49 protein-coding genes, 4 pseudogenes and 1 other annotated feature (1 of these 54 cut by a window edge) are annotated in these 56,884 nt (G+C 61.7%); of the genes and pseudogenes, 34 read left to right on the top strand and 19 right to left on the bottom strand.

Annotated elements, in window-relative coordinates; all coding sequences use genetic code 11:
- Positions 1–257, bottom strand: partial view of a lytic transglycosylase gene (locus tag K3725_RS17725; RefSeq protein WP_260016571.1) — the beginning only. Its footprint begins 331 nt before the window's first position; only the first 257 of its 588 coding nucleotides appear in the window; it begins with the start codon at positions 255–257; its stop codon lies beyond the left edge, outside the window.
- 334 nt (positions 258–591) lie between these two features.
- On the opposite strand from K3725_RS17725, the gene hspQ reads away from it, so the two are divergent.
- Complete coding sequence (gene hspQ / locus K3725_RS17720) at positions 592–918, top strand: heat shock protein HspQ (RefSeq protein WP_260016570.1); 327 nt, start codon at positions 592–594, stop codon at positions 916–918.
- 37 nt (positions 919–955) lie between these two features.
- Here the strand turns inward: hspQ and K3725_RS17715 are convergent, their stop codons facing one another.
- The 3 genes from K3725_RS17715 to K3725_RS17705 form a co-directional block, all read right to left on the bottom strand.
- Positions 956–2,530 (bottom strand): gamma-glutamyltransferase family protein, encoded by a 1,575-nt coding sequence (locus K3725_RS17715; protein WP_260016569.1) that lies wholly within the window; start codon positions 2,528–2,530, stop codon positions 956–958.
- A gap of 301 nt (positions 2,531–2,831) precedes the next feature.
- Positions 2,832–3,281, bottom strand: coding sequence for an ATP-binding protein (locus K3725_RS17710; protein WP_260018633.1), 450 nt, complete (start codon positions 3,279–3,281; stop codon positions 2,832–2,834).
- 35 nt (positions 3,282–3,316) lie between these two features.
- Complete coding sequence (locus K3725_RS17705; RefSeq protein ID WP_039184747.1) at positions 3,317–3,661, bottom strand: STAS domain-containing protein; 345 nt, start codon at positions 3,659–3,661, stop codon at positions 3,317–3,319.
- Positions 3,662–3,756: 95 nt separating this feature from the next.
- Between K3725_RS17705 and K3725_RS17700 the strand changes: the two genes are divergently transcribed.
- From K3725_RS17700 to K3725_RS17645, 12 genes are all read left to right on the top strand, one after another.
- The gene (locus tag K3725_RS17700) at positions 3,757–4,929 is read left to right on the top strand and encodes an acetyl-CoA C-acyltransferase (RefSeq protein WP_260016568.1); all 1,173 of its coding nucleotides are present in this window, start codon (positions 3,757–3,759) and stop codon (positions 4,927–4,929) included.
- Positions 4,930–5,022: 93 nt separating this feature from the next.
- Entirely contained in the window at positions 5,023–5,478 is a 456-nt protein-coding gene (locus tag K3725_RS17695) for a GAF domain-containing protein (RefSeq protein ID WP_260016567.1), read from the top strand.
- 199 nt (positions 5,479–5,677) lie between these two features.
- On the top strand, positions 5,678–6,247 hold the full coding sequence (locus K3725_RS17690; protein WP_260016566.1) for a helix-turn-helix domain-containing protein: 570 nt from the start codon (positions 5,678–5,680) through the stop codon (positions 6,245–6,247).
- Positions 6,248–6,256: 9 nt separating this feature from the next.
- Positions 6,257–6,628 carry a GFA family protein gene (locus K3725_RS17685; RefSeq protein WP_260016565.1) on the top strand — a complete coding sequence of 124 codons (372 nt, stop codon included), beginning with the start codon at positions 6,257–6,259 and terminating at the stop codon, positions 6,626–6,628.
- A gap of 15 nt (positions 6,629–6,643) precedes the next feature.
- The gene (locus tag K3725_RS17680; RefSeq protein ID WP_260016564.1) at positions 6,644–9,091 is read left to right on the top strand and encodes an FAD-dependent oxidoreductase; all 2,448 of its coding nucleotides are present in this window, start codon (positions 6,644–6,646) and stop codon (positions 9,089–9,091) included.
- A gap of 45 nt (positions 9,092–9,136) precedes the next feature.
- A complete protein-coding gene (locus tag K3725_RS17675) occupies positions 9,137–10,207 on the top strand; it encodes an alcohol dehydrogenase family protein (protein ID WP_260016563.1) in 1,071 nt (356 codons plus the stop codon).
- A complete protein-coding gene (locus K3725_RS17670) occupies positions 10,204–11,100 on the top strand; it encodes a homocysteine S-methyltransferase family protein (protein ID WP_260016562.1) in 897 nt (298 codons plus the stop codon). Before K3725_RS17675 ends, K3725_RS17670 begins: the two co-directional genes overlap by 4 nt.
- Positions 11,101–11,118: 18 nt before the next feature.
- Positions 11,119–12,132, top strand: a complete 1,014-nt coding sequence (locus K3725_RS17665) for a GlxA family transcriptional regulator (RefSeq protein WP_260016561.1) — start codon at positions 11,119–11,121, stop codon at positions 12,130–12,132.
- Positions 12,133–12,215: 83 nt separating this feature from the next.
- Positions 12,216–14,666 carry an FAD-dependent oxidoreductase gene (locus tag K3725_RS17660; RefSeq protein WP_260016560.1) on the top strand — a complete coding sequence of 817 codons (2,451 nt, stop codon included), beginning with the start codon at positions 12,216–12,218 and terminating at the stop codon, positions 14,664–14,666.
- Between the two features lie 257 nt (positions 14,667–14,923).
- Entirely contained in the window at positions 14,924–16,042 is a 1,119-nt protein-coding gene (gene dnaN, locus K3725_RS17655) for a DNA polymerase III subunit beta (RefSeq protein WP_260016559.1), read from the top strand.
- A 63-nt stretch (positions 16,043–16,105) separates the two neighbouring features.
- The gene (gene recF / locus K3725_RS17650) at positions 16,106–17,203 is read left to right on the top strand and encodes a DNA replication/repair protein RecF (protein ID WP_260016558.1); all 1,098 of its coding nucleotides are present in this window, start codon (positions 16,106–16,108) and stop codon (positions 17,201–17,203) included.
- A complete protein-coding gene (locus K3725_RS17645; RefSeq protein ID WP_260016557.1) occupies positions 17,200–17,820 on the top strand; it encodes a LysE family translocator in 621 nt (206 codons plus the stop codon). The genes recF and K3725_RS17645 overlap by 4 nt, the downstream gene beginning before the upstream one ends.
- On the opposite strand, the gene K3725_RS17640 is transcribed toward K3725_RS17645, so the two are convergent.
- Positions 17,817–18,410, bottom strand: coding sequence for a TetR/AcrR family transcriptional regulator (locus K3725_RS17640; RefSeq protein ID WP_260016556.1), 594 nt, complete (start codon positions 18,408–18,410; stop codon positions 17,817–17,819). The genes K3725_RS17645 and K3725_RS17640 overlap by 4 nt on opposite strands.
- Before the next feature lie 106 nt (positions 18,411–18,516).
- On the opposite strand from K3725_RS17640, the gene K3725_RS17635 reads away from it, so the two are divergent.
- The 11 genes and pseudogenes from K3725_RS17635 (at position 18,517) to K3725_RS17585 (ending at position 31,927) form a co-directional block, all read left to right on the top strand.
- Positions 18,517–19,110, top strand: coding sequence for an NAD(P)H-dependent oxidoreductase (locus K3725_RS17635; protein ID WP_260016555.1), 594 nt, complete (start codon positions 18,517–18,519; stop codon positions 19,108–19,110).
- Between the two features lie 85 nt (positions 19,111–19,195).
- Positions 19,196–21,613 carry a DNA topoisomerase (ATP-hydrolyzing) subunit B gene (gene gyrB, locus K3725_RS17630; RefSeq protein WP_260016554.1) on the top strand — a complete coding sequence of 806 codons (2,418 nt, stop codon included), beginning with the start codon at positions 19,196–19,198 and terminating at the stop codon, positions 21,611–21,613.
- Between the two features lie 379 nt (positions 21,614–21,992).
- Positions 21,993–22,501 (top strand): annotated as a pseudogene (locus K3725_RS17625) (IS5 family transposase); the annotation flags it as partial.
- A 54-nt stretch (positions 22,502–22,555) separates the two neighbouring features.
- Positions 22,556–23,563 (top strand): IS110 family transposase, encoded by a 1,008-nt coding sequence (locus K3725_RS17620; protein WP_260016553.1) that lies wholly within the window; start codon positions 22,556–22,558, stop codon positions 23,561–23,563.
- A 421-nt stretch (positions 23,564–23,984) separates the two neighbouring features.
- Complete coding sequence (locus tag K3725_RS17615; RefSeq protein WP_260016552.1) at positions 23,985–26,033, top strand: type VI secretion system Vgr family protein; 2,049 nt, start codon at positions 23,985–23,987, stop codon at positions 26,031–26,033.
- Between the two features lie 46 nt (positions 26,034–26,079).
- The gene (locus K3725_RS17610) at positions 26,080–26,337 is read left to right on the top strand and encodes a PAAR domain-containing protein (protein ID WP_260016551.1); all 258 of its coding nucleotides are present in this window, start codon (positions 26,080–26,082) and stop codon (positions 26,335–26,337) included.
- Positions 26,338–26,398: 61 nt separating this feature from the next.
- Positions 26,399–27,499 carry a DUF4123 domain-containing protein gene (locus K3725_RS17605; RefSeq protein ID WP_260016550.1) on the top strand — a complete coding sequence of 367 codons (1,101 nt, stop codon included), beginning with the start codon at positions 26,399–26,401 and terminating at the stop codon, positions 27,497–27,499.
- Complete coding sequence (locus tag K3725_RS17600; RefSeq protein WP_260016549.1) at positions 27,496–28,413, top strand: hypothetical protein; 918 nt, start codon at positions 27,496–27,498, stop codon at positions 28,411–28,413. Before K3725_RS17605 ends, K3725_RS17600 begins: the two co-directional genes overlap by 4 nt.
- Positions 28,414–28,603: 190 nt before the next feature.
- The gene (locus K3725_RS17595) at positions 28,604–29,455 is read left to right on the top strand and encodes a hypothetical protein (protein ID WP_260016548.1); all 852 of its coding nucleotides are present in this window, start codon (positions 28,604–28,606) and stop codon (positions 29,453–29,455) included.
- A 190-nt stretch (positions 29,456–29,645) separates the two neighbouring features.
- Positions 29,646–30,494, top strand: a complete 849-nt coding sequence (locus K3725_RS17590) for a hypothetical protein (RefSeq protein ID WP_260016547.1) — start codon at positions 29,646–29,648, stop codon at positions 30,492–30,494.
- Positions 30,495–30,679: 185 nt separating this feature from the next.
- Positions 30,680–31,927 carry a triacylglycerol lipase gene (locus K3725_RS17585; RefSeq protein ID WP_260016546.1) on the top strand — a complete coding sequence of 416 codons (1,248 nt, stop codon included), beginning with the start codon at positions 30,680–30,682 and terminating at the stop codon, positions 31,925–31,927.
- Between the two features lie 255 nt (positions 31,928–32,182).
- On the opposite strand, the gene K3725_RS17580 is transcribed toward K3725_RS17585, so the two are convergent.
- A complete protein-coding gene (locus K3725_RS17580; RefSeq protein ID WP_260016545.1) occupies positions 32,183–33,115 on the bottom strand; it encodes an IS5 family transposase in 933 nt (310 codons plus the stop codon).
- 295 nt (positions 33,116–33,410) lie between these two features.
- Here K3725_RS17580 and tnpC point away from each other — a divergent pair, with 295 nt between their 5' ends.
- Positions 33,411–35,075, top strand: a complete 1,665-nt coding sequence (gene tnpC / locus K3725_RS17575; RefSeq protein WP_260016544.1) for an IS66 family transposase — start codon at positions 33,411–33,413, stop codon at positions 35,073–35,075.
- A gap of 171 nt (positions 35,076–35,246) precedes the next feature.
- Here tnpC and K3725_RS17570 read toward each other — a convergent pair.
- The 7 genes and pseudogenes from K3725_RS17570 to K3725_RS17540 all read right to left on the bottom strand — a co-directional run.
- Positions 35,247–35,738: pseudogene (locus K3725_RS17570) on the bottom strand (transposase); the annotation flags it as partial.
- A gap of 270 nt (positions 35,739–36,008) precedes the next feature.
- A pseudogene (locus K3725_RS17565) lies at positions 36,009–36,248 on the bottom strand (transposase); the annotation flags it as partial.
- Between the two features lie 244 nt (positions 36,249–36,492).
- A complete protein-coding gene (gene speB / locus K3725_RS17560) occupies positions 36,493–37,464 on the bottom strand; it encodes an agmatinase (protein WP_260016543.1) in 972 nt (323 codons plus the stop codon).
- Between the two features lie 59 nt (positions 37,465–37,523).
- Positions 37,524–38,321 carry an amino acid ABC transporter ATP-binding protein gene (locus K3725_RS17555; RefSeq protein WP_260016542.1) on the bottom strand — a complete coding sequence of 266 codons (798 nt, stop codon included), beginning with the start codon at positions 38,319–38,321 and terminating at the stop codon, positions 37,524–37,526.
- A complete protein-coding gene (locus K3725_RS17550) occupies positions 38,321–38,971 on the bottom strand; it encodes an amino acid ABC transporter permease (protein WP_260016541.1) in 651 nt (216 codons plus the stop codon). Before K3725_RS17550 ends, K3725_RS17555 begins: the two co-directional genes overlap by 1 nt.
- A complete protein-coding gene (locus K3725_RS17545) occupies positions 38,961–39,638 on the bottom strand; it encodes an amino acid ABC transporter permease (protein ID WP_260016540.1) in 678 nt (225 codons plus the stop codon). The genes K3725_RS17550 and K3725_RS17545 overlap by 11 nt, the downstream gene beginning before the upstream one ends.
- A gap of 28 nt (positions 39,639–39,666) precedes the next feature.
- Positions 39,667–40,503, bottom strand: coding sequence for a transporter substrate-binding domain-containing protein (locus K3725_RS17540; RefSeq protein ID WP_260016539.1), 837 nt, complete (start codon positions 40,501–40,503; stop codon positions 39,667–39,669).
- Between the two features lie 147 nt (positions 40,504–40,650).
- Here K3725_RS17540 and K3725_RS17535 point away from each other — a divergent pair, with 147 nt between their 5' ends.
- A complete protein-coding gene (locus K3725_RS17535) occupies positions 40,651–41,550 on the top strand; it encodes a LysR family transcriptional regulator (RefSeq protein ID WP_260016538.1) in 900 nt (299 codons plus the stop codon).
- A 238-nt stretch (positions 41,551–41,788) separates the two neighbouring features.
- On the opposite strand, the pseudogene K3725_RS17530 reads toward K3725_RS17535, so the two are convergent.
- The 4 genes and pseudogenes from K3725_RS17530 to K3725_RS17515 all read right to left on the bottom strand — a co-directional run bounded on the left by K3725_RS17530 (position 41,789) and on the right by K3725_RS17515 (position 46,133).
- Positions 41,789–43,164, bottom strand: a pseudogene (locus K3725_RS17530) (IS3 family transposase).
- Positions 42,676–42,830, bottom strand: a sequence feature (AL1L pseudoknot). It overlaps the preceding pseudogene by 155 nt.
- 119 nt (positions 43,165–43,283) lie before the next feature.
- Positions 43,284–44,246, bottom strand: coding sequence for a methylenetetrahydrofolate reductase (locus K3725_RS17525; protein WP_260016537.1), 963 nt, complete (start codon positions 44,244–44,246; stop codon positions 43,284–43,286).
- Complete coding sequence (locus tag K3725_RS17520; RefSeq protein ID WP_260016536.1) at positions 44,246–44,818, bottom strand: methylenetetrahydrofolate reductase C-terminal domain-containing protein; 573 nt, start codon at positions 44,816–44,818, stop codon at positions 44,246–44,248. Before K3725_RS17520 ends, K3725_RS17525 begins: the two co-directional genes overlap by 1 nt.
- Positions 44,819–45,020: 202 nt before the next feature.
- Positions 45,021–46,133 (bottom strand): trypsin-like peptidase domain-containing protein, encoded by a 1,113-nt coding sequence (locus K3725_RS17515; protein WP_260016535.1) that lies wholly within the window; start codon positions 46,131–46,133, stop codon positions 45,021–45,023.
- A gap of 144 nt (positions 46,134–46,277) precedes the next feature.
- On the opposite strand from K3725_RS17515, the gene K3725_RS17510 reads away from it, so the two are divergent.
- The 4 genes from K3725_RS17510 (at position 46,278) to K3725_RS17495 (ending at position 50,178) form a co-directional block, all read left to right on the top strand.
- Positions 46,278–46,949 (top strand): response regulator transcription factor, encoded by a 672-nt coding sequence (locus K3725_RS17510; RefSeq protein WP_260016534.1) that lies wholly within the window; start codon positions 46,278–46,280, stop codon positions 46,947–46,949.
- A 4-nt stretch (positions 46,950–46,953) separates the two neighbouring features.
- On the top strand, positions 46,954–48,303 hold the full coding sequence (locus K3725_RS17505; RefSeq protein WP_260016533.1) for a HAMP domain-containing sensor histidine kinase: 1,350 nt from the start codon (positions 46,954–46,956) through the stop codon (positions 48,301–48,303).
- 137 nt (positions 48,304–48,440) lie between these two features.
- Positions 48,441–49,460, top strand: coding sequence for an Ldh family oxidoreductase (locus tag K3725_RS17500; protein WP_260016532.1), 1,020 nt, complete (start codon positions 48,441–48,443; stop codon positions 49,458–49,460).
- Between the two features lie 40 nt (positions 49,461–49,500).
- On the top strand, positions 49,501–50,178 hold the full coding sequence (locus tag K3725_RS17495; protein WP_260016531.1) for an alpha/beta family hydrolase: 678 nt from the start codon (positions 49,501–49,503) through the stop codon (positions 50,176–50,178).
- Here the strand turns inward: K3725_RS17495 and K3725_RS17490 are convergent.
- Both K3725_RS17490 and K3725_RS17485 read right to left on the bottom strand, forming a co-directional pair.
- The gene (locus K3725_RS17490) at positions 50,150–50,611 is read right to left on the bottom strand and encodes a response regulator (RefSeq protein WP_260016530.1); all 462 of its coding nucleotides are present in this window, start codon (positions 50,609–50,611) and stop codon (positions 50,150–50,152) included. The genes K3725_RS17495 and K3725_RS17490 overlap by 29 nt on opposite strands.
- Before the next feature lies 1 nt (position 50,612).
- Entirely contained in the window at positions 50,613–52,088 is a 1,476-nt protein-coding gene (locus tag K3725_RS17485; RefSeq protein WP_260016529.1) for a PAS domain S-box protein, read from the bottom strand.
- Between the two features lie 438 nt (positions 52,089–52,526).
- Between K3725_RS17485 and K3725_RS17480 the strand changes: the two genes are divergently transcribed.
- The 4 genes from K3725_RS17480 to K3725_RS17465 all read left to right on the top strand — a co-directional run bounded on the left by K3725_RS17480 (position 52,527) and on the right by K3725_RS17465 (position 56,604).
- Positions 52,527–53,945 (top strand): methyl-accepting chemotaxis protein, encoded by a 1,419-nt coding sequence (locus K3725_RS17480; protein WP_260016528.1) that lies wholly within the window; start codon positions 52,527–52,529, stop codon positions 53,943–53,945.
- 108 nt (positions 53,946–54,053) lie between these two features.
- Positions 54,054–54,806 carry an allophanate hydrolase subunit 1 gene (locus K3725_RS17475; protein ID WP_260016527.1) on the top strand — a complete coding sequence of 251 codons (753 nt, stop codon included), beginning with the start codon at positions 54,054–54,056 and terminating at the stop codon, positions 54,804–54,806.
- Positions 54,803–55,834, top strand: coding sequence for a biotin-dependent carboxyltransferase family protein (locus K3725_RS17470; RefSeq protein ID WP_260016526.1), 1,032 nt, complete (start codon positions 54,803–54,805; stop codon positions 55,832–55,834). The genes K3725_RS17475 and K3725_RS17470 overlap by 4 nt, the downstream gene beginning before the upstream one ends.
- Positions 55,831–56,604 carry a LamB/YcsF family protein gene (locus tag K3725_RS17465; protein ID WP_260016525.1) on the top strand — a complete coding sequence of 258 codons (774 nt, stop codon included), beginning with the start codon at positions 55,831–55,833 and terminating at the stop codon, positions 56,602–56,604. Before K3725_RS17470 ends, K3725_RS17465 begins: the two co-directional genes overlap by 4 nt.
- Positions 56,605–56,884 lie beyond the last annotated feature (280 nt).

The raw sequence follows: 56,884 nt of genomic DNA, 5'->3' as shown, positions 1-56,884 counted from the left end.
ACCGGGATCACCCCCAGCAAATACTGATGCGGTGTCCTGGCATCGCCGCGGAAACGGCTTTCGTGATAGATAGTTGCCATCTGCACATGCACCGGCACACCCCAGCGGCGCTGGGTCGCGCGGAAAGCTTTCAGGTATTCAGGGCGCTGCTGGATAATGCTGCAGGCGTTATCCAAATCGCGCGGTGGCGCTTTGTGCCCGCCTCCGCAAGACGCAACCGCCATGAGGAGAACGAGGGCGCTGATGAATCTGCTCATTGCCTCTGCCCATTTTTGTTTTGGGTTTGTTTTGGGGCAAGTTTAGCGGATTGCCGCAGGCGAGGAAATCACAATTCCAGAAACGGTCGCCCCTTCAGTTGCGGGAAAACCTCGCACCCCAGCGCACATCTGCCGTAAACGTAATCGCACCATCCGAAGAGGCTCCAGAACATGCTGTCACCCTTCTGCCAGACAGGGGGCAGAAACAGTCAGAGAGGGGGCATTTGCTACTGTCAAAGCGGTCTCCACAGTTTGTTTCCCCGATAATTTGCCTCAAGAGTTGGACTTTTCCCCGACGGACGCGCTATTTAGATAGGACGAGGGCTAAAAGACCATGATGAGAACACGCGCAAAATACAATCTTGGGCAGGTCGTCCGCCACCGGAAGCATCCCTTTCGCGGTGTCGTCTTTGATGTGGATCCTGAGTTCTCGAATACCGAAGAATGGTACGAAGCGATCCCGGAAGACAGCCGGCCAGTCAAGGACCAGCCATTTTATCATCTTTTGGCCGAGAACGACCAAAGTTACTATGTTGCTTATGTTTCCGAACAGAACCTTGTTGCGGATTACTCGGGTGAGCCTGTCGGTCATCCCGATGTGCCTGAGATGTTTGGTCATTTTGACGGTGGCGCCTATTCTTTGCACTACCAGCTGAACTGATATCTTTATCCAGCTCTTTCGAGCCGAACCGCAGGCATCAGTAGCCCAAAGCACACCCGTCCTTGCGCGGATCGCTGCCGCCTTCCAGCACTCCTGATTCACTGATGCGGATCGCTTGCGCTCCTCCTAGCGGCGTGTCCGGCGTTTCAACTTTGTGCCCCAACTCGCTCAGCTGCCTTCGGACCGCGTCAGAATAGCCGCGCTCAACTTTCAAAATACCACTGTCGGCGAAGCACCGCGGGGCATCGATCGCGGTTTGCAGGTCCATACCGAAATCCAAAAGGTTTGATACCAGCCTGGCGTGGCCGGTCGGCTGGTATCCGCCGCCCATCACGCCGAAGGGCATGATCACGTCTTCACCCTTCTTCAGCATAGCCGGAATGATCGTGTGCATCGGCCGTTTGCCGGGACCAAATTCGTTTGGATGACCTGCCTCAAGCGTAAAGCCGGCACCGCGGTTCTGAAGCAAAATGCCAAACTTTTCCGAGGCGATACCAGAGCCGAACCCGTGGAAGATCGAATAAATAAGAGACACGGCCATGCGGTCTTTGTCTACGACAGTGATATAGACGGTTTCCTTGTGCACGGCTTCGGTCAGCGGTTCGGCGGCGGGCATCGCGCGTTTCGGGTCAATCAGAGCTGCAAGATTTGCAGCGGTTTCAGCCGAAAGCATGTGGTCAAGCCGCGCGGTGTAATCCGCGTCGGCAATAAACCGGTTACGTGCGTCATAGGCCAGCTTGGCGGCCTCCGCTTCGAGGTGCGCGCGCTCAGCCCCAAAAGGATCCAAGCTGCCAAGATCGAAGCTTTTGAGAATATTGAGGAGAAGGATTGCCGCCGCACCTTGCCCGTTGGGCGGGTGTTCGGCCAGACAATTGTCTTTGTAGTGGCCTTCAACCGGACATGTGGCAAAACTTGCCGCGGATTCAAAGTCCCCAATGTTGTGTGCACCGCCCAAAGCTGACAATGCAGCGATCATGTCTTCAGCCACTTCCCCAGAGTAGAACGCATCGCGCCCGTTCTTAGCGACCCGGCGCAGCACTTCGGCTTGACCCGGCGCGCGGAACACCTCTCCAGTGCCCAGGGGGCGGCCGTCTTTCAGGTAATGTTTGAGCGCTGCGCCTTGCAGGGTTTCAGCACTGTTTTTCCAGTCAAAAGCGGTGCGGGGAGCAACTGGAACGCCATGTTCGGCGTAATGGATGGCGGGCTGCAGCAGCGTGTCCAGGCCTAACCGTCCCTCAGTTTCCGCAAGACAGCAAAACGCATCCATGGAGTATGGAATGGTAACTGCGTCCGCGCTGGTCAACGGCACCGCTGCCAGGCCCCGCGCTCGCAGGTCCGCAGCACTGGCACCTGCAGGTGCGCGCCCTGACCCGTTCCATGCCCGGATGCCATGCCCGGGTCTTGAATGAAGCACAAAGCAGTCTCCACCGATACCCGTCATTTGCGGCTCGCAGATGCCGAGCATGACCGCTCCGGCCAAAGCCCCGTCCATGGCATTGCCGCCGCGCTGCAGAATGTCCACAGCAACCCGCGCCGCCAGCGGATGCGAGGTGGCGCACATTCCGGAAACTGCAAAAACAGCCGAACGGCCGGGCAGATGGAAGTCTCGCATGGCTCACTTTCCGTTTTGACACGCCAAGCCTAGAGATGACCCGCCTGAAGGCAAATCAAATTGCAACCAGCACAAAGCAGACGGTGCGTCACATAGGTAAGGGAGAGGCGAAGGCTGTATAGAGGTGTCCCCGGTGCCGTGCTCTGGTGGGGGCAAGAACGCACGGCACCAGGGGAAGCTCGTTTCAGCTACAGGTAAGGTTTCGCATATCTATTGGGCTGCGGTGGGCCGGGAATGCGGCGTGATTGTGGCAAAGCGTTAAAGTTGCGCCTACTCAGCTGGGATGTCCGCCAAATCTGTCTCAGGCTTCAGCCGAAGGGCTGGTGACTTGGATCTCAAAACAGAGTGTCAGGTTGTTGCTGCCTTCGGAACGCTCATATTGAACCTGACTCGCGAGTTCCCGGATCAGGAACCAGCCAAACCCGCCTTCAGGCAAATTTTTGGCAGGAACATTGACGTCAGCAGGCTTGCCTTCTGGCAGTTCTCCGTTCGGGTAGGGGGCACCAGCGTCCTGAATGCTGACCCATAAGTGTTCTGGAGAGAGTTTTGCCTGTATTCGGACATCCCCAGGGTCATTCTCCGCATACGCGTGCTCGACCACGTTGTTGACAGCCTCGGTCAGCGCGATTTGCACTTCGTCCGCTCGGGCCGCTGGAATTCCCAGGGTCCGCAGCCGGTCCACAACGGATGAGACGCCGGATCGGGCATCCAGATTAGTGGCCGTGAACGAGCAGGCAAAGGTTCTTACCATCAATTTCTCGCTTTGCGCCGCCAGCGCAGTCGTCTTCAAGAGTTTGCGCTGGCAGGGGCGGTTGCTTCACTCAGCGAACTGTAGAGGTCGAAGATCGTGTCCATACGGGTCAGCCGGAAAACCTTCTCCACCATTGGGGTCAGGCCGGCCAGGTCCAGCCTGCGGCTGCCGCCCAGCTGTTTCATGGCCGCGACAATCGCGCCAAGCCCGCTGGAATCAATAAACTGCACCTCGGACAGATCCAGAATGACGCGCTCTGGTCCGGCTTCGGTTTCCGTGCGCATGTCTTCCTTGAACTGGATAGCCATGGCGGCATCAATGCGTTCGGCATTGACTTTGACGATCTGTGCACCGTCCGTCATGGTGGTCGTCAGGCTCATTTTGATCCCCCGGGATGTAACGTCATTAGACAGCACTCTAGACCGCAAAGCTTACTTTTCTGTAGGTATAATTTCGACGATTGGAGGAAAATTGCATGAAAGATGTTGTTATCGCCGGAGCGGCCCGGACACCCATGGGCGGGTTCCAGGGCATGTATGACGGCGTGACGGCTGCGGAACTTGGCGGTGCTGCGATCCGTGCGGCCCTGGAAGGGGCTGGAACTGCCACCGTGGATGAAGTGCTGATGGGCTGTGTGCTGCCTGCAGGCCAGGGTCAGGCGCCTGCACGGCAGGCGGGATTTGCTGCGGGACTGGGCGAGGATGTTCCGGCCACCACGCTGAACAAGATGTGCGGTTCCGGCATGAAGGCGGCGATGATCGCCTTCGATCAGATTGCGCTGGGCCATGCGGAGACGATGGTCGCCGGCGGTATGGAGAGCATGACCAACGCGCCCTACATACTGCCCAAAATGCGCGGCGGCGCCCGGATCGGCCACGGCCAGGTGGTCGACCACATGTTCCTGGATGGGCTGGAAGACGCTTATGACAAGGGGCGCCTGATGGGCACCTTTGCCGAGGACTGCGCCGAAAAGTACCAGTTCACCCGCGAAGCCCAGGATGAATATGCTCTGAAGTCGTTGTCCAACGCGCTGGAAGCGCAGGAGAGCGGCGCCTTTGACGGTGAAATTGCGCCCGTGACCGTGAAGACCCGCAAGGGCGAAGTGGTGACGGATGCGGATGAGCAGCCGAAATCGGCGTGCCCGGAAAAGATCCCGACGCTGAAACCCGCTTTCCGCAAGGATGGCACTGTGACCGCGGCCAATGCGTCTTCCATTTCCGATGGAGCCGCGGCGTTGGTGCTGGCCTCTGCTGAAATCGCCGAGACAAAAGGCCTGAAGGTCCGCGCCCGCATCCTGGGCCACGCCAGCCACGCCCAGGCGCCGGGCTGGTTCACCACCGCCCCTGTGCCAGCCGCCCGGAAACTGCTCAAGTCCATCGGCTGGACAGTCGGGGATGTTGATCTGTGGGAAGTGAACGAGGCCTTTGCCGTGGTGCCGATGGCCTTCATGCATGAAATGGGCATCTCGCGCGACAAGGTGAACGTGAACGGCGGCGCCTGCGCGCTGGGCCATCCGATCGGCGCCTCCGGTGCGCGGATCATGGTCACCCTTCTGAACGCGCTGGAAAAGCGCGGCCTGAAACGCGGCGTGGCCGCGATTTGCATCGGCGGCGGCGAAGGCACGGCGATCGCCATCGAGCGGGTGTGATCTTCACCTTTGCAAAATACTCTCGGGGGTGAATTGACCGCGAGGTCAAGAGGGGGCAGACAGCCCCCTCAATACGTTTCAGGAGAGCTGCACATGCAGGTTGATTACGAAACCCTGGCAAAGACCATCGCAGCGCTGACCGAAGGCGAAACGGATCAGGTGGCGCTGATGGCCACTGTGGCCTGCGAGGTCCACCACGCGGACGGCCGATTCAACTGGACCGGCTTTTACCGCGCCGTGGCGCCGGAGCTGCTGAAGATCGGGCCTTATCAGGGCGGCCATGGCTGCCTGCAGATCCCGTTCTCCCGCGGCGTTTGCGGCGCCGCTGCGCGTACCGGGGAGGTGCAGCTGGTGCCGGATGTCGATGCTTTCCCGGGCCATATCGCATGCGCCTCCTCCACCCGCTCGGAACTGGTGCTCCCGGTTTGGAACGGCGCCGGGGATCTGATCGGGGTGTTTGACATCGACAGCGACCAGCCGGATGCCTTCACTCAGGAAGACGCAGACCAGCTGGAGGCAATTCTGCGGCAGGTGTTCAGCCGCGGCTGATTCGCTGCCTGGGGCTTTGCGCCCGGCCTCTGGGCCTTACCCTAAGGGGCTGCAGACCAGAAAAATGCCGCCCGGCGCCTGAAGGTGCTGGGTTTTTTCATGGCATCTTTCCGGTTCGTGAAAAAATGCTTGGAAATTTCACGAACTCGGTTCATCGTGAAAAACGAGGAGATTTTTTCATGGAAGGGGGAGAGGGCCGGTGAACGATCAGACGGTGGCAGCGGCGACACTGGGGGCGGACATCAGGGCCTTGCGCAAGGCGCGCGGGCTGACGCTGTCGGACATTGCCGCGATGCTGAACCGCTCGGTCGGCTGGCTGAGCCAAGTTGAGCGCGACATGTCCGAACCCTCGATTTCCGACCTGCGTCAGATTGCCGAGGCGCTGGGGGTGCCGATGTCGATGCTGTTTGCCAATGTCGGCGCCCCGGCGGAAGAGCATGGCTATGTTGTGCGCGCCGGCTCCCGGCGCCCGATGGGGTCCGGCGAGGAGGGTCTGATCGAAGAGCTGCTGTCCCCCGACCTGACCGACGATTTCGAGATGGTGCATTCCACTTTCCGTCCCCGTTCGAAGATGCAGACGCCGGCGAACCGGCCGACGCAGGAGGTCGGCTACATGATTTCGGGCAGGCTGGATCTGCTGATCGGCAACCGAAGCTTCACCGTTGGTCCCGGCGACAGCTTCCGGATCAAGCATGAGCCGTATCAATGGTCGAACCCGTACGACGAGCCCGCAGTGGCCGTCTGGGTGATCGCCCCGCCGGTCTACTAGGAGGAAACGATGATCAAAGGATCCTGTCTTTGCGGCGACATCCGTTTTGAAACCGCTGCCAAGCCGCAGAATGCCTCGATGTGCCATTGCAGCCAGTGCCGCAAGCAGTCGGGCGGCATCTGGGCCTCTGCGCAGGTGCGCGACGAGGAGATTGCCATCACCGGTCCGGTGAGCTGGTTCGAGGCAACGCCGCAGGCCAAACGTGGCAGCTGCCTGCGCTGCGGCTCCTTCCTGTTCTGGAAGGCGGCGGGGGAAGACAGCACCAGTTTCGCTTTGGGCGCTGTCGACGGGAACACCGGTCTCAGCGTCGAAAAGCACATCTTTACCGCCTCCAAGGGCGACTACTACCGGATTGCGGACGGCGTGCCGCAAGAAGACTGAGACTAGGGAGCGAACATGTCTGATTTTCCAACTAAGGCCCGCGTGGTCATCATCGGCGGCGGCGTCATCGGCTGCTCGTCGCTTTATCATCTGGCCAAGAAGGGCTGGACCGATTGTGTTCTGCTGGAGAAAAACGAGCTGACGGCCGGCTCGACCTGGCACGCGGCAGGCAATGTCCCGACTTTCTCGACCTCCTGGTCGATCATGAACATGCAGCGCTACTCGACCGAACTTTATTCCCGCCTCGGCGAGGAGGTCGACTATCCGATGAACTACCACCAGACCGGTTCGATCCGTCTGGCGCATACCAAAGAGCGGATGCAGGAATTTGAACGTGCCTGCTCCATGGGCCGTTACCAGGGCATCGGGATGGAAATCTGGACCCCGGAACAGGCCAAGGAGAACTATCCGTTCCTCGAGACCCACGATCTGGAAGGGGTGCTGTGGGATCCGTCTGACGGCGACATCGATCCGGCTCAGGTGACGCAGGCGCTGGCCAAGGGCGCCCGCGATTTGGGCGCAAGGATCATCCGTTTCTGCCCGGCAACCGGTGTCACTCAGAAGGAAGGCAAGACCTGGATCGTGCACACCGAGAAGGGCGATATCGAATGCGACTATGTGGTGAATGCCGCCGGCTATTATGCCCAGCGGGTGGGGGAGTGGTTTAAGCCCTATGGCGGCCGCACTGTGCCAATGATGGTGATGTCGCACCAGTATCTGCTGACCGAGCAGATCCCGGAGATCGAAGCGCACACCAAGGAAACCGGTAAAAAGCTGCCGCTGATCCGCGACGTGGATGTCTCCTATTACCTGCGCCAGGAGAAGAACGGCTACAACCTCGGCCCCTACGAGCCGAATTGCAAAGGCCACTGGTTGACCGAAGACGACCAGATGCCGGACGACTTCTCGTTCCAGCTGTGGTCGGACGACCTGGACCGGATCGAGGACATCGTGACCGACGCGATGGAGCGGGTGCCGCTGATGGCCTCCTCCGGCGTGTCCAGCGTGATCAATGGCCCGATCCCCTACGCCCCCGACGGCCTGCCGCTGATCGGCCCGATGCCGGGCGTGGACAACGCGTTCGAGGCCTGCGTCTTTACCTTCGGCATCGCCCAGGGCGGCGGCGCCGGCAAGGTGCTGGCGGAATGGATCGTCGACGGCCACACCGAATGGGACATGTGGGCGGTCGATCCGCGCCGCTACACCGACTATACCGACCAGGATTACTGTGATCAGAAAGGCATGGAAGTCTACGGCAACGAATACGCCATGCACTTCCCGCACCACGAATGGCCGGCTGCACGCGACAAGAAAGTCAGCCAGGTTCACAGCCGCATCAAGGCGCTGGGCGGTGTGATGGGCGCCTATAATGGCTGGGAGCGTGCCAATTGGTTTGCCAAGGACGGCGACGACACCTCCGAGGAAGCAACCCACACCTGGGGCCGCTCCGGCCCGTGGCAGCAGCGCATCAAGGAAGAGTGCGAAGCGGTCCGCGACGGCGTCGGCGTGCTGGACCTGCCGGGCTTCTCCCGCTTCAACCTGAGCGGCGAAGGCGCGGCCGAATTCCTGCGCGGCCAAATCACCGGCGGATTGCCCAAAGTGGGCCGAATGAACCTGGTCTACGTCTCGGACGACCGCGGCCGCATCCTGACTGAAATGTCCTGTGTCCGGCATGGCGAAGACCACTTCACCATGATCACCGCAGGTTCGGCCCAGTGGCACGACTTCGAAATCCTGAAGAAGGCGCTGCCCGCAGGGCTGACCCTGACCGACCATACCACCGAGTTCGCGACCATGATTGTCACCGGTCCGAAATCGCGGGAGTTGTTTGCCTCGCTGTCCGAGGCCGATCTGTCCCTGGGCTGGCTCACTCACCAGGAAGCCACCGTATCGGGCAAGCCCGCCTTCCTCGCGCGGGTGTCCTATGCAGGCGAACTGGGCTGGGAGGTGCACTGCGCCAACGAGCACCAGCCGGCAATCTACGACGCTCTGCTGGCAGGCGGCGCCAAGCCTTTCGGCATGTATGCGCTGAACTCCCTGCGCATCGAAAAGGGCTACCGCACCTGGAAGGGCGACCTCAGCACCGACTACTCGCTGCTTGAAGGCGGGCTGGAGCGGTTCGTCAAACTGGACAAGCCTCAGGACTTCCCGGGCAAGGCTGCCATCCAGAACGAAAAGCAGCAGGGCGCGAAGAAGTCCTTTGTGACCCTGATCGTCGAGGCTGGCGACGCAGACGCGCCCTACATGTCCTGCATCTGGAAGGATGGCGCGATCGTGGGCGAGACCACTTCGGGCGACTGGGGCTACCGTGTGAACGCCTCCATCGCGCTGGGGATGGTGCGCAGCGATCTGGCGGTGCCAGGCACCGAGCTGGAGGTCGAGATCTACGGTGAGAAGTGCCGCGCGGTGGTTCAGAAAGACGAACCGCTGTGGGATCCGGCCAACGAGCGCCTGCGCGCCTGATGTGCTAGGGTCCGCCCGTCACGCTTGTTTCAGGAGGCTTCAGCGATGGCCCAGATGATGAAAGGGGTCTGTTTGACCCGGCATGGCGGGCCGGATGCGCTCGAATGGCGTGAAGATATTCCTGTTCCGGTCCCTGGACCGGGGCAGGTGCTGGTCAAGGTGCTGGCGGCAGGCGTCAACAACACCGACATCAACACCCGGATCGGCTGGTATTCGTCAGAAGTGACGGGAGCCACGGATGCGGTCGGCGATGATGCAGAGGTCGAGGCCGGCGGCTGGGGCGGCGCCCTGAGTTTTCCCCGTATCCAAGGCGGCGACCTGTGTGGCCTGGTGGTTCAGACCGGACCCGATACCGGTGCCATCCGCGTCGGACAGCGGGTCACCAGCCAGATCAATATTCCCCGGCCGCAGCCGGACAACCCGGTGGCTTTTGTTGCCCTCGGATCTGAGCTTGATGGCGCTTTCGCGCAATACTGCCTGATGGAGGCGGCAGAGCTGTTCGACGTCAGCGCTTCTCCACTGTCCGATACCGAGATTGCGGCCATGCCCTGTGCCTATGGAACCGCCTGGAACCTGCTGCACCGTGCCGGTGTCTCCGGTGGCCAGCGGGTGTTTGTGACTGGCGCTTCCGGCGGAGTCGGGCTGGCTGCGGTCCAGCTCGCGGCCCGTCTCGGCGCGCAGGTGACCGGCCAGACATCGCCCGCCAAGGCGGAGGCGGTGACCGCAATGGGGGCGGGCAGCATCATCGGCCGCGAGGACTCCCCTGAACCGGGCGGATTCGATGCCGTCATCGACGTGGTCGGCGGCCCGGCCTGGCCTGCGCTGATACAGGCGCTGCGGCCCGGCGGGCACTACGCGGTTTCCGGCGCCATTGCCGGCCCGATCGTCACAGCGGACCTGCGCGAGATTTACCTGCGCGACATTACTATCCACGGCTGCACCTTCTCCCCCCGTACGGTCTTTGCCGAACTGGTGGAGCTGATCAATTCCGGCGCTATCCGCCCCTTGGTCTCGGCAACCTACCCCCTGCAGGACATCGCTCGGGCGCAAGCCGATTTCATGAGCAAGGCGTTTCCGGGCAAACTGGTCCTGATTCCCCCGCAGGAGGCCACATGACAGACATCATCCTTCTTGACGGCTCGATCGGGCAGGAGGTCGTCAAACGGTCCGGTGACCGGGCGACGCCGCTGTGGTCAACCTCCGTGATGATCGAAAAGCCGGATGTGGTCGGCGGGATTCACGCGGATTACTTTGCTGCCGGGGCCACAATTGCCACCACGAATACCTATGCGGTGCTGCGCGACCGTTTGGCCCGTGCCGGGATCGAGGGGCATTTCGAAGAATTGCTGGCCAAGGCCGCTGCACAGGCAACCGCTGCACGGGACGCCCACGGCTCGGGCAGTGTCGCCGCTGCGCTGGGTCCGCTGATTGCCTCTTACCGCCCGGATATCTGCCCGCCGCACCAGGAGGCCGCACCGGTCTATGCAGAGCTTGTTCAGCTGCTGGAGTCGCAGGCTGATCTGTTCCTGATCGAAACTGTGTCCTCTGTCAAACAGGCCAGGGGCGCCTTGCTCGGCTGCGCCGGGACAGTCAAACCGGTGTGGCTGGCAGCCTCGGTTTGCGATGAAGACGGAACGCTGCTGCGTTCCGGCGAGCCGCTGGCAGACCTCGCGCCGCTGGTTGAGGAATTCCAGCCGGAGGCGGTTCTGCTCAATTGCTCGCGTCCGGAGGTCATCGGTGCTGGCCTGGAAATCGTGAAGACCTTCGGCAAACCATACGGGGCCTATGCCAACGGCTTTACCCGGATTTCAGAGGGCTTCCTGAAGGATGCGCCAACCGTGGACGCGCTGGAGCAGCGTCAGGATCTGGGGCCCGTGGCCTACGCGGAATTTGCCATGGGCTGGGTTGCCCAGGGCGCCACTATCGTCGGCGGCTGCTGCGAAGTCGGCCCGGACCATATTGCCGAACTGGCCCGCTGCTTGCGCGCGGCCGGGCATCGGATCGTCTGACCAGGGGAGGGGATCAGCATGGCAGCTCCGGAAAAACTGAAAGCGGCAGACCCGGCCCGGGTCTGGCACATCGACATCATCGTCACCGAAGGTTTTGTGTTGATCGAAATGTCAGCAATCCTCGAGGTGCTGCGGATCGCCAATCGTGTGCTGGCCCAGCCGCCGTTCAAATGGACCGTCCGCTCGCTGCAGGGCGGGCGCGTAGGCTGCCGGGCGGGCCTCAGCGTGGATACCGAACCCTTCGCGGCCAAGCCGGACGCGGATTTTGTCTTCTTCCTTGGCAACTCGGACCCGGATCATCCGGGCCTCAGCCTGGGACGGGTGATCTCCAGCTACACCTGCCGCGATATCAAGGTCTACCTGCTGGCCGAGGCTGCTGCCCGCTATATCCGCGATCAGGGCGGCGCCGCCGGTCGGCTGACGACCCACTGGGAAAATTCTGCCCTGCTGCGCGAGCGGATGGGATTGAATGATTCCAGCCATGCGCTGGCCAGCGAGGACGGGCCGGTTGTGACCTGCGCCGGCATGGGGTCTACTGTCGACATCATCCTGGCGCTGGTCGGCAGGCTGACCTCTGCTGCGGCGCAGATGACCGTGGGCAACATCATGCTGCACGAACAGGTGCGCGACTTCTCCTCGCTGCAGCCCTTTGCCGGCGCCAAGCCGACGATCACCGGTGACAGCGACCTGGATCATTGCATCCGCATCATGCAGGACAACATCGAGGAGCCGGTGCCGATCAGCGACATCGTCGATGAGCTGGGTATTTCCACCCGCTCTCTGGAGCGCAAGTTCCGGACCTTCCTGGGAACCACTCCCAATGGGTTCTACCGGGAAATGCGGCTCTCCAAGGCCAACAATCTCCTGCTCAATACCACTATGAGCGTCCGCGAGATCGGTCTTGCCTGCGGCTTTCCCAACGGATTTTCCAGCCTGTACAAGAGCTTCTTCGGCATCACCCCCTTTGCCCTGCGCAAACGCCGCCGGCTGGGAGAGGATGGTTCAGAAAAAATCCTCAAGGCAGGAGAATAGCCTCGGCAGTCTGACGTTTTTGATGCATTTTGCGCCGCCTGTTCGTGATAATCAGGCGCAAACCCTCATTCAGGAGCGATGACATGAGCGATCTTCCCAACAAGGCCCGCGTGGTGATTATCGGCGGTGGCGTGATCGGCTGCTCGGTGGCCTATCACCTGACCAAGCTCGGCTGGAAGGATGTGGTGCTGCTGGAGCGCAAGCAGCTGACCTCCGGCACCACCTGGCACGCCGCGGGCCTGATCGGCCAGCTGCGCGCGTCCTCCAACATGACCAAGCTCGCGCGCTATTCGGCAGAGCTTTACCTGGGGCTTGAGGAAGAAACCGGCGTCGCCACCGGCATGCGCCAGGTCGGCTCGGTGTCCGCGGCGCTGACCGGCGAGCGGCTTGAAGAGCTCTATCGCAACGCCGCCATGGCCCGCGCCTTTGGCGTGCCGGTGGAGGAATTGTCGCCCAAGGAGGTCAAGGAGCGCTACGAACACATCAATCTGGACGGCGTGACGGGCGGTGTCTGGCTGCCGACCGACGGGCAGGCGGATCCGGCCAACATTGCGCTGGCCCTGGCCAAGGGCGCCCGCCAGCGCGGCGCGCTGGTCAAGGAGCGCATCAAGGTCACCGGTATCTCCAAAAACGGCCGCCGCGTCACCGGTGTTGACTGGGCCAGCGATGATGGCCAAACCCAGGGCCACATCGAAGCCGACATGGTGGTGAATTGCGCCGGCATGTGGGGGCACGAGGTCGGTCGCATGGCGGGCGTCAACGTGCCGCTGCACGCCTGCGAGCACTTCTACATCGTCACCGAAGGCATCGAAGGCCTGACCCAGATGCCGGTGCTGCGGGTGCCGGATGAATGCGCCTACTACAAGGAAGATGCAGGTAAAATCCTGCTGGGTGCCTTCGAACCCAACGCCAAGCCCTGGGCGATGAACGGCATCCCCGACAGCTTCGAGTTCGACCAGCTGCCTGAGGACTTCGACCACTTTGAACCAATCCTGGAAGCCGCCTGCAACCGGATGCCGATGCTGGCGGAGGCCGGTATCCACACTTTCTTCAACGGACCGGAATCCTTTACCCCGGACGACGCTTACCACCTCGGCCTGGCGCCGGAGATGGACAACTTCTGGGTCGCCGCAGGCTTCAACTCGATCGGCATCCAGTCCGCAGGCGGCGCAGGCATGGCGCTGGCGCAGTGGATGGAAGACGGCCAGAAGCCGTTTGATCTCGGCGATGTGGACATCTCCCGCATGCACCCGTTCCAGGGCAACAAGCATTACCTGTTCGAGCGTTCAAAAGAGACCCTCGGCCTGCTCTATGCGGACCATTTCCCCTACCGCCAGAAGGCCACGGCCCGCGGCGTGCGCCGCACCCCGTTCCACTACCACCTCAAGGAGCAGGGCGCCGTATTCGGCGAAATCGGTGGCTGGGAACGCGCCAACTGGTTTGCGAACGAAGGCCAGGAGCGCGAGTACCAGTACAGCTGGAAACGCCAGAACTGGTTCGAAAATTCTGCAGCTGAACACCGCGCTGTCCGTGAAAACGTCGGCATGTACGACATGTCCTCCTTTGGCAAGATCCGCGTCGAAGGCCCGGATGCGGAGGAGTTCCTGAACTACATCTGCGGTGCCAATGTCTCGGTTCCGGCGGGCAAGATCGTCTACACCCAGTTCCTGAACAGCCGCGGCGGGATAGAGGCGGATGTGACCGTCACCCGTCTGAGCGAGACCGTCTATCTGGTGGTGACCCCAGCGGTGACCCGCCTCGCCGATCAGACTTGGATGATGCGCAACAAGGGCGGTTTCAACGTCGTACTGACAGACGTCACTGCTGGAGAGGGCGTTCTGGCCGTCATGGGCCCGAACTCCCGCGAACTGCTGCAGAAAGTGTCGCCCAATGATTTCTCCAATGAGGTGAACCCCTTCGGCACCGCGCAAGAGATCGAACTTGGCATGGGGCTCGCCCGTGTGCACCGGGTGACCTACGTGGGTGAACTTGGCTGGGAAATCTACATCCCGGCGGAAATGTCCGGCCATGCCTTCGAAACCCTCTGGGAGGCGGGCCAGGACATGGGGCTCAAGCTCTGCGGCATGCACATGATGGACAGCTGCCGGATCGAGAAGGGGTTCCGCCACTTCGGCCACGACATCACTTGCGAAGACAATGTGATTGATGCAGGGCTCGGCTTTGCGGTTGCCGTCGGCAAGGACGACTTTATCGGCAAGGCCGCGGTGCTGGAGCGCAAGGAGAGCGGTCCCAAGAACCGCATGGTTCAGTTCAAACTGACCGACCCCGAGCCGCTGCTGTTCCACAACGAGCCGATCATCCGCGACGGCAAATACGTGGGCTATCTCAGCTCCGGTAACTACGGCCACACGCTGGGTGCCGCCATCGGCATGGGCTATGTGCCCTGCGAGGGGGAAAGCGCAGCGGATGTGCTGGGTTCGGTCTATGAGATCGACGTCTGCGGCGTGAAAGTGAAAGCCGAAGCTTCCCTGAAGCCGATGTACGATCCGAAATCGGAGCGGGTGAAGGCCTAAGCACCTCTTCAGTGCATTCACCTGCCCGTTTTGCGTCCCGGCCTTGTGCCGGGGCGTTTTTCGTTGCTGTCCCTGCGGGGACAGCGGCGGGTTCTGCTGCAACGTTCCCCCCGGTTTCACGGCCCAGCCGTTCAGCCCCTCTTGACCCCGCCTGAAATCCCTTGGAGAAATCCATAAAAAGCCTTGTGCGGCAGGGGTAAACAGGTAGGTTGCTTGTCCCGGCCACTGACACGGGCCTGACGAAGAGGATTTGGGACATGAAGATCAGCATCGAACGCGGCACGCTCCTCAAGGCCGTGGCCCAAGCGCAGTCTGTGGTCGAGCGCCGCAACACCATTCCGATCCTGGCGAATGTGCTGATCGAAGCCGAGGGCGACAGTGTCCAGTTCCGTGCAACCGACCTGGATATCGAGGTGGTCGACAAGGCCCCCGCGCAGGTGGAACGCGCCGGCGCCACCACCGTCGCCGCCACCACCCTGCACGAGATTGTCCGCAAGCTGCCTGACGGCGCGCTGGTCACTCTGAGCGCCGACGCCGCAACCGGCCGCCTGACCGTCGAGGCAGGGCGCTCCAACTTCTCGCTGGCGACCCTGCCGCGCGAGGATTTTCCGGTGATGGCTTCCTCCGAGTATCACTCGAACTTCGCTGCCAAGGCCGCGGTGCTGCGCCGCCTGTTCGACAAGTCGAAATTCGCGATCTCCACTGAGGAAACCCGGTATTACCTGAACGGTGTCTACCTGCATGTGTCGTCGGGGGATGGCGGCAAGGTTCTGCGCGCCGTGGCCACCGACGGCCACCGCCTGGCCCGCATCGACGCGGAACTGCCGCTGGGCGCCGAGGACATGCCCGGCGTGATCGTGCCGCGCAAAACCGTGGGCGAGCTGCGCAAGCTGCTGGATGATGACGACATGGATATCGCGGTTTCGGTCTCTGAAACCAAGGTGCGCTTTGCCACCCCGAATATCACTCTGACCTCCAAGGTGATCGACGGGACCTTTCCCGACTACACCCGCGTGATCCCGGCCGGAAACACCCGCCGCCTGGAGGTGGACGCGGCCGAGTTCGCACAGGCCGTTGACCGGGTTGCCACTGTTTCTTCTGAACGCTCCCGCGCGGTGAAGCTGCAGTTGGAAGAGGATCGGCTGATCCTGTCGGTGAACGCGCCCGACAGCGGTGCGGCGGAGGAAGAGCTGGCCGTTGCCTACAATGACGAGCGGCTGGAAATCGGCTTTAACGCCAAATACCTGCTGGAAATCGCTAACCAGGTGGACCGCGAAAACGCCGTGTTCATGTTCAACTCCTCCGGCGATCCGACCCTGATGCGCGAAGGCAGTGACGAAAGCGCCGTTTACGTCGTGATGCCGATGCGGGTTTGATCGCCTGACGGCGATGCCTGCAGCGCGAGTAATTTTGCAAAGAAGAAAAAGGGCGCGCGCTTCATGCTGGCTCTGACCGCATTGACCCTTTCCCATTTCCGCTCGCATTTGCGGGCGGATTTGCGTTTGGACGGGCGTCCGGTGGCCCTTCACGGCAACAACGGCGCGGGCAAGACCAACATCTTGGAGGCGGTGTCGCTGTTTTCGCCGGGCCGCGGTTTGCGCCGGGCCAGTGCTGCCGACATGGCGCGCCAGCCAGAGGCATTGGGCTGGAAACTGAGAGGCGAGCTGCAGGCACCGTCGCAGACTTTCGAGGTGGAAACCTGGTCCGAGGGCGGCAATGCCCGGCAAGTGAAGATCGACAACAAGTCCGCCAGCCAGCTGGCGCTGGGGCAGGTGGCGCGCGTGGTCTGGCTGATCCCGGCAATGGACCGGCTGTGGATTGAGGCAGCCGAAGGGCGGCGGCGCTTTCTGGACCGGATCGCGCTCAGTTTCGAGCCTGGTCATGCTGAGGCGTCGCTGGCCTATGAAAAGGCGATGCGCGAGCGCAACCGGTTGTTGAAGGAACAAATCCGGGATGCAGCCTGGTACAAGGTGCTGGAAGACCGCATGGCTGCCGCCGGGCACCGGATTCATGCCGCCCGGGTACAGGCAGTTGACCTGCTGCAATTGGCACAGGCCGAGGCGGAAACCGCTTTTCCCGCTGCGGAACTGGAATTGATTCAATCGGAGGGCAGCATGCCGTCCACAGAGGCCGATTTCAAAGAGGTTCTGGAGGAAAGCCGGTTCCGCGATCTGGCCGCAGGCCGTACCTTGGTAGGGCCGCACCGCACCGATCTGATTGGCACTTACCGCGCCAAGGGCATCCCGGCCAAGGACTGCTCCACCGGCGAGCAGAAGGCGTTGCTGGTGTCGCTGATTCTGGCCAATGCGCGGGCGCTGGCCGAGCGCGAGGGCGCGCCGCCGATCCTCCTGCTGGATGAGGTCGCAGCACATCTGGACGCTGCCCGCCGCGCTGCGTTGTACGATGAGATCTGCGCCCTGGGAACCCAGGCCTGGATGACCGGCACCGGCCCTGAGCTGTTCGCGGAACTGGAGGGCCGGGCGCAAGTGCTTGAAGTGACGGATAAAGAAGGCGTGTCGGAGGTGTCCCGGAAATGACCGTCACGCCCAGGGATCTGGCGCTTTATGCCGGTGCATTGTTCATCCTGTTCCTGACCCCCGGCCCGGTGTGGCTGGCGCTGATGGCACGCTCTGTTTCCGGCGGGTTCCCAGCGGCCTGGCCGTTGGCGGTTGGCGTCGCCTGCGGAGACATCTTCTGGCCGTTGATTGCGGTTGCGGGCATGTCTTGGGTGGTCTCGGAAATCGAGGGCATCATGACAGTGCTGCGCTGGGTGGCTTGCGCGATGTTCCTGGGCATGGGGTATCTGCTGATCCGCCATGCCGGCGACGCGGTGGAGGAAAACCGCGCCCTGACGCGCCCTGGCGTCTGGGCCGGTTTCATGGCCGGTATCGCGGTGATCCTGGGCAATCCCAAGGCGATCCTGTTCTACATGGGCGTGCTGCCCGGTTTCTTTGACCTTTCGGGAATCTCCTGGACAGACATCGCCGCGATTGTCACCCTGTCCTTCCTGGTGCCGCTTTTGGGCAATCTGGCGCTGGCGGGAATGGTGCACCGCGTGCGCCGTGCGGTGACCTCCACCCGGATCCGGCGGCGGATCAATCTGGTCTCCGGCGGGCTGCTGATCTGCGTCGGGCTGGTGATCCCCTTCACCTAAGCGGCGAGCTGCAGCCAGGCTTTCAAGTAGGGCTCAAGCGCCTTTGCAGGCGGCGTTTCATCGTCGTGTTCCATGCAAAACCACACGCCCAGGACGTGGTTCAGGAAGGCCTGAATGCCTTCTGCCAGCAGTTCCGGCGGCTGATCCTTGCGAATTTGGCCGGCCTCCTGCAGAACCTGCAGCCAGTGTGCCAGCAGCGTGACCTGCCGGATGAAACCGGCAGTGACCACCTCATCCGGTTCTGCCGCCGTGGTGCCGGAGTAGCGCAGAAGCAGATCAAAGATCACCCGGTCCTGGCCGACGTAGTCCAGATGCGGCGCGAGCCGGGCGGTCAGCTCTTCCGCATCCTGGGGGGCACCGCCTGCCTCCATCCCGTCCAGCAGGCGCATGACCTCATCCCCGATCAGCACGGCCAGCAGCCCGTCCTTGTCCTTGAAATGAGAGAATAAGGTGCCCTTTGCCACTCCAGCGCGGGCGACCACATCCTCCACCCGCAATCCGCTGTAGCCCTGTTCCTGCACGATTGCGGCTGCCACCTCCAGCAGTCTTGCCCGGGTTTCCAGCCGCCGTTTCTGCGGTGCACGTGTCATGTCTCTGCCTCGCGAGTAATTTTGACCGCGGTCACTTTTGTAATTGACCTTGGTCATTTTTGATTCAATAAAGTGACCGCGGTCAACTTATCCAAAGGAGAGTCAAATGTCTGCCCGGAAAATCCTGATTCTGAACGGCCACCCCGGCCAAACCTCCCTGTCGAAATCCCTGTGCGCCGCATATCAGGCCGCGGCGGAGGAGAACGGCCATATGGTACGCTGTCATGACATTTCTCAGATGCAATTCGACATGGACTATGGACAGGGCGGGTATAAGGCCCCGAAACCCTTGGAGCCGGACCTGGCAGCCTTTTTGGAGGATCTGGAATGGGCAGAGCATGTGGTTGTGGCCTCTCCACTTTGGTGGGGCGCCATCCCAGCCAAGCTGAAGGCAGTGTTTGACAGGGCTTTTCTGCCGGGGCGGGCCTTCGATACCCGCAACGTCAACTTCGTGGGGCTCCCGGCCCCGATGCTGACTGGCAAGACTGCCCGGGTGCTGCTGACAGCGGACACACCCGCGCTGCTGTTGCGATTGTTTTACGGCAATGCTGTGAAGAAGTTCATCAGCCGTCAAATTCTTGGGTTTGTCGGCATCAAGCCAACGCGGTTTACAACCTTTGCGCCAGCCACGGACGCGCCGGAGGCCAAGGTCAAAACCTGGCTGGCTGCGGCTGGCGGGTTAGGGGCCAAGGCAGCCTGATTCTGCCAAGAAAAAAGGGGGCTTGCGCGTGACAATCCTGGTCAGGTTTCGTATAAAATCCCGAAGCTAAAACAGGAAGATGTGAATGTCCGGAAACGAGCAGGCCCCCGCAGAATATGGCGCGGATTCCATCAAGGTTCTCAAAGGGTTGGAGGCGGTCCGTAAGCGCCCTGGCATGTATATTGGGGACACAGATGACGGCTCGGGCCTGCACCACATGGTGTACGAGGTTGTGGACAACGGCATCGACGAGGCCCTGGCAGGCCACGCTGACCATGTAAATGTGAAAATTCATGCGGATTCCAGTGTCTCGGTCAGCGACAACGGGCGCGGCATTCCGGTGGATATCCACGCCGAGGAAGGCGTATCGGCAGCCGAAGTCATCATGACCCAGCTGCACGCCGGCGGTAAGTTCGACAGCAACTCCTACAAAGTCTCCGGCGGTCTGCATGGTGTGGGCGTGTCGGTTGTGAACGCGCTCAGCGATTGGCTGGAACTGCGCATTTGGCGCAACGGCAAGGAGCATGTGGCGCGGTTTGAGCGCGGCGATACCGTCAAGCATCTGGAGGTGGTCGGCGATTGCGGTGACCAGACCGGCACCGAAGTCCGCTTCATGGCGTCGACCGATACATTCTCGAACCTGGAGTATTCTTTCGAGACGCTGGAAAAGCGCCTGCGCGAGCTGGCCTTCCTGAATTCGGGCGTGCGGATTATTCTGGAGGATGAACGCCCGGCGGAGAAACTCACAGCCGAGCTCTACTACGAGGGCGGCGTCAAGGAGTTCGTCAAATACCTTGACCGGCACAAGACCCCGGTGATGGAGGCTCCGGTCTATATCGTGGGGGAAAAGGACGACATCGGCGTCGAGATCGCCATGTGGTGGAATGACAGCTACCACGAGACCGTGCTGCCTTTCACCAACAACATCCCCCAGCGCGACGGCGGCACCCATGTGGCGGGCTTCCGCGGTGCGCTGACCCGGACCATCAACAACTACGCGCAGACGTCGGGGATCGCCAAGAAGGAGAAGGTCTCTTTCACCGGTGACGACGCCCGCGAAGGGCTGACATGTGTTCTGTCGGTCAAGGTGCCGGACCCGAAATTCTCCAGCCAGACCAAGGACAAGCTGGTCTCCTCCGAGGTGCGCCCGGTGGTCGAAAGCCTGTTGGGCGAAAAACTGGCCGAATGGTTCGAGGAAAACCCCAACGAAGCCAAGCAGATCGTCGGCAAGATCGTCGAGGCCGCGCTGGCCCGCGAGGCCGCCCGCAAGGCGCGTGAACTGACCCGCCGCAAAACCGCGATGGACGTGAACTACCTGGCCGGCAAGCTCAAGGACTGTTCCGAGAAGGACCCCTCCAAAACCGAAGTCTTCCTGGTCGAGGGTGACTCGGCTGGCGGCTCCGCCCAGACGGGCCGGGACCGGATGACCCAGGCGATCCTTCCTCTGCGCGGCAAGATCCTGAACGTAGAGCGCGCGCGCTTTGACCGGATGCTGGGCAGCCAGGAGATTGGCAACCTGGTGATGGCGCTTGGCACCGGCATCGGCCGCGATGAATTCAACATCGAGAAACTGCGCTACCACAAGATCGTCATCATGACCGACGCCGACGTCGACGGCGCCCACATCCGCACCCTGCTGCTCACCTTCTTCTACCGGCAGATGCCGGAGCTGATTGAGGGCGGCTACCTCTATATCGCGCAGCCGCCGCTTTATAAGGTCGCGCGCGGCAAGTCAGAGGTCTACCTCAAGGACCAGGCGGCCCTGGACGACTACCTGATCAACCAGGGCGTCGACGGCGCGGTGCTGAAACTGGGCGATGGGTCTGAGATGGCCGGCTCCGACCTTACCCGCGTGGTGGATGAGGCGCGCCAGCTCAAGCGCGTGCTGGATGCCTTCCCGACCCATTACCCGCGCCACATCCTGGAGCAGGCCGCAGTGGCCGGCGCCTTTGTGCCCGGCGCTGTGGATTCCGACCTGCAGGGCGTGGCTGACAAGGTCGCCGCCCGCTTGGACGCTATTGCGCTGGAGTATGAGCGCGGCTGGCAGGGCCGGATCACTCAGGACCACGGCATCCGCCTGGCCCGCATCCTGCGCGGCGTCGAGGAAGTGCGCACCCTGGACGGCCCGATGCTGCGCTCCGGCGAAGCGCGCAAGACCGGCAGCTTCACCCAGAGCCTGCAGGAGGTCTACGGCACCACCGCGCAGCTGGTCCGCCGCGACCGCAGCCAGATCATTCATGGGCCGCTTGGTCTGCTGCAGGCGATCCTGGAGGAGGGCGAGAAAGGTCTTACCCTGCAGCGCTATAAGGGGCTCGGTGAAATGAACCCCGACCAGCTGTGGGAGACCACCCTCGACCCGGACGCGCGGACCCTGCTGCAGGTGCGCATCGATGATATGGTCGAGGCGGATGATCTGTTCACCAAACTGATGGGCGACGTAGTGGAACCGCGCAGGGAGTTTATCCAGAAAAACGCACTCAGTGTGGAGAACTTGGACTTCTGAGAACTTTGTAGGATCGCCCAAAAGCGTGTTTTAGACCCATACTTTTGCGCAAATTGCCCATAGTTTTGTTTCTCGCACACGCTACGGGTGAGGCGGATACTGAAAGCTGCGAAATCCTCTTGTCAGGGTTGATCACAGGGGTTCTCGCTCTACGGGCTTTTTCATGATTGCCGCTCCGGCTAGCTGTTCTCGCCATGAGCACGGTGAGCTGTGGGCTAAGAAGGTTCCAGGCTTCCTGAAGGCCCTAGAGGGCCTTCAGGAAGCCTGTGCGGCTGAGATTGAATTCCTACCGCACCGCGTTGCTTGTTGTTTTCTAGGGTCAGGAGCCATTGATTTCCGGTGGATGGCGTGAGTCACGGTTCGAAAAGTGAGCAGTGATATGTCTGATCTTTTCTGGCTGACGGACGCGCAGATGGCCCGTCTTGGGCCCTATTTTCCGAAGTCCCACGGTAAGCCGCGTGTTGATGACCGGCGTGTTCTGAGCGGAATTATCTTCATCAATCGCAATGGCTTGCGCTGGCGTGATGCGCCCAAAGATTACGGCCCGCACAAGACCTTGTACAATCGTTGGAAGCGGTGGAGCGACAAAGGCATCTTTGCCCAGATGATGACCGGTCTGGCTGCTGAACACAGTGAGGAAAAGACCGTGATGATCGACGCAACTTACCTGAAAGCACACCGCACGGCCTCCAGTCTTGGGGTTGAAAAGGGGGGCGCGGGCGCCTGATCGGGCGCACTAAGGGCGGCATGAACACTAAGCTGCACGCAATCTGTGACAGCCAAGGGCGTCCACTGAACCAGTTCGTGACGGCCGGACAGGTCAGTGATTACACCGGTGCAAAGGCGCTGCTGAGTGGTCTGCCTGACGTCCAATGGCTTCTCGGAGATTGAACCGCACCGGGTTTGCCGGAGGCTTCAACTCCTGAGTAGGATGAAGCCACAATGAAACACTATGCCGGACTGGACCTGTCGATGGACAGCACGCAGGTTTGCATCGTCGATGAAAACGGTGGGAAAGTAACCTCGATGAAGGTCGAGAGCGCGCCTGACCAGATCGCATGCGCGTTAAATCGAGTCGGCGACATTGAGCGAGCGGTTATCGAATCCGGCCGCATGTCGCCGGCAATCTGCCACGGCTTGCGAGCTCTCGGCGTTCCCGTCGTGTGCATCGACGCACGGCAGGCGCATCAGAGCCTAAAGGCACTAAAGGCGAACAAGACTGACCCGCATGACGCAGCCGGGCTGGCGCAACTTGCCAGGACAGGTTTCTACAAGGAAGTGCATGTCAAATCTGCGGCCGCCTATGGCCTGCGCAGCGTCATCGCGACGCGCAGCCATCTCGTCGAAGCCCGGGTGCGGCTCGACAACATGATCCGAGGTATATGTGCAACTTTCGGGTTCAAACCCGGCCCCGGTCAGGGCAAGTCGTTCATCGACCGGGTGATGACTGCTGCAGATATACCGGGTCTTGGCCAGAGCATCACAGCGCTGGTCGCCGCCAGAGCCGGATTGGTGGAACAGATCAGGCAACTGGATCGGGTCTTGCGTGAGTTCGCTCACCAATCATCGGCCTGCAGGCAGCTTATGAGCATCCCCGGCGTCGGCGTTCAAACTTCCGCCGCTTTCGCGGCGGCCATCGATCAAGCTGACCGCTTCCGGCAATCCCGCACCGCAGGCGCCTATTTCGGATTGGTCCCCAGGCGTCACCAATCCGGGGAAATCGACTGGACAGGACGCATCACCAAACAGGGCGACAGCCTGGTTCGCAAGCTGCTCTACGAAGCGGCCAACTCGATCCTGACGCGCAGTCGTGGCAACTTCGCCCTCAAAACCTGGGCCCAGAAGATCGCCAAACGCCGAGGTCTGAGAAAGGCACGCGTGGCGCTTGCCAGGCGGCTGGCCGTTATCATGCACGCGATGCTGCGTGACGGCACTTTGTTCGAAGCGTAAGGTGAGATAGAAATCATTTGCCAGCGGTGAAGCCGGACAGCTGATCCGAGGGCGGTGTCCCGAGAGGGAACGCAGGGACGAACGATATGCGAAGGTTACCGGATGGGCCCAGGAGCCCGCTTTGAGTCAATGCAACGTTCGGCCTTGTGAAACCCGATACAGCACGATCGCCTCACAGCAATCAGTGCGGACAGATCCTTGAAACCCTCAAGGGAAACACCGCCGAGCTCTGCAAATTACAGATCCTGAGCCTAGTATCGGTCCATTTTTAAGATCTGCGCCCCTCCCGGTACGCGGCCGGGAACTGCTTCTGCGCACCTGCCGCAGATGCCCGGAATTCCCCCTTGCTGCGGGCTGCGTGTCTCTTGACCCTTGCGCGGAAACCCGTAGTGTCCGGCACAACTTTTAAGGGTTTTATTTGATGAACGCATTTGTGCAGGACGCCCGGCTGGGGCGGCTGACAACCGTTTTGGGGCCGGAAGCGCTGGTGCTGATGCGCTTTGACGGGACCGAGGCGCTGAATGGGCTGTTTGACTATTCGGTCGAGGCGCTGGCCACGCGGGATGATCTCGATTTCGATGCGCTCCTGGGCACCCATGCCACGGTCACGATCGCAGGCGCCGAAGGCCCGGCGCTGTTTGACGGCATCATCACCGAGGCCCGCTGGAAAGGCCCGGGCGAAAACGGCTGGCGCTATGATCTGCGGCTCCGGCCCTGGTTCTGGCTCGCGGGAAAACGGCGCAACCAGCGGATCTTTCATAACAAAACCGTGGTAGAGATCCTGCAGGAACTGCTGGCGGACTACGGCCATCTGGGCAACCCGCATCTGGAGATTGCCCTGAGCAACGACTATCCGGAGCTGGAGTACACGGTGCAGTACCGGGAAAGCGACCTGGATTTCGCCCGCCGCCTGATGGAGCGTTTCGGGATCTCCTTTCACATCCGCCACCAGGAGGCCAGCCACACGCTGGTGCTGACGGATGATGTGCTGAACCACGCCGAAATCCCGGCCCGCCCCTATTACGGCGCGGCGCAGAACCAGGGTGCCCAAGGCGAGCATTTCTGGGCCTGGGGGCCCGAGCGGCGGCTGACGACGGGGGCAACCCGGCTCACCGATTACAACTTCAAGACTCCGATGGCAGCGATGGAAAGCGACCGCATCGGCGATGCGCAATATGCCGAAGGCCAGCTGGAAGCCTATGATTATCCCGGCGGCTACCTGGATCTGGGGCGGGGCAAGACGGTGGCGCAGCTGCGCTGCGCAGAGGAGCGCGGCCATGACGCCCGCCAGTTCGCCAGCGGCGACATCACCGGCTTGCGGCCGGGCGGCGTGGTGCCGCTGGCGGGCGGCGATGCGGTGCCGGGGGATGGCGCCAAACACCTCTGCCTCTGGGCGCGCTATTCCTTTGTCAGCCAAAGCTACGGCTCCAACCGCGAGGGTGTGTCCGCCGCCCGCCCCTTCACCGCCGATTACCGGCTGATGCCGCTGACCGCGCCGATGGTGCCGCCGCGGGTGACGCCCCTGCCGGTGGTGCAGGGGCCGCAGACCGCGGTGGTTGTCGGCGACGGCGAGATCGACTGCGACGAGCACGGCCGCATTCTGGTGCATTTCCACTGGGACCTGGAGAAGGCGTATTCGATGCGCTGCCGGGTCAGCCAGAACTGGGCCAGCCAGGGCTGGGGCGGCATGGTCATCCCGCGCATTGGCATGGAAGTGGTGGTCGAGTTCCTGGAAGGCGACCCCGACAAGCCGCTGGTCACCGGCTGCGTCTACAACGGCCGCAACAAGCCGCCCTACCCGCTGCCGCAGCACAAGACCAAATCCGTGTTCAAGACGGATACCCACAAGGGCAGCGGCTTCAACGAGCTGACCTTCGAGGACGAGCGGGATCAGGAAAAGATATATATGCACGGCCAGAAGGACCAGGAGATTGTCATCGAGAATGACCGCTCCAAGACCATCGGCCGCGATGAGAACAATGCCATCGGGCGTGACCGGACCCAAAGCGTCGGCCAGGACGAAACCCTGTCGGTGGGCCGCGACCAGCGCGAAACCGTGGGCCAGGACGTACTCTACAAGGTCGGCCGCAACCAGCAGGAGGAATACGGCAAGGACCATGTGCATGTGGTGGGCAATATCCACAAGCAGGACATCTATGCCGACCATCTGGTGCAGATCGGCCGCAACCACGAGGAAACGGTGTTCGGGAAATCCACCCTCAACGTGACCGAAGCGATCACCAACAACACCCGCAGCCATACGCTGATGGCTTTTGAGACGTTCACCATCAAGGGCCCGGGCGGCAAGATCACCATCGATGCGGGCGGGATCACGCTGGAGGCTGCCAGCATCAATCTGAAAGGCGCGGTCAGCATGGGCGGCAGCGGCGGCGCCCAGGTGCCCACGCTGCAGAACGCCGCCCGCGACGGCCTGCCGCTGGTCGAAGAATGCGTTCAGCAGAAGGATTGACCTGAATGGTGCGCCTGACCCTCGCAGTGCCGCAGGAGACGGTTCCATGCAACCGGTAGCCCGGATCGGCGACACCCACGCCTGCCCCAGATGCCGCAGCTGCCGGATCGTCAGCGGCGGCAGCGCCACCGTTGACGGCCGCCCGGTCGCGCGCGTCGGCGACAAGACCAGCTGCGGCGCGGTGATCACCGCCGGGTCGTCCACGTCAACGGACGACGGCCGTCCCATCGCCTATGTCGGCTCCCCAACCTCCATCGGCGGCACCATCACCACAGGGTCGCCAAACCACAAGGTCATGCCGTGAGGCCGCGCCCCGCTCTCCCCACCGCATCCAGCACCTCGATGAACAGACCTGGAAACCTGCAATGACGGAACCGCTGAAGAACCCGGGCCTTCCACCAGAAGACGACTATTGGCTGGGCATCGATGCCGCACCCGCAGCCTCCGCGGATCAGAGGCCCTGCCTTCATATCGAGGACATCCCGGACGTCGAACCTCTGGATGCCCAATTCGGTGCCTGGCCTCTGAAAAATGTGCCGGAGGCATTGTTTGAACCGCTGTTCGGCCAGCCGGAAGCCGACCCCGACAGGGCCGCGGACAGCGGCGCGGCAGAGGAAGCGGCGCCTTTGAAAACCTATGCTCTGATCGACGCCGCCAAACTGCACGCCGGGTTCGACGGGATCCGGAACTGCGGGCTGCCGTTCCGCTGCCTGTTCCAGGGCGAGGCCGCAAAAGAGCTGAAAGATGCCGCCCCCTATCTGGTCGAACTTGCACCCGACGCCCGCTTCACCCGCACCCTGTTCACCCATATCCCGGACGCCCCGGCCCATCTGTCCACCCTGCATCTATGGCACAGGAACCCCGGCATCTTCATCCGCTCCCGCGCGGATTTTGACGCGGTCTGGAAACACTTCAGAAAGTTCACCCGCATCCGCGACGAAAACGGAAAATGGTTCTTCTTCCGGTTCTGGGAGGCTGCAACTGCGCAGGCTTTTGCAGCCCATGCAGACACGATTGAGCTGGCGGAGGCCATGCTGAATGACGGGAGCCGCCCGGGGCAAACATGGATCCTGATCTCGGCAGGCGCAGGCAAGGCAACTGCTTGCAAATATTGCGTGGATCACCGGGCCGTCCCGGCCAAGCCGCCAAGGCTGACATCAGAAGTCCTGGCAGCCTTTGACTGTGAAATTGAAGCAGAGCAGGATGCACAGGACATCGCCGCCGCGCTTGAGCTTGTGTCTTCGGGGGCAGCAGAGCCGAATGAAGACAGTTTGCGGTCTTCTTTGAAGGCATTGAGAAAACTTGGCTTTTCCGCTGCCGGCAAACGGCAGGAAGCGCTCAGCCTTTTTGTCCGTGCGTCTCTCAGCGGAAAGCACAGGGGCGCATCAGAGATATTGCATAAAACGGAGCAAGGCCCGGCAATCCGCCTGTGGCATTTGAAGAATTTGGTTGAGGGAAAGGAATGATTTTTCAGCGCAGCGCATGGCCGCTTGTTCTGGCCGCGTTCACTCTATTGGGAAGCATGGCAATGGCTGAGACTGAGAAGACAAAAACACACTGCATCGGACGCCTGCTGGTCGAAGTGCCGGAGGAGTTTGAAGTGCTGCGCCACGATGGAACGGTGCGGGAAACGCGAATTGAACGTATCGGACCCGGAACTGAGCGGGATGCGGAGCGGCTCTATGAGGAGCGGGTGCGGGCTCTCCGCGATGGCGAGGTCACCATTGATACCGTCAAAATGCTGTACCGGGATGTCGGCCGAATAGGGGCATTGCGGACGGTCAGTATGCTGATCGACTGGACAGATGGCGGGTTTCAGCCGCAGGAACCTTGGCGCGAGGAAACTTATGTCTCGTCAGAGGGCACAATTTTTCACTTGGAAACGTCAATGGATAACGGGAACGCCGATGCCGCGCGATCCGACATTCAAGCTGTAGCAGATGCTATTCACCCTCGCACCGCAGGCGACATGCCGGCTGGCGAGGGCACCTGCCTTGAAAACTCTTTCTTTGCGCTGGCGCCTGGAAACGAGCAAATCGGTGCAACCTTCGTTCACGCCACCGAACGCGCGATTTTGCTGCGGGTCTCCACTTCAGTTCGCGATCCTGGCAACGGCACCCTCGATTTCAGCGCCATCCAGGGAACAGACGGCGAACCGGTGCGTATCGCAGGACTTGAAGGCAAGGAACTGAGGTTGTGGGACGGGCCAATAAACCTCTCAGCCATAGTTGGACAGCAACCTGGTTTGGACCGTCCCGGGTACAAAGTTACCCTGGAGTATTCTGACAGCCGGAAAGATGCCGCGTCACCGCCCTACACCCGTGAAGAAGCCCGCTCCTCTTGGGAGAGCTTTACCGGCAGCATTCAAGTGAAGAAATGATCAATGGCTCATTCATCTGCTCAAGCCTGCCCGCCTCCGGTGGCCATGCAGATCTTTTAGGCCTCCGCAATTATGGGGAGCAGGTTCCTCCATTGAACCAAATGATTGAGGGAAAAGTATGATAATTCAGCGCAAGTTACGGCCTCTGGTTCTGTGGCTGACAGCGCTCACTCTATTGGGAAGCATGGCAATGGCTGAAACAGGGAAGACAAAAACACACTGCATCGGACGCCTGCTGGTCGAAGTGCCGACGGAGTTTGAAGTGCTGCGCCACGATGGAACGGTGCGTGCGCGGAGGGTCGAGCGTATCGGACCGGGGGACGAGCGGGATCTCCAGCAAATTACTGCCGATAGAGTCCGTGCCTTGCGCAACAAGGAGGTGATCGAGGCCGGTGACCCCAAAATTTTTCTTGGGACGGAAGATCTGAATGGTGTGACCGGTATCAAGAGCATTCTGGATACTTCCGTTATGGGCGTACAAATATCCGAACCCTGGGACGAAGAGGCTTTTGTTCTGTCTGAAGGGGTCATCTTTCGCCTGTATGGAGTTGCTAGCGAGGAGAGACTTGCCAGCCACCGCCGGAGTTTGAGCTTGGTCGCCAACGCCATCCGCCCCCGGGCACAGGGTGAAATATCCGTTGGCGAGGGCACCTGCCTTGAAAACTCTTTCTTTGCGCTGGCGCCTGGAAACGAGCAAATCGGTGCAACCTTCGTTCACGCCAGCGAACGCGCGATTTTGCTGCGGGTCTCCACTTCAGTTCGAGATCCCGGCAACGGCACCCTCGATTTCAGCGCCATCCAGGGAACAGACGGCGAACCGGTGCGTATCGCAGGATTTGAAGGCAAGGAACTGAGGTTGTGGGACGGGCCAGTAAACCTCTCAGCCATAGTTGGACAGCAACCTGGCGCGGACCGTCCAGGGTACAAAATTACCCTGGAGTATTCTGACAGCCGGAAAGAGACCGGGTCACCGCCCTTCACCCGTGAAGAAGCCCGCTCCTTTTGGGAGAGCTTTACCGGCAGCATTCAAGTGAAGAAATGATCAATGGCTCATTCATCTGCTCAAGCCTGCCCGCCTCCGGTGGCCAAGCAGATCTTTTAGGCCTCCGCGATTATGGGGAGCAGGTTCCTCCATTGAACCAAATGATTGAGGGAAAAGTATGATAATTCAGCGCAAGTTACGGCCTCTGGTTCTGTGGCTGACAGCGTTCACTCTATTGGGAAGCATGGCAATGGCTGAAACAGGGAAGACAAAAACACACTGCATCGGACGCCTGCTGGTCGAAGTGCCGGAGGAGTTTGAAGTGCTGCGCCACGATGGAACGGTGCGGGAAACGCGAATTGAACGTATCGGACCCGGAACTGAGCGGGATGCGGAGCGGCTCTATGAGGAGCGGGTGCGGGCTCTCCGCAATGGCGAGGTCAGCATTGATACCGTTAAAATGCTGTACCGGGATGTCGGCCGAATAGGGGCATTGCGGACGGTCAGTATGCTGATCGACTGGACAGATGGCGGGTTTCAGCCGCAGGAACCTTGGCGCGAGGAAACTTATGTCTCGTCAGAGGGCACAATTTTTCACTTGGAAACGTCAATGGATAACGGGAACGCCGATGCCGCGCGATCCGACATTCAAGCTGTAGCAGATGCTATCCACCCTCGCACCGCAGGCGACATACCGGCTGGCGAGGGCACTTGCCTCGAGCATGCATTCCTTAACCTACCACAGGGGAGAGAATCTATGGGGGCGCTATTCCGCATGCCGGGCAGTATTGTGGGCATTGAAGTCGGTTTGACGATTGTACCGCCAGGCGAGGCAAAGCTCGAATTGGAGGGTGCGGAAAGTAACATTGGTGACCCGATCGAAATCGCCGGTTTACGCGGGCGTGTCGCAAAGGACTATGGTTCGGAGCATTTTTTCTACGCTACAGTTGGGCAACAAGCGTCTCAAAATGACTTTGGCTACAGTATTGACCTGAGTTTTTTTGACAGACGAGCAGACTTTGGTTCAGCGCCTTTCACGCGCAAGGACGCTGATCACATCTGGGACACTCTCATTCAGTCGGTTCGGATCAAAAAGTAACTATGGCTCATTCTTCTGTTCAAGCGTGCCCGCCTCCGGTGGCCATGCCAATTATCTTCGTGCCCGGCATCATGGGGAGCAGGCTACGGAATAAAAAGTCAAAAGCTGTGGTCTGGGAACCGCAAGATTCTATGAGGAACGCCTTATCACTTGCCCGGAAAGGCCCAAAAGACAAGCGCGCAGCAATGATTGGACCGAAAGGCGCGCCGTTTTCACCGGATTACCTCGAAGTCGATCCCGGCACAGTTGGCGGTGCGCTGACACAGGAGCGTATCGACCGGGGCTGGGGCGGTCTGATGCAAGGCTCCTATGCAAGCTTCATGATGTGGCTGGATCTGACGGCGGAAACCCCCGCGGCCGGCCAGGTCCCGAAGGGTTGCTTCAACCTGCACTATGAGGCCTGGGCGCACCCATACAACTGGACGGATGACAATCTGAACTCAGGTAAAAAACTTGGCGAGACGGTCGATAGGGCAGTTGCGGAGACAGAACAGAAATACCAGGGTACAGATGTTCTTGTTCTGAAGCCTGTCATCGTGACCCACTCCATGGGCGGGCTTGTTTCAAGGGCCTATACCCAAATCCACGGCGGCGCCGGCAAGGTACACGGCGTCATCCATGGCGCCTTGCCCTGCGAGGGCGCACCGGCAGCCTACAAGCGAATTGTTGCCGGTTTCGAAGGCAGCGGAGTGCAGGGAACCGTTGAGCGCTGGGTTCTGGGCGCCAATCAGCAGGAAGCCACCGCAACTGCCGCGAATATGCCCGGTGTTCTGGAACTATTGCCCAATCAGTTTCACAAAGGCACCGATGGCAGGACGGACTGGCTGCGTGTCACCGGCAGGACTGGTGCCAATATCTGTTCAAAACCGGCCTCCAATCCGTATGTCGAAATTTACCTCAACCAAAGCGATTGGTGGAAACTAATAGAAATCGAGCACCTAAATCCAGGTGAAAATAGTCGAAAAACATTCGAGAGTTTTCAACTTCAGTTAAGAAAAGCAATGTCCTTCCACGCCAAGCTCGGCCCCAGTGCATTTCATCCGAACACCCGGATGTTTTACGCCAGCGACACCAGCCACCCGGCCTGGGATCACATCGAATGGAAGCAATCCGGGCGGCAGGACAGCCCTGCTTCCGATGCGATCAGACAAAGCGATGGCCGCGGCCAGATTGAGTGGGGGCAATATTTTGTTCACCCTGCACCTCTCTACGGCGGCGCTCCTACCTTTGCTGCTGATACCCGGTACCAGCTTCAGCCGCCGGAAGCAGCCGGCGACGGGACCGTCCATGCTGGCTCCGGCCGCTACGTATCAGGCCCCATGTCAGTCGCGACAGACAGCGGATTTGAACACCAAGCGGCCTATGACCTAACCGAAGCCCGCCGCCTGACTGCCGAATGGTTGTTTGATATGGTTGAGGAGCAGCTCCAATAGCTACAGCGGACCTCAGCCGCCTGGCCGCAATGGTGCGTAAAGTCACCCCTGGGTTTGGCATGGGCGGCGGCGGATTCAGCGGCCCGGTCGTCCCGGCAACCAAACACTTCATCAACCCGGGGCTGGTGCATCTGGTTCTGGAAGCTCCTCCAGTTTCCGAACGGGACCGCATGTCTGATCTGCGTGTGGATGCGTCTTATCGGCGTTGTTGCGCAAATCTGTGTCTGAGCGGAGTTCCCCTTTCCCCGGACGGACTTATTCTGCGGTCACTGTGATAGGGGTGCCTAGTGCGGTGTAACCGTTGAGCACGGCAATACGGACCTGCAGTTCCGCAACCTGACGCTCGAAATCGCGCGCCATGAGGGATTGGCCAAGCAGCTTGATACAGTTCATTTTTGCCTCGACGCGGCTTCGGCGGTGGTATCCGCTCCATCGCCGCCAGAGGGCGCGACCCAAGTATTTCGAGGCGCGCAAAGCTTCGTTGCGGGCTGCGGCGCCGGGGCTCGTTGGCTTCCACGGCTTGGCGTTCTTTCGGGGCGGGATGACTGCGGCAGCGCCGCGGGCAGCGATTGCCTCGTGACAGTTTCGGGTGTCGTAAGCGCCATCAGCTGTCACTGAACCGATCACTTCGTCCGCAGAGATCTGTTCCAGGAGATCTGGCAGGATGGGAGCATCACCGATGTTGCTGCCGGTGACCTCGACCGCTCGAACCTCCAATGTTTCCTCGTCGATCCCGATATGTATCTTACGCCAGATGCGGCGTTTGGGGCCACCATGCTTGCGGGCATTCCATTCGCCTTCCCCCTCGGACTTGATGCCGGTGCTGTCGATCAGCAGGTTCAACGGGCCCGCGCCGCCACGATAGGGGATGGCTACGTTCAATGTTCGCTGGCGACGACAGAGCGTGCTGAAGTCCGGCACTGTCCAATCAAGCCCGACCAGCTGCAGCAGGCTCTGCACGAACCCCGTGGTCTGCCTCAACGGCATTCCGAACAGCACCTTCATTGTCAGGCACGTCTGGATCGCCGCATCGCTGAAACTCGGATGCCTCCCACGCTTCCCGGTCGGCGGAGGCTTCCACTCCATGCCTGGATCAAACCAGATCGTCAGCGATCCACGCTGCCGCAATGCTTCATTGTAAGCCGACCAGTTCGTGGTCTTGTACTTCGTGGACGCCCAACTGCTCATACCACCCAGCTATCAGGCTGGATTCATACAGTGAATCCCTCAAACGATTTGTGCAACAACGCCCCTGAAATCTACCCTGAACAATCAGAGGAGCTAGAATGATCTAGGTTCACACAGGGCTGAAATAAGTGAGGCCCCTAGGATTTGCAGATCAGCCGGGGCCCCAAAATCGTTTGGTACACGATTGCTGCTTACTTCATCCCATCACCCGCATCAGAACGCAAGTGACTTCGCGCCCGGTCCGCTGGGCGCGACCTGACAAGCTGTGTGCACAGCGGACACGGGGTGCATTTCTATGAAAGATATACAGACTGCCTGCGCCGAGCTCGCCAGGCACCCGGAAAGCTATGTTGCGAAGCTGGCCGCCGCCATCGCTGAAGCAGACCGGGCACGCGAACTCGAACCTCAAGATGTGATTACCGTCAAGGACGCGAGGATTTCCACGTCATTAGCTGAGATCAAAGTACTGAAGGCCAATAACCGGCTGCTGCGCGCCCAGCTCAGCAAGTTGCAGGATATGCAGTTTGGGCAGAAGAGTGAGAAGCTACCGGGAAATAGAAAGACGGGGGGCAAAGCTGCACCAGCCAATTCTGCCTCCTGTTTCCAAGCCGGGATGGCTGACGGGAATGCAGAGATCGCGCAAACTGAAGACGTTAAACCCAAACCACGCGGAATGCTAGGGCGTCAGGCAATTGAGTTCCCGAGCCATTTGCCCAAAGACATACGCATCGTCGAACCTTCCGATGGAGCGGTCTGTAATTGCGGATGTGGCATGCGTTTGCTTGGAGAACAGGTCATCAAACGGTTGACTTACAAGCCTGCCGAGATCCGTGTGATTGAAGAGCATTACCCCAAATATGTCTGCCACGTATGCGATCGCTTCAAACAGGCTCCGGTTCCGAAGCGCGCCTTCGATCAAACCTGTTTCGACGACCGGTTGATTGCGGGGCTGGCAGTCAGCAAATTTGCGGACTTTCTGCCGAACTTCAGGCAGGAGCAGATATTCATGCGTTCAGGCGTGAAACTGCACCGTTCGACAATGTCCCGTTTGATGGATCAGGCTGTTGACGCACTTCTACCTCTTTACGACGTGATGAATAGGGATCTGAAAGCAAGTTCGAAATTGTTCATGGACGAAACCGTGCTGGCGCAGTTGGCGCCTGGGAGCGGAAAGACGAAGACCTGTTATGTTTGGGCGCTGTGCCGGGACGACCGCCGATGGAAGGGGAATGCACCGCCGGGTGTTGTCTTCCATTTTAAGCAGTCGCGCAAAGGCCAACATGCTGAGGACATACTGACCGGCTTCAACGGTGCTCTCCAGGTTGATGGATACGCGGGATACAACCGCTTGCGAAGAGAGCAGCGCAACGGCGGCCCGCTTGCACTCGCCTATTGCTGGGCGCACGTGCGCCGCAAATTCCTGGACGTTCATAAGGCGACAAAATCAGGCCAGGCGATGGAGGTCATTGAGTTGATCAACGCTATGTATGAAATCGAGCGCAGGCTTAAGTCTCAACCAGCCTCTGCAAGATGTGCAGCCAGGCAGTTGGGAACCGCGCCATTGATGGATAAGCTTGCACAGCTGCTCCAGAAAATATCCGGGCGCGTTTCAGTAAAATCGACATTGGGACAGGCAGTGACCTATACGCTTAAACTATGGACAGGCCTCAGCATGTTCCTGTCTGACGGGCGGATCGAAATCGACAGCAATGCCGTTGAAAACACCATTCGACCGATTGCCCTTCTGCGTAAAAACGCCCTATTTGCAGGTTCAGAGGTCGGCGGCCGCAACTGGGCTGTTATGGCCAGCCTGATCGGCACATGTAAACTGAACGGTGTTGAACCCTATGCCTATCTCACTTGGGTGTTCGAGCAAATGGCCATAGGGCACCCACGTTCGCAGTATGAAAAGCTTCTGCCTTGGAACTGTCCAAGGGGCCGCTACAGCATCGAAGGATAGTATCTCTGAAGTGGAGTAGCTCCCGCCCGCCCAGCTAGTGCTGGGCGGGCCGTTATGCGTGATCTCGCAGATTGACGGCGGCCGCTGCCACACACAGCTGGCCGCTCTGCGGCATGCGCGGGGTCACGTCCGTCAAGCTGGTGTAATTTCCCGGATGGCCTGAGGTCATGGTCAGGCGGCTTGGGATGATAGGCTGAGAATGGGATCGGTCTCCTCTGCGTCGATTTCGGCGAAGGCCTCGACCATCATGTAGCGGCTGGCGGTCTGCCATTCGTCATTCTGCTCGAACAGCACTGCGCCGATCAGGCGGATGATGGACGCCTCGTTCGGAAAGATCCCGACGACATCTGCGCGCCGCTTCACTTCCTTGTTCAAGCGTTCGATGGGATTGGTGCTATGCAATTTGGTGCGGTGCTGGCGCGGAAAGGCCAAATAAGCCAGCATATCGTGCTCGCTTTCGTCCATAAGAGCGGCCAGCTTGGGCCATCGCCCGCGGAGCTGGTCGGCCACGCGGCGCCAGGTGCCCCCGGCGGATGCGCGGTCCGGCTGATCGACGGCCTGCCGGGTTGCCGCGGCAACGACCGTGTTCTGGCCGCGGGACACATGCGCGAGGGCGTTGCGTATCCAGTGAACACGGCAGCGTTGCCAAGTGGCCTCGAACATGGCGTATTCATTCACCAAGCACAGTATTCCCGGTGCCCGATCCACACCTCCGATAGGGCCGGCATGATTGTCTATCACTGCCCTTCCGGAGCTTGCAGCACCAGAGATTTCCAGAGAGGTTCGGCTAATGAACGTGTCTCTGGCGCTCCCAAGCATGACATAAGGCTTTGAAATGGAATGAAGATTAGTTTCTGGTGGCGCGCAGCGCCACTGTATGTTTGCTCGCCAACTATGGGAAGGTCTACAGGAAGGGGTCAGATGCAACGCTTACGCCGCACGGGCGGTATCGCCAGCCAAACGCCGCTTGCCAGCTTCCATGAAGTCCTTTGACCATTTGTAGTAAACGCCCTGGGAAATGCCCTCACGGCGGCAAAGCTCAGCAATACTGTCTTCCCCACGCAGGCCGTCCAAGACGATCCGGATCTTCTCTTCCGAAGAATACTGCTTGTGGGTCGCCCGCTTTATGTCTTTGACGATCTTCTCGCCGGGGCTCTTGGTTGTCTTTCTCATCGTCCACTCCTCGGTGGTCACGATGAGCCAGAAACACTCTCCTATCAAATTGCCCTATTTGGCCCCATAAGCGCTGGCGTCAGACACATCGCTGATATGGATGCGCAGGAATCCAAACTGAGTTACGTTCCAAGACGCAAAGGCAGAGTACGAAAAAGCCTCCGCCGGAAGTGTGCGATATCTACAAGCCAGTGCCATAGCATTCAGCAATTTCCCACCGTCAATGGCACCGGCTTGCCATTCGTCATTTTCCGTGAGCCGCTTGGCCTGCAAGCACACAAAGCAACTCAAACATGATTGACACGCCAACCCATGCGGTTCCTCCCTCCGGGTCAAAAGGCGGCGAGACTTCGACCAGGTCCGCGCCGATCAGGTTCAGGCCCTGCAGCTTGCGGACCATTTTCTGGGCTTCAAATGTGGTGAAGCCGCCGATTTCCGGCGTGCCAGTGCCGGGTGCAAAGGCGGGATCGATGCAGTCGATGTCGAAGGTCACGTAGGCCGGCTCCTGGCCGACAATGCCACGTGCCTCTTCCATGATGTGATCCAGGCCGACGTCGTGGAACTCTTCGATGGTGACGATACGGATGCCCTGCTCGATGCCCCATTCCACGTCATCGCCGCCGCGGGTGCCGCGGATGCCGATCTGGATCATCCGCTTGGGGTCCAGCAGGCCTTCCTCGATGGCGCGGCGGAAGGGGGTGCCGTGGGTGTATTTGCAGCCGTTGAAATACTCGTCGAACAGATCCGTGTGGGCGTCGAAATGGATCATCCCCACCGGCCCGTCCGAGGCCAGCCCGCGCAGCACGGGAAGCGAGATCATGTGATCGCCTCCCGCCGTCAGCGGCACCACGCCCTTGGCCTTCACCTGGTGAAAGTAATCCGTCACCCGCTGCAGCGTGTCCATGGTGTCGGCCGGGTTCACTGGACAGTCGCCCAGATCGGCGCAGTTCGCGGCTTCGAAAGGCTTTATCTTGGATACCGGGTGCATGGCGCGGATCATGGTGGAATAGTCGCGCAGCTGGCGCGGGCCGTGGCGCGCGCCTGGGCGGTTGGTGGTGCCACCGTCCCAGGGCACGCCGACAAGGCCAATGTCCACTTGCGGAATTGCCTCATTGCTCAGCTCCACATGCGGCAGCCGCATAAATGTCGGGATGGACGCAAACCGTGGCACTTCCATCGCCGAAACCGGCTGGAAGGACATCTCTTTAGTGCTCATTTCAACTCCGATAGTTATCCGCCCTCGTCCGGGGCATGTTTTGGTCAGACCGGCGGGCGTCAGCCGCCGGAACGTTCGTTCCAGGTTTCCAGAAACTGCTTCAGGCGTGCGCTCTGCGGGTTCTCGAACAGTTCCGCCGGGGGGCCGTGCTCGACCACCACACCCTGGTCCATGAACACCACCCGGTCGGCGACACGGGCGGCGAAACCCATCTCATGCGTCACGATCACCATGGTCATGCCGCCCTTGGCGAGCTGCTGCATCACGGTCAGAACCTCGCCAACCAGTTCCGGGTCCAGGGCCGAGGTCGGTTCGTCAAAGAACATGATGCGCGGCGCCTTGGCGGTGGCGCGGGCAATGGCGACGCGCTGCTGCTGGCCGCCGGACAGCTGGCTGGGGTAGTTCTGCGCCTTGGCCTCCATGCCGACCTTGGCGAGGTTCTCCAGCGCGATCTTTTCGGCCTCGGCCTTGCTCATCTTCTGCACCACGCGCAGTGCTTCGGAAACATTGCCGAGCGCCGTCATATGCGGCCAGAGGTTGAACTGCTGGAACACCATCCCGACGCAGTCGCGCACCGCGTCGGTTTCTTTTGGAGAGGCAGGTTTGCGCCCTTCCGGGCCGTCCTTGTAGCCCAGAAGCCGGCCCTCGATCAGCACATGGCCTTCGTCATAGACTTCAAGGAAGGCCATAGAGCGCAGAAGCGTGCTCTTGCCTGATCCAGAGGGGCCGATGATGCAGATCACTTCCGACGAGCTGACCTCCAGGTCGATGCCCTTCAGCACCTCCAGCTGGCCAAACCGCTTGTGCAGCCCCTTAACGGAAACCGCGGGAGTGGCTGTAACAGGTTGTTCAAACATCAGTGTTTCACCTTCTTTTCAACCCAGGCGCCGGCGGCGGCAATGCCTTCGATCAGGATCCAGTAGATTGCGGCGGCGGTCAGATAGGGTTCCATGGTGGCAAAGGTCTCGTTGACCATCTGGGTGGTGTTCTTGGTCAGTTCGGCCACGGTGATGATCGACAGCACGGCCGATTCCTTCACCAGCAGCACCAGCTGGTTGGTCAGCGGCGGCACGATCAGCATCAACATCTGCGGAATGCGGATGCGCAGGATGACCATGGCGCGGCCGATGCCCAGCATCCGGGCCGCTTCGATCTGCCCGTGCGGAATCGACTGGAAGCCGGAGCGGAAGATCTCGGCGAAGTATCCACCCGCGTAAATTCCCAGCCCGCCTACGCCGACCACCTCGGCCGAGAACGTGAGGCCGATGGACGGCCCGCCGTAGTACATCAGGAACAGAAGGATCAGGATCGGCGTGCCGCGCACCACCTCCACATAAATCCGGCAGGCGGCGCGCAGCACGGCCCAGCGGGACAGGAGCCCAAGGGCTGCAAGCAGCCCCAGCCCCATAGCAAGAACGGACGCCAGGCCGCAGATGATCAGCGTGGTCATCGCCCCCTGCAGCAAGAGCGGCAGGTACTTCAGAACAAGGTCGAAATCAAACTGCATGGGCCAGCTTCTTCTCGCTCTTGCCGAGGTGGCGCTCGAAATAGCGGCCCAAGGCAGCCAGGCTGACGGTCATGATCAGAAACATCAGCATCGCCAAGAAATAAACTTCGAACGGGCGATAGGTGGTGGCGACCACCTGCTGGCTGGTGCGCAACAGCTCGGTCACCGCGATCACTGAGATCAGCGAGGAGTTTTTCAGGATCGAGATGGTTTCATTGACCAGCGAGGGCAGCACCAAGCGGAACATCTGGGGCACCAGAATGTTCTTGCGGATGGTGAAGGTGGAAATGCCCAACATCCGCGCGGCCTCCACCTGGCCCCGAGGGATGGCCGTCAGCCCGCCACGGTAGATCTCGGCCTGGAAAGCGGCGGTGTTCATGGTCAGCGCAATGACGGCTGCGGCCAGGGGGGGCACGCCGATACCCACCATCGGCAGAAAATAGAAGATGATCAGCAGCTGGATCAGAAGCGGCGTGCCGCGCCAGATGCTGCGGTAGATTTTCGAGGCGATCCGGATCACCGGATTTACCGAGATCAGCCCGAAACACAGGGTCAGGCCGACAAAGATCCCCAGCACTATGGAGACCAGCGAAAGGGAGGCGGTATAGGCCGCCCCCCTCAGGAGGTCATCCCAATGGTCGCTGAGGATGGACAGGAGGGAGTTCATTATCTTTGAGTCCTAGGGCCCTAGGCGATCAGTGCTCGGGGCGCTGCGGCGCGCCTTCTGGCAGCGACATCGGGGCGCCGAACCATTTGGTCTGCAGCTCGGCCAGCTTGCCGTTCATCTGAAGTTTTTCGAGGCCTGCGTTCATGAACTCCGCCAGCGAGGCGCTGTCTGCGTCCTTGCGGGCCACCCAGCCGTAATAGCTTTTGGGGCCAATTGTGCCGCCGACCACCTGGAACAGTTCGGGCCGCGCGCGCTGCGCTTCCAGCAGGTTCGGCAGACTGTTGGCCACCGCTTGAATGCGGCCTGCCGCAAGGTCGGCATAGGCCTCGTTATAATCCACGTAGGTCTTGATGGTGATCGGCGTGCCCAGCGTCTTGGAATATTCCTCCAGCGTCGCCTGATGCACAGTGCCCGCCTGGGTGCCGACCGCATGGCCTGCGATTTCTTCCGGGGTTTCAATTCCGTCGGTACGTTTAAGCTTCATTACCGCCATGGTGGCGTCGGCAATGGGGCGGGACATGTTGTATCGATCCCAGCGTTCAGCGGTAATCGTCACCGAGGTCACCACGTAGTCGAACTTACCGGCTTCCAGACCGGAGAGGATACCCTGCCACGGCAGGTCCAGGCGTCTGAAATCAACACCCGGCAGGTCCTTCATGATCTCTGTCATGATATCGGCGGAATAGCCGACGATCTTGCCGTCTTCGACAAATTCAAACGGCGGGAAGCGGCTTTCGGTGCCGGCCACGAACTCGCCGCGCTCCTTGATATCGGACAGAAGGTCCGCCTGCGCTCCGGGCGCAAGGGTAAGGGCTAGGGCCGCGGCGCCGAGGATGGATTTGAGGGTCAGTGTTCCAGTACGCATAAATATCTCCCTGCTGCTGGAAAGCCGCCCCGGTTTTCCGGGTCCGGCATGAGTCTGCCTCAGTTCTATGCGCGCCCGAAATATTGACAAATCCCAAGTTAATGAAGTTCACTCCGGAAATTCTGATATGAAGAGAAGGGCGGGAGTATGCGCGTCAGTAGCAGTGATATTAACAGCTTGAACGTCTTCCGCGTGGTTGTGGAAAGCGGCGGCTTCACCGGTGCACAGCATTCGCTCAATATCAGCCAATCTTCGGTCAGCGCACATATTGCCGGCCTTGAGGAACGGCTGGGCTTCCGGCTGTGCGAAAGGGGCCGCAGCGGGTTTTCGGTGACGAAGAAAGGCGCGCAGGTATATGCCCAAGCCCGAAAGATCTCGCATCTGATCGACGAACTGTCGGACGAGCTGGGCGAGATGCGCAACCTGATCACCGGACATCTGAAATTCGGCATGATCGACAACACGATCTCGGATCCGGGCCTGCCGCTCTACCGCGCCGTGCGCAGCTTCGTGAACCGGGCCCGCAATGTGGAAATCGACCTGCGCGTCGGCACGCCCCGCGAGTTGGAGGCTTCGTTGCTGAGCGGCGATCTCAACATGGCCTTAACTTCTACCGGGCAGCAAGTGGAAAGCCTGACTTATGAACCTGTTTATGAGGAGATGCAGTCGCTCTACTGCAGTGTTGATCACCCGCTGTTCGACATGCCGGAGCCGAAGCTGGCGGATGCCGAACGCCACGCATTTGTCGCCCGCCGCTTCGGCCAACTGATGGAGCTGCGGCCGTTTTCAAAACCCAAGGTAGCGGCCAATGCCTCCAACATGGAGGCGCTGGCGGTTTTCATTCTCAGTGGTCATTATATCGGTTTCCTGCCGCGCCATTACGCAGAGCGTTGGGTTCAGGCGGGCAAGATGCGCCTCTTGCTGCCGGAAGAAACGTCGTTCAATACGTCCTTCTTCCTGGTCACTCGGAAGGACGCCCGCATGTCGCGTCTGTTGTCTGCTTTTGCTGATGACCTATTTGCGTGCATCAACAAGGCGGCGGGCTGATACCTGAAAGCTGCACTTGGTAGTGGCCGATTCGTCCCGCTCCTCGGGTGTTGCCCATAGAAACATCCCCGCACCGTGCCTGTCGGTCGTAATGACTGACTGTGTGATGGGCGACTGGTCTGACTGGGGCTGGTCAGTTTGTTTGTGCATGGTTGAACTTGGAAGCTCTTCCCCTTGCTTCACTGGTGAGTGGGAGTTCTGAACCGCACCGGGTTTGCCGGAGGCTGATTTCAGTTAGTTACGCGGCAATATCCTCAGTTTCCAGAGCGGCGTAGAAATTGGCCTCTGCTTCTGCCGGCGGAATGTTCCCGATAGGCTCAAGCAGACGGCGGTTGTTGAACCAATCCACCCATTCGAGCGTTGCGTATTCCACCGCCTCGCAGTTGCGCCAAGGGCCCCGGCGGTGGATGACCTCGGCTTTGAACAAGCCGTTGATCGTCTCGGCCAGGGCGTTCTGCGCATTCAAATGATCCCCCGGATCATTTGATCCTCTGCGCGGAGCTGCTTGAACTCATAGCTGTCCCCGACGCTGCCGACAGAGGGCTCGATACCAGCTTCTCCCAACCGCTCTGAGTATTTGATCGATAGGTATTGGCTGCCGCGATCTGAGTGGTGAACAAGCCCCATCGCCTTCGTCGGCCGCCGCTCATGAACAGCCTGCTCCAGCGCATCGAGAACGAACCCGGCATGCGCCGAGGTGCTGACACGCCAGCCGACGATCTTGCGGGCATAGGCATCAATAACGAAGGCGACATAGGCAAACCCTTTCCAGGTGGCGACATAGGTGAAATCGCTGACCCAGAGCATATTTGGAGCAGGCACACGGAATTGCCGGTTCACTTTATCCAGCGGGCATGGGGCCTTCTTGTCGGGCACCGTGGTTTTGTGCGGCTTGCCCCGGATGATACCTTGAATGCCCATGCTCTTCATCAGCCGGGCGACCGTGCAGCGGGCGACATCGAAACCTTCCCGTTGCAATTGCCGCCAGACCTTCCGCACGCCATAGACCTGCCAGTTCTCTTCGAAAACACGCAGGATCTCGGGCCGCAATGCCGCGTCACGCCGGGCACGGTCTGACAACCGGGCCGGATCAGCCCGCTTCGCCAGGTGCTCGTAATACGTGGAAGGGGCAATCGGCAGGACAGTGCAGATCGGCTCGACCCCATGCTCACTGCGATGCATGTCCCCTCTCATCGATACTGCGTATCGACTGCCGGGCAGCGGATAAAGGACACCATCACTTCGACCGGCGGTCGAGCTCCGCCATCGCAAAATACGCCGATGCCTTGCGGAGGATCTCGTTCGCCTGGCGCAGCTCGCGGTTCTCCCGCTCAAGCGCCTTCGTTTGGGCCTTCAAATGATCCCCCGGATCATGTGATCGCTGCGCGAACGACCCGCACTGTCGGCGACATCGGTGGGAACACCCGCCCGCTTGCCGCTGTCGACTTCTGCCTTCTTCACCCACTCATTCAACGTATGCGCCGAACAGCCAATCTTCGCGGATATTGACATGATCGCCTGCCAGCGGGAACTGTGCTGGCCCTGGTTGTCCAGCACCAGACGCACCGCACGCTCGCGGACCTCAGGGGAATACTTGTTTGTTGTCTTGCTCATTGTGGCTTCATCCTACTCAGGAGTTGAAGCCTCCGGCAAACCCGGTGCGGTTCACTTACCCTCCGGGCGCCTTTGCTGTATCCGGAGACGGGCGGGCGCGTGCTTGTAGGAACCCGGGTTCACCTTTTGCGGGACGCCAGGACCCCGGACTCCCGTATGATCTCCGAGACCTCGTGCTCCTTCCGGTAGGCCATGACATGCACGCCCGAGACGCCCGCGATCTCCCGCATCTGCTGGATCAGCTCGATGCAGATCTTCTTGCCTTCCTGTCCGGGTTTTTCGGCTTTCTCCATCCGGTCGATGACCGCGTCGGGCACATGGATCCCCGGCACGTTCGAGCGCATCCACCGTGCTGCCCGCGCTGACGCCAGCGGGCCGACGCCGGCCAGGATGTAAACCTTCTTGTCCAGCCCCAGGTCCCGTACCCGTGCCATGAATTTCTCAAACAGAGGCACGTCGTAGATGTAGTTGGTCTGGATGTATTCGGCCCCGGCCTCCACCTTCTTGGCCAGCCGTTCCGGGCGCCAGTCATAAGGCGGGATGCAGGGGTTTTCAGCCGCGCCCAGAAACAGCTGCGGCGGGTTCTTGATGGTGCGTCCGGACAGGAATTTGCGCTCATCCCGCATTGTCTTGATGGTGCGCAGCAGCGACAGGGAATCGAAATCGAAGACCGGTTTCGCGCCCGGCTGATCGCCCACGCCGACGCCGTCCCCGGTCAGGCACAGCACATTGCTGACGCCCATGGCCGCGGCCCCCAGAACGTCGCCCTGAATGGCGATGCGGTTCCGGTCGCGGCAGGAGATCTGGTACACCGGCGAATAGCCTGCGCGGGTCAGCAGCGCACTGATGCCGATCGAGGACATGTGGCAGTTTGCGCCCGAGGCATCGGTGGCATTGATGGCGTCGGCAACCTCGCCCAGCGGGCGCGCGGCCTCATAGACATCCGCGGGATCGGCGCTGTCCGGCGGGTTCAGCTCAGCGGTGATGGCAAAGCGGCCGGAGCGCAGCACCCGTTCCAGCCGGCTGTGGGAGACATGGCCCTCGGGCGGCGCGGAGTAGGGCCGGGATATCGTGTGATCCATCACTTGCTGCCTTTCACGGCCTGTGCGGGCTCCTCTGCCAGCGGCGCGGCGGAGGGTTCGTTTGCGCGGGCATCGGGGAAGGCATCGGCAATGGCGGTGCGTCGCTGTTCCCGGGCTTCCCGCAGATGCGCGGCTTTTTCGCGGCTGACCCGCAGCCAGGACGAGGACCCTTCGAGGTTGCGTTCGACCGGCGGCAGAACGGTGTGAATCTGCGCGCCGCCTTTCATCCGCGATGCCCCGTCCCAGGCCAGCGCCCAAACGCATTTCATGTCCGGCTTGACCTCGCAGAAGCCGCCCGGCCTGACACCGCCGCAGGGGCCGTTGCGCAGCTGTTTGGGGCAGTTCATCGGGCAGGACATGCCGGTTGACGACAGCACGCACTGCCCGCACATCTTGCAATCGAACAGCACGGTCTTGACGCATTTTTCAACAAAGGCGACCGGGCGCTCAACCCGGTCATAGCCGATCCTTGCATGAACCGGGTCCAGCGCGATCATGACGCTTTCCAGGCGCTTGTAGATCCATTCAAAACTGCGCGAATGGCGGATGGCAAACAGGCGGATCCTGTACAACGGGCGTCCCTTTCTCCATGCACTTGCAGCATCTTACTCACAGAGTGCGGCTGCAATGAACTAGAAATAGGTTTTGCAGCCTCCGCTGCCATGTTTTCTGCTGTTTGCGGACGGTCCAGCCCTGCAGGACATTCCGGGTCCATCCCGGCAGGCGCCGGATGGTTTCCCTGCCTGGGTCCCAGGCAGGGAACAGGCCCCGGGGTCAGGCGTCCTGGCTGGAGCGGTCGCCCAGGGTCACGTCCAGGGTCACTTCCTTGCCCTTGCGCAGGACCTCGATCCGCGCTTTTTCGCCCGGGGCGTTCACCGCGACTGCGGCTGTCAGGTCGCGCAGTTCGTTGATCTCGGCCGTGCCGAACCGCAGCACCACATCGCCGGGTTTCAGCCCGGCCTCCGCCGCCGGGCTGCCGGGCTCGACGTTTTCGATCACCACGCCCTTGCCGGCCTCGCGGCCCAGCACATTGGCAGCGTCCTCAGAGAGCGGCTTGATCTGCACACCGAGCCAGCCGCGGGTGATCTCGCCGTCGTCTTCGAGGTCGGCAACGATCTTCTGAACCATATCGGACGGCACCGCAAAGCCGATGCCGACGGAGCCGCCGCCCGGCGAGTAGATCATGGTGTTGACGCCGACGACCTCGCCTGCGGCATTGAACAGCGGGCCGCCGGAGTTGCCCTTGTTGATGGCTGCATCGGTCTGGATGAAGTCGTCAAACGGGCCGGAATTGATATTGCGCGAGGTGGCCGAGACGATGCCGGAGGTCACGGTGCCCGCAAGGCCGAAGGGGCTGCCCATGGCAAGAACCTCGTCGCCGACGCGCAAGTCATCGGAGGAACCGAATTCCACCGCGGTCAGCGGTGTATCTGTCTCGACCTTCAGCAGGGCGATGTCGGTCAGCGGGTCGGCGCCAATCACCGTGGCGTCATGCTTGCTGCCGTCAGAGAGGGTGACAGAGACGGTCTGGGCGTTGTCGATCACATGGTGGTTGGTGACGATCAGCCCGTCTTCAGAAATCACGAACCCGGAGCCTGCGCCCTTGACCGGGCGGCTGTTGCCGAAGTCCGGCACGCGGCCGCCGAAGCGGCGCATGAAGTCTTCCATGAACTTGTCATTGTGCATTCCCTGCCGGTCCGCGGCAGGTTCCGCCTTGGCGGTTACCTCGACAAAGACGACGGCCGGGGAAATGGTCTCAACCAGATCGGCATAGCCGCCCGCGGGCACGGCCAGGGCGGGGGCGGGCGCCAGAGTCATCATTGCGGCGGCAGAGGCGGCGGCGGTCAGGGCAAAGGCGAACCGTTTGGGAGCGTTGGTTTGGGGCATCTTCAGTTCCTTGCTTCACTAGGGATGCAAGGCAGATGGCAGGCCGTCATTTCAATCGCCTGACGCATTCTATACAGATCTGTAATGTGCGCTGAAACCGGATCCGGTGTAAGACCCGGAAGGCGCAGCAAAGCGGGGGATGGCTTGAAGATCCTGGTGATAGAAGACGATGCCACGACCGGCCCCTATGTGGCCGCCGGCCTGCGCGAGGAGGGGCATACCGCGGATCTGGTCACCGATGGCCGCGAGGGGCTGCTGCAGGCAACCGCGGCGGATTACGATGTGCTGATCATCGACCGGATGCTGCCGTCCCTGGACGGGCTGAGCCTGATCAAGACCCTGCGCGGCGCCGGCGTGCGGACGCCTGCCATCATGCTGACGGCGCTGAGCGGCGTGGATGACCGCATCGAGGGGTTGGAGGCGGGGGCGGATGACTACCTTGTGAAACCCTTTGCCTTTGGCGAGCTGGCGGCGCGGGTGGCGGCGCTGGCCCGCCGTCCGGGGCTGCAGGAGCAGGAGACCGTGCTGCGGGCAGGGGATCTGGAGATGGACCTGGTCCGCCGCAGGGTTGCCCGCGCTGGCCAGGAGATCGAGCTGCTGCCGCGCGAGTTCCGCCTGCTGGAGCATCTGTTGCGCCGCAAGGGGCGGGTGCAGACCCGCACCATGCTGCTGGAAGCGGTCTGGGACATCAGTTTCGACCCGCAGACAAATGTGGTGGAAACCCATATTTCGCGGTTGCGGTCCAAGGTGGACCGGCCCTTTGGCAGCGGCCTGATCGAAACCGTGCGCGGCGCGGGGTACCGTATTGCCGGATGATGCCGTGAACCGCGTGCGCGTTCTGCTGCGCTCCTCGCCGGTGCGGCAGTCGCTGTGGCTGTCGCTCTTGTTTGTTGCGGCCAGCGCGCTGAGCCTTGGGGTTACTTATTATGTGGCGCATGGCACGCAGGACCGGGCCATCCGGGAAAGCCTGATGCAGGACATGGCGGGGTTCCGCGCGACGCCTTCTGCCGCGGCGCTGGCGGCGCTCGTCAATGCCGAGACCGCGGAGACAGACCCGCAGCGCCGCCTGCTCAGCTACCGGCGGCCCGGCGGGCGGATCGTGGCGGGCAATGCCGCCATCATGCAGCAGCAGGAGGGATTCCGGGTGGTGGCGCTGGGCCCGGCACCGGTGGAGATTGCGGGCCGCTTCATTTCGCTGAGCGCCTATATTCACGGCGGCCTGCTGACGGTGGCGCAAAGCGCCAGGCCGCTGGATGAGCTGCGGCAGACCTATCTGAGGGTGGTTCTGTTCAGCCTGTTTCCGGCCATTGCCGCCGCGGTGCTGGGGGGGGTGCTGCTGGCGCGGCGGGCGGCGCGGTCTCTGGCGGGGATCGAAACCACGCTGGCGGCGCTGACCTCCGGTGATCTGGGCGCCCGGGTGCCGCAGATGCCGGGCCGGCAGGGGGATATCGCCCGCATCGGCCGCAGCGTGAACCGTATGGCTGAAGCGCAGCAGCAGTCCACCGAGGCGCTGCGGCAGGTGTCGGCGGATATTGCCCATGACCTGAAAACCCCGATCCAGCGGCTGGCGGTGCAGCTTCAGCGTCTGCAGGACACACCGGGATTGCCGCAAGAAGCCCAGGCACTGGCCGGCACGGCGCTGGAAGAGACCCGCGGCATCACCAGCACCTTTCAGGCGCTGTTGCAGATTGCCCAGCTGGAGGACGGCGCGCCGCGTGCGCGGTTCGAGGCGGTGGATCTGTGCGAACTGACCGCAACCTTTGCCGAGATCTATGAGCCGGCAGCAGAGGAGCAGGGCCGCCGTCTGAGCCTCCGCCTGCCCGGGGCGCCTGCCAGGGTCACTGGCGACCGCACGCTGTTGGGCCAGCTGCTGGCCAATCTGATCGAGAACGCGCTGCGCCATACCCCGGAAGGCTCTGCCATCAGCCTGTCGCTGCGGCAGGAGGGCGCATCAACCATCCTGTCGGTGCGCGACCACGGCCCCGGCATCCCGGAAGAGGAGCGCGCCAAGGTGCTGCGCCGCCTGTACCGGCTGGAGCGGAGCCGGACAACGCCGGGCAGCGGCCTGGGGCTGAGCCTGGCAGCGGCGATCGCCGGGCTGCACGGGGCTGCATTGCAGCTGTCCGATGCCGGACCTGGCCTGCGGGTTGAGGTGGCCTTCGGGACCTGATCCGCTGCCGCGGGCCGGGGGGGGCGTGCGCCGCAGCGCCGGATGAATGTGTTGCCAAGATGCGTGCTTTGTTCCAAGCCTTGCACTGCGGGCGCCCCGGCGCCTGTTGACCCGGCACCAGGACAGGATCTGCTTTCATGACCCCCGTTTCGACAAAGACGCTCTCACTCGGCGACGTGCGTGCATTGGCCAAATCCGTCCTTGTGTCTGCGGGCATGGATGCAGCGGGCAGCGACCTGATCGCGGAAATCGTCACCTGTTCGGAACGCGACGGTCCGCGCAGTCACGGGCTGCGGATGCTGCCGGTCTATGCGCAGAGCTTTACCTCCGGCTATGCCAATGGCGCCGCCGTCCCGAAGATCGAAAAGATCGCGCCGGGCGTGCTGCGCGGCGATGCGGACAACGGGTATTACCAGATAGCCGCCGCAGCAGCAAGGCAGGAGCTGATTGCGCTGGCCCGCGAAACCGGGATTGCCGCCTTCACCTGCGCCAATTGCCATCACCTGGGCGGCTTGCGGTTCGACACCGAGCCGCTGGCCGAGGCCGGGCTGGTGGCGCTGGCGGTGATCAACTCTTTGTCGATGGTGGTGCCGCAGGGCGGCGTGCGACCGGTGTTCGGCACCAACCCGATGTCCTTTGCCTGCCCGCGCGCGGGCGCGGCGCCTGTGGTTTGGGACCAGGCGGCCTCGATGGTGGCGCTGATGGATATCCGCATGGCCGCCGCCGAGGGCCACGAGCTGCCGCGGCCGGCCGGGCTGGATCCGGATGGCAATCCCAGCACCGATCCCAATGCTATTCTGGAGACCCGCAGCCTGCTGCCGTTCGGCGAGCACAAGGGCGCGGCGATTGCCTTCATGATCGAGGTGCTGGGCGCGGCGCTGGCGGGCGCCACGCTGTCGGTCGACAACCAGGAGCGGGAATCCTTCAGCGCGCTCAACATCAAAGGCGGCGCCACCCTGATCGCGATTGACCCTGAGCGGTTCGGCAATGCGGGTTTTGACGGCTATATCACCCGTATCTGCGCAGAGATCGAGGGCAACGGCGCGGCCCGGGTGCCGGGAGACGGGCGGTTGAGGAAACGCGCGGCGGCAGAGGCTGATGGTGTGGAGGTCAGCACCGGACTGCTGGCGCAATTGGACGCGCTGGCCGGTGTCTGAACAGGCGGCCAAATATAAAGGGTCCAGCGAGGATGCTTTGATGGACAGCCCCTTTCTTCTGAGCGGCGGCGGCGCGGGCCGCACCACTGTTCTGCTGGCGCATGGGGCCGGCGCCGCCATGGACACTCCATTCATGGAGGCCATTGCCGCGGGTCTTGCGGGGCAGGGGCTGCGGGTGGCGCGGTTCGAATTCGCCTATATGGCCGAGCGCCGCAAGGGCGGCGTGAAGCGGCCGCCGCCAAAAGTGGAGAAGCTGCAGGCGGAATACCTGTCGGCCGTCAGCCGGCTTGCCTGCGAGGGGCCGCTGATCATTGGCGGCAAGTCCATGGGCGGCCGGGTGGCCAGCATGATCGCTGACGGGCTTTATGCCGAGGGGCGGGTTTGCGGGCTGCTCTGCTTTGGCTACCCGTTTCATCCGCCCGGTAAACCGGAGCGGTTGCGCACGGCGCACCTGGAAGCGCTGAGAACGCCGGCACTGATCTGTCAGGGCAGCCGCGATCCCTTTGGCACGAGGGCGGAGGTGAAGGGCTACGCACTGGCTGCGGCGGTCAGCCTGAGCTGGCTGGAGGATGGCGACCACGATCTGAAGCCGCGCAAAACGGTGACCGGCTTTGGCCAGGACCGCAATCTGGATGCGGCCTGTGCCGCTGCCGGCACGTGGGCCAGGGCGCTGACGCAGGCCGGACGGGTCAGGTGTCCGTCACGGGCAACTCGATGATCCGCCAGTAGCGGTCCATCATGCTGACGAGCTGCAGGAAATCGCGGCCTGCGGTCTCTTTGGCGATGTAGCCCGCGGCGTTGAGGTCGTAGGCGGCGGTGATGTCCTTCTGGTCTTTGGAGGTGGTCAGAAAAAACACCACCGTGTTGTGCAGCGCAGGGTCGCTGCGCAGTTCAGCGACCAGGTCGATGCCGTTCATCCGCGGCATGTTGATGTCGGCCAGAACAACATAGGGGGGTGCCAGCCTGGTTTTGCCGCCGGTGCCGCGCAGGATCCCGAGCGCGTCGATGCCGTCAACGGCCCTGGTTAGATGATTGGCAATACTGGCTTTGCGGAAGGCACGCCGCACCGCCTTGGCATCGCCGTCATCGTCGTCAACCAGCAGGATGTTCAGTTCCTTGCGGACGGGGAGAGCGCCGGTCAGCTGCTCCATGTCAGTATTCTCCTTTTGCGCAGGGTTGGGGCTTGGGCCAGGTGATGCTGAATTCGCAGCCCTCCCCCTCGGCAGAGCGGACGGAGATCGAGCCGCCCGCCTGCTGCACGTGTTTCTGGACGATGGCGAGACCCATGCCGCTGCCCTCCACCTGGTCCCGGGATTTGAGCGTCTGGAACATTTTAAAGATCTTCTGGTGGTATTCGGGCGCAATACCGGGGCCGTCGTCGGTAACCTGGAAGACCCAGCTCCCGTCCTGGTCCTGCAGCGTTACGTCCACCGCCCCTGAGCCGGTTTCACTGTGCTTGATCGCGTTGGAGATGAGGTTGGCGAAAATCTGTTTCAGCGGCATGTTCACCAGCTGGATATCCTTGAAGGCCGGGTCGATACGGATTGTGAAGCCCGGCGGCTGGTCAACCAGCATCAGCACCTCCTGCATCAGCGCGTCGCCTGGCATGAGCTGCTGGTAACGGTGGTCATCCGCACGCCCTATCCGGGAGTATTCCAGCAGATCGTCCAGCAGCCGGTCCATCCGCGTCACCCGGGAACGGAGCAGCTGCAGGTTCTCGCGGCTGTCCTCGTCAAGGACGTCCGCCAGATCCTCTTCCAGCCATGTGGACGCGTTGTCGATCACCCGCAGGGGCGCCCGCAAATCGTGAGAGGCCACATAGGCAAAGTCATCCAGGTCGCGGTTCGACCGGGACAGATCCTCGATGAATTTCTCCCGTTCCGCCTCCGCGCGTTTTTGTTCCGAGATGTCGCGGACGATGCCGCTGTACAGGACGTGGCCGCCGACCTGGACTTCGCTGACGGAAAGATGCAGCGGAAAGGTGCTGCCGTCCTTGCGCAGCCCGCGCACTTCGCGGCCGATCCCGATAATTTTTTTGCGGCCGGTTTCATTATAATTCCGAAGGTAGCCGTCGTGTGCCGAGCGGTCTGGGTCCGGCATCAGGAATTTGACATTCCGTCCCGTGGCTTCTTCTGCGCTGTAGCCGAAAATATGTGTGCAGGCACGGTTGTAACTGAGGATGTTTCCGGTCCCGTCAATGGTGATCATTCCGTCGACAGTGTTTTCCTGAATTGCGGCCAGCTCATTCTGCTGGCGCTCCAGAGATCGTTGAAACATCTTCTGGCGGCAGACGATGAAGGCAAAGGCCCAAAGCGCCAGGATCGTAAGCGCCCTGTTGGTCAGCACGATCCATTCATTGGCCGCCGAGTGCGGAACCAGAAAGTAGCCAAGTACCGAAAGGACTGATGCCACCGCGGCATAGGTGTAAGCGGTGGAGGGCGTCTCCGCCCAGATGGCGCAGAGAACGACGCCGGTGTAGATCAGCCCGGCCGCCACCCCCAGCGGGGTCAGGTAGTCGAACAGAAACCCGGCAGCAACCATAATGGCCGCTGCGGCCTGGGCACGCTGGCCCTCTGCAAGCTGCCGGTGAGCTGGCTGGCGGATGCCGGTTTGCCGGGCGTAGGTCATATGGCGAGCGGTTCCTTGCATTGTTGCAGTCGGATGGAATCCTGGATGTTGGCTGCGGCCCTCATTGCGGCCGGCCTGGGGAGTGTCTGGAAAGCGTACACTTCCTGTGAGTTTCAGCAAGAAAAATACATCTTAAAGTTGCTTTTCTGGACGGCAGGCGCGAACCCGGCAACGGGATCGCCACGCCTGGACAAGTGCCGGATAGGGCTGCCGGGATCAGAAGGCGCTGACCCTGACAGGACACCCGCTCCATGCCGGACAGAGCGGTTTTCGAGCGCTTTGCAGTGCTGAGGCCGCGGCGGACCCGGGGTGGCGCCGGATCCTGGGCGGGGCGTGGAGGGCGGGGGAAAACGCTCCCGGGGCCGGTTAAGAATTTGCTGTCGGTTTGACGCTAGCTTTGCGCGATCCCTTTAGAATCACGAACGTGCGGAGAGATAAATGTTTTTCAAATCCAAGGCGGCCAAACCTGCAGGAGAGCTTAGCAGTGCGGAAATTATCGCCGGAATGGTTGACCGCACGCAGGCGACGATCCAGTTCCAGCCCGATGGGACCATTTTGACAGCGAATGCCAACTTCCTCTCCGCTCTGGGGTACAGTCTTGAGGAAATCACGGGCAAGCATCACTCGATGTTCGTTGCACCGGATCTGGCGGCCAGCGCTGAGTACAAGTCCTTCTGGAAGGAACTGGCACAGGGCCGTGTGTACACCGATCAGTTTCCGCGGGTGACCAAGGCTGGGGAAACCATCTGGATTCAGGCCACCTATGCGCCGGTTACCGGTCCGGATGGGGCGGTTGTGCAAGTGGTGAAGGTGGCGACTGACGTGACCGTGCGCCGCCGCGGCTTGCAGGAGATTGCCCGCGGGCTGGAAGCCATGAGCCAGGGCGACCTCGGCGTCCGGGTCACGCTGTCGGAACAGGCGGACATCGCGGCGCTGGGCGAGGCGTTCAACCGGTCTGCGGAGCAGCTGCAAACGGCAATTGGGGCTGTCACCCGGGTGTCGGATGCGGTGGGGCGCACCTCCAATGAGATTTCAAAGGCAGCCAGCGACCTGTCGCAGCGCACTGAAAGCCAGGCCGCGACGCTAGAGGAGACGGCGGCGGCCATCGAGGAGCTGACGTCAACCGTGCATTCCGCGGCAGAGGGCGCGGAGAAGGTGGAGGGCATCGTGAGCGAGGCGAAAACAGCAGCAGAGCGCAGCGGCCGGGTGGTCGAGGATGCGGTGGCGGCAATGTCGCAGATCGAGACCTCGTCAGAGGAGATCGCCAAGATCATCGGAATGATCGACGACATCGCCTTTCAGACCAACCTGCTGGCGCTGAATGCGGGCGTGGAGGCGGCGCGGGCGGGCGACGCGGGCCGCGGTTTTGCGGTTGTGGCCTCTGAAGTGCGGGCTCTGGCGCAGCGTTCCGCCGGGGCGGCGGGGGAGATCAAGCAGCTGATCAGCGAAAGCAAGCAGCAGGTGGCCAGCGGTGTCGACCTTGTCGGGCGCACCGGTTCGGAACTGAAGGAGATCATCAGCAGTGTCGGCACCATCTCCAGCCACATCAGCGGTATCGCTACCGGCGCCAAGGAGCAGGCGACGTCGCTGAGCGAGATCAACCTGGGTGTTTCGCAGCTGGATCAGGTGACCCAGCAGAATGCAGCGATGGTGGAGCAAACGTCGGCCGCCAGCCAGCAGCTGTCGTCTGACGCCGGACAGCTGACCCGTGAGGTCTCCAAGTTCAGCGGCTGCGGAGGCGCCGCGCCTCGGGCGGCATCCCCGGCCGCGGAGGTGATTGCCTTCCAGCGTCCCGCGGCGGCGCCGGCTGCGGTGCAGAACGAGCTGCCCGCGGCGCAGGGCTGGGACGATTTCTGAAGCTGCTGCCGGCCAGCCAGCCGCTGCCGGCTGGTCTTGCCTGAACTGACGTGTTGACACTCTGTGCCCGTGCCGCAACGCTGGCCGCAAAACTGACGGGGTGAACACATGGACAGCCAGGATGCGGCTGCATATCCGCTTGTCCGCCGGGCCGGGCTGAGCGGTATACTGGTCAGCTTTGGCGGCAGCCTGAGCGAGGCATCAAACCGCGCGGCGCTGGCTTTCCGCACCGCAGTGGAGGCGCGGGCGATGGAGGGCGTGGTGGAGACCATGGCCTCGCTGGCCTCGGTCTTTGTCCGGTTTGATCCATCCATCCTGCCGCATGAAAGACTGGAGGCTGTGCTGCGGGACCTGCTGGCGGAACAGGACTGGCTGCAGGCGCCGCTGCCGGCCGGGCGGCGGTTCTGGCGGGTGCCGACCGTCTATGGCACCGATCTGGCACCGCAGCTGGCAGAAGCCGCGGATGCCGCGGGCATGAGCGAGGCGCAGGCCATCGACAGCCTGAGTGCGGCGCGGGTACGGGTGCTGACCATCGGCTTTGCCCCTGGCCAGCCCTACCTTGGTTCGCTGGGGCCGGAATGGGATCTGCCGCGGCAGACCGAGCTGACGCCTAAGGTGCCGCGCGGCGCGCTGGTGCAGGCGATCCGCCAGTTCGTGCTGTTCACCAACCCGGCACCCACCGGCTGGCGGCATGTGGGGCAGACCGGGTTTACGCTGTTTCAAGCGGATGCAGGGCAGCCCTTTGCCCTGCGCCCCGGTGACGAGATGCAGTTTGAACCGGTTTCCAAGCCAGAGTTCCTCAAGCTTTGCGAAGATGATCCGTTGCGCGGCGGCGCGGCCGCTGAGGAGATCGGCGCATGAGCGGTCTCAAGATCCTCCGCATCGGCCCGGCGGCATCGGTACAGGACATGGGCCGTCCCGGGCTGCTGGGGCAGGGGATATCCCAAGGCGGCGCCGCGGATACCCTGGCGCTGGCCGAGGGCGCGGCGCTTCTGCGGCAGGATCCTGGCCTGGCGGCGCTGGAGATGGGCGGTATGGGCGGCGAGTTCGAAGCCACTGGCCCTCTGCGTATTGCATTGACGGGCGCGCCGATGGCGGCAGCGCTGGAGGGCGCTGCCCTGGCCTGGAATGCCTCGCACCAGATGGAGGCAGGGCAGCGCCTGACCATCGGTGCCGCCCGCGCCGGCGTCTATGGATATTTGCATCTGGGCGGCGGCATCGCCACTGAAACGGTTCTGGGCGCGCGCTCTGTTCACCTGATGGCGGGCCTCGGCCGCGCGGCGGAAGCCGGGGATCTGCTGCCGGCAGGTCCAGACCCCAGCAGCGAAACCGGGCTGGTGCTGGATGCCGAAGAACGGTTCAAGGGCGGTGCGCTGAGGATTGTCGAAAGCTTCCAGAGCCATCTGTTCCGCGAAGCGGTCCGGGCGCGCTTCGCCGCCACTGCCTTCAGCCGCGGCAGCCGGGCCAGCCGGATGGGTGTAGAGACGGTTTCAGACGGCGAGGGCTTCGCCGCCGAAGGCCAGCTCAATATCCTGTCCGAGGTGATCCTGCCCGGGGACGTGCAGATGACCGGTGATGGCAAGCCCTATGTGCTGCTGCGTGAATGCCAGACAACGGGCGGCTATCCCCGGATCGGCACGGTTCTGCCCTGTGATCTGCCCAAGGCGGCGCAGACCCCGGCGGGCGCGCCGCTGCACTTTTGCTGGATCAGCCTGGAGGACGGGCTGGAAATCCAGGCCAGGTTCGGCACATCATTGAAAGCCCTGCCCGCCGCCTGCCGCCCGCTGGTACGCGATCCGGCAGCAGTCCGGGACCTGTTGTCCTATCAATTGATCAGCGGCGCTGTCTCGGCCGATGCCGACCCGTTCGCAAAGGGGGAAACCACATGAGCAAGACTGTCGACCTGAATGCCGATATGGGCGAAAGCTTCGGCCCCTGGACCATGGGCGATGATGCGGCGCTTCTGGATATCGTGTCCTCTGCCAATATCGCCTGCGGCTTTCACGCTGGCGACCCGGATGTGATGGCGCGGACCATGGCGCTGGCGCGGGAAAATGGGGTGGGGATCGGCGCCCATCCGGGGTTTCTGGACCTGCAGGGTTTTGGCCGCCGCAAGATGCAAGTGCCCCACGGAACCCTGGCCAACATGATCCGCTACCAGCTGGGCGCCGCCCGCGGCATGGCGCAGGCGGCAGGCACGGATGTGCGCCACCTGAAACTGCACGGGGCTCTTTCCAACATGGCCTGCACCGACCACGCAATGGCGCGTGCCTGCTATGAGGCGGCGCTGGATGTCGATCCGGATATCATCATCATGGTGCTGGCCGCCACCGCCATGGAGGAGGTGGTGCGTGAGCTGGGCTGCAACTGGTGCGGCGAGATCTTTGCCGACCGCGCCTACAATGACGATGGCACCCTGGTTGACCGCGCGCTGCCAGGCGCCGTCATTCACGACCCGGCGCTTGCCGGGCCCCGTATTCTGCAGATGGTAAAGGAAGGCGCGATCATCACCGAAAGCGGCAAGCGCATCCCGGCGGCAATCGACACAATCTGCCTGCACGGTGATACCGCCGAAGCCGTAGAGCTTGCGGCTTCCGTCCGCAGCAGCCTGACTGGCGGCGGAATAACCGTCAGGATGTTCTCCGGCCGCCAGGGGTGAAGCCGGGCGAGGCTGGGCCGCGTGAATCCCGGATGCTGCGCCAGCCCGTCTCGCACCCCGCCGGAAAATCACCGGAATCGCATGGCTTGCGAGGCGGGATTCGGCGCCGCCCGACTCGCAGCGGCTGGTCCGGCTTGTATGCCTTGAGGCACCAGCCCCAACATATAGTGGACATCCTGTAGGGGGCGGATCTGACGGTTTGTCCGCTAACGCCAGCTGAGCTGTAAAAAAGGCCCGCGAAGAGCTTTATCTCTAGGTTATCGTTTTGTTTTTATGTGAT

This window comes from Leisingera sp. S132 (assembly GCF_025144465.1).
Taxonomy (GTDB): Bacteria; Pseudomonadota; Alphaproteobacteria; order Rhodobacterales; family Rhodobacteraceae; genus Leisingera.
Note: the sequence above shows the minus strand (reverse complement) of the source record. Positions and strands in the feature narration are given on the sequence as shown.

What these genes read in the sequence shown, in the direction of transcription:
- K3725_RS17695 (WP_260016567.1), top strand. Translation starts at nt 5,023, where the DNA reads ATGCAGGTTGATTACGAAACCCTGGCAAAGACCATCGCAGCGCTGACC.
- gyrB (WP_260016554.1), top strand. Translation starts at nt 19,196, where the DNA reads ATGTCCGGAAACGAGCAGGCCCCCGCAGAATATGGCGCGGATTCCATC.
- K3725_RS17645 (WP_260016557.1), top strand. Translation starts at nt 17,200, where the DNA reads ATGACCGTCACGCCCAGGGATCTGGCGCTTTATGCCGGTGCATTGTTC.
- K3725_RS17550 (WP_260016541.1), bottom strand. Translation starts at nt 38,971, where the DNA reads ATGCAGTTTGATTTCGACCTTGTTCTGAAGTACCTGCCGCTCTTGCTG.
- speB (WP_260016543.1), bottom strand. Translation starts at nt 37,464, where the DNA reads ATGAGCACTAAAGAGATGTCCTTCCAGCCGGTTTCGGCGATGGAAGTG.
- K3725_RS17715 (WP_260016569.1), bottom strand. Translation starts at nt 2,530, where the DNA reads ATGCGAGACTTCCATCTGCCCGGCCGTTCGGCTGTTTTTGCAGTTTCC.
- K3725_RS17515 (WP_260016535.1), bottom strand. Translation starts at nt 46,133, where the DNA reads ATGCCCCAAACCAACGCTCCCAAACGGTTCGCCTTTGCCCTGACCGCC.
- K3725_RS17595 (WP_260016548.1), top strand. Translation starts at nt 28,604, where the DNA reads ATGGCTGAAACAGGGAAGACAAAAACACACTGCATCGGACGCCTGCTG.
- K3725_RS17705 (WP_039184747.1), bottom strand. Translation starts at nt 3,661, where the DNA reads ATGAGCCTGACGACCACCATGACGGACGGTGCACAGATCGTCAAAGTC.
- K3725_RS17555 (WP_260016542.1), bottom strand. Translation starts at nt 38,321, where the DNA reads ATGTTTGAACAACCTGTTACAGCCACTCCCGCGGTTTCCGTTAAGGGG.
- K3725_RS17635 (WP_260016555.1), top strand. Translation starts at nt 18,517, where the DNA reads ATGTCTGCCCGGAAAATCCTGATTCTGAACGGCCACCCCGGCCAAACC.
- K3725_RS17470 (WP_260016526.1), top strand. Translation starts at nt 54,803, where the DNA reads ATGAGCGGTCTCAAGATCCTCCGCATCGGCCCGGCGGCATCGGTACAG.
- K3725_RS17675 (WP_260016563.1), top strand. Translation starts at nt 9,137, where the DNA reads ATGGCCCAGATGATGAAAGGGGTCTGTTTGACCCGGCATGGCGGGCCG.
- K3725_RS17620 (WP_260016553.1), top strand. Translation starts at nt 22,556, where the DNA reads ATGAAACACTATGCCGGACTGGACCTGTCGATGGACAGCACGCAGGTT.
- K3725_RS17465 (WP_260016525.1), top strand. Translation starts at nt 55,831, where the DNA reads ATGAGCAAGACTGTCGACCTGAATGCCGATATGGGCGAAAGCTTCGGC.
- K3725_RS17670 (WP_260016562.1), top strand. Translation starts at nt 10,204, where the DNA reads ATGACAGACATCATCCTTCTTGACGGCTCGATCGGGCAGGAGGTCGTC.
- tnpC (WP_260016544.1), top strand. Translation starts at nt 33,411, where the DNA reads ATGAAAGATATACAGACTGCCTGCGCCGAGCTCGCCAGGCACCCGGAA.
- K3725_RS17500 (WP_260016532.1), top strand. Translation starts at nt 48,441, where the DNA reads ATGACCCCCGTTTCGACAAAGACGCTCTCACTCGGCGACGTGCGTGCA.
- K3725_RS17660 (WP_260016560.1), top strand. Translation starts at nt 12,216, where the DNA reads ATGAGCGATCTTCCCAACAAGGCCCGCGTGGTGATTATCGGCGGTGGC.
- recF (WP_260016558.1), top strand. Translation starts at nt 16,106, where the DNA reads ATGCTGGCTCTGACCGCATTGACCCTTTCCCATTTCCGCTCGCATTTG.
- K3725_RS17580 (WP_260016545.1), bottom strand. Translation starts at nt 33,115, where the DNA reads ATGAGCAGTTGGGCGTCCACGAAGTACAAGACCACGAACTGGTCGGCT.
- K3725_RS17710 (WP_260018633.1), bottom strand. Translation starts at nt 3,281, where the DNA reads ATGGTAAGAACCTTTGCCTGCTCGTTCACGGCCACTAATCTGGATGCC.
- K3725_RS17600 (WP_260016549.1), top strand. Translation starts at nt 27,496, where the DNA reads ATGATTTTTCAGCGCAGCGCATGGCCGCTTGTTCTGGCCGCGTTCACT.
- K3725_RS17525 (WP_260016537.1), bottom strand. Translation starts at nt 44,246, where the DNA reads ATGGATCACACGATATCCCGGCCCTACTCCGCGCCGCCCGAGGGCCAT.
- K3725_RS17605 (WP_260016550.1), top strand. Translation starts at nt 26,399, where the DNA reads ATGACGGAACCGCTGAAGAACCCGGGCCTTCCACCAGAAGACGACTAT.
- K3725_RS17685 (WP_260016565.1), top strand. Translation starts at nt 6,257, where the DNA reads ATGATCAAAGGATCCTGTCTTTGCGGCGACATCCGTTTTGAAACCGCT.
- K3725_RS17540 (WP_260016539.1), bottom strand. Translation starts at nt 40,503, where the DNA reads ATGCGTACTGGAACACTGACCCTCAAATCCATCCTCGGCGCCGCGGCC.
- K3725_RS17590 (WP_260016547.1), top strand. Translation starts at nt 29,646, where the DNA reads ATGGCTGAAACAGGGAAGACAAAAACACACTGCATCGGACGCCTGCTG.
- K3725_RS17585 (WP_260016546.1), top strand. Translation starts at nt 30,680, where the DNA reads ATGATTGGACCGAAAGGCGCGCCGTTTTCACCGGATTACCTCGAAGTC.
- K3725_RS17615 (WP_260016552.1), top strand. Translation starts at nt 23,985, where the DNA reads ATGAACGCATTTGTGCAGGACGCCCGGCTGGGGCGGCTGACAACCGTT.
- K3725_RS17490 (WP_260016530.1), bottom strand. Translation starts at nt 50,611, where the DNA reads ATGGAGCAGCTGACCGGCGCTCTCCCCGTCCGCAAGGAACTGAACATC.
- hspQ (WP_260016570.1), top strand. Translation starts at nt 592, where the DNA reads ATGATGAGAACACGCGCAAAATACAATCTTGGGCAGGTCGTCCGCCAC.
- K3725_RS17535 (WP_260016538.1), top strand. Translation starts at nt 40,651, where the DNA reads ATGCGCGTCAGTAGCAGTGATATTAACAGCTTGAACGTCTTCCGCGTG.
- K3725_RS17545 (WP_260016540.1), bottom strand. Translation starts at nt 39,638, where the DNA reads ATGAACTCCCTCCTGTCCATCCTCAGCGACCATTGGGATGACCTCCTG.
- K3725_RS17700 (WP_260016568.1), top strand. Translation starts at nt 3,757, where the DNA reads ATGAAAGATGTTGTTATCGCCGGAGCGGCCCGGACACCCATGGGCGGG.
- K3725_RS17480 (WP_260016528.1), top strand. Translation starts at nt 52,527, where the DNA reads ATGTTTTTCAAATCCAAGGCGGCCAAACCTGCAGGAGAGCTTAGCAGT.
- K3725_RS17665 (WP_260016561.1), top strand. Translation starts at nt 11,119, where the DNA reads ATGGCAGCTCCGGAAAAACTGAAAGCGGCAGACCCGGCCCGGGTCTGG.
- dnaN (WP_260016559.1), top strand. Translation starts at nt 14,924, where the DNA reads ATGAAGATCAGCATCGAACGCGGCACGCTCCTCAAGGCCGTGGCCCAA.
- K3725_RS17475 (WP_260016527.1), top strand. Translation starts at nt 54,054, where the DNA reads ATGGACAGCCAGGATGCGGCTGCATATCCGCTTGTCCGCCGGGCCGGG.
- K3725_RS17495 (WP_260016531.1), top strand. Translation starts at nt 49,501, where the DNA reads ATGGACAGCCCCTTTCTTCTGAGCGGCGGCGGCGCGGGCCGCACCACT.
- K3725_RS17680 (WP_260016564.1), top strand. Translation starts at nt 6,644, where the DNA reads ATGTCTGATTTTCCAACTAAGGCCCGCGTGGTCATCATCGGCGGCGGC.
- K3725_RS17640 (WP_260016556.1), bottom strand. Translation starts at nt 18,410, where the DNA reads ATGACACGTGCACCGCAGAAACGGCGGCTGGAAACCCGGGCAAGACTG.
- K3725_RS17485 (WP_260016529.1), bottom strand. Translation starts at nt 52,088, where the DNA reads ATGACCTACGCCCGGCAAACCGGCATCCGCCAGCCAGCTCACCGGCAG.
- K3725_RS17610 (WP_260016551.1), top strand. Translation starts at nt 26,080, where the DNA reads ATGCAACCGGTAGCCCGGATCGGCGACACCCACGCCTGCCCCAGATGC.